We start from the raw sequence: 57,671 nt of genomic DNA, 5'->3' as shown, positions 1-57,671 counted from the left end.
AGTGTGGTGAAAAAGACTTACTCACTGCATTCGAAGCCCATCCTATGATTGGCGATGTTGACAGTTTGCGGGCTAAATATGCTGCCACTAAAGACGTCGCCAGCAACGAGCAACAAGGCGCCGCACAAGCGAGCAAAGAAACATTACAAAATTTAGCTGAAGCTAATCACCAATATTTAGCTAAACACGGTTTTATCTTTATTATTTGCGCCACAGGCCTTAGCGCCGACACTATGCTCAATGCATTAATGTTGCGGCTAAACAATAGTACTCAGCAAGAGATTGAATTGGCAGCAGCACAACAAATCAAAATCACCTTGTTAAGGCTCGAAAAGGGCATAGAAAAAGGAACACAAATAGTATGAGCATCAGTCTTTCTAGTCATGTATTAGACACTACGCTGGGAAAACCCGCAGCCAATATGAAGCTGCAGTTAACCACCCATAATGGCCAAGTAATTGAAGCACAAACAGATGACGATGGACGCTGCAATAACTGGCGCAATTTTAACTTTGTTGCGGGTCAGTATTGCTTACGTTTTTATACCAAAGAATATTTGCTTAGTTATCATAAAGAAGCATTTTATCCATTTGTAGATGTACATTTTGAGTTAGATGAAAACGGCGGCCATTACCATGTTCCCCTGTTAATTTCACCTTTCGGTTTTAGCAGTTACCGTGGCAGTTAGTGAGAAATATAGATTGAATACATCACAAGCTTATCGAGCTTCAATATTGCATTTTCCTGATAAAAGTAACTGTCCCAAACAGCAATACCACTACCTTGAAGATGGAATTTTGGTTACGCGTAACGATGAAATTGAATTCATTGGAGATTATAAAAACCATATAAATCAGTACCCTGATGCCATATTACATGATTTTTCAGGAAAGTTACTATTACCAGGCTTTATCGACAGCCATTTACATTTCCCGCAAACAGAAATGCTCGCAAGTTTTGGAGAGCAGCTACTCGATTGGCTAACCGACTATACCTTTCCAGTAGAACGCAAATTTGCCGATCCACAATATGCTAGCCATATTGCTAAAATATTTATCAGACAATTACACCGTCACGGTACCACAACTGGCATGGTTTATTCGTCGGTACACAAACAAGCTGCCAATGCGCTTTTCCAAGAAGCAGCCAGCCACGATATGTTACTGATTGCTGGCAAAGTGTGTATGGACAGACACTGCCCCGATTGGCTGCAAGACACGCCACAAAGTGCGCAGCAAGACAGTGCTGAGCTAATACAAAAATGGCACAACAATGGTCGACTGAAGTACGCGATAACGCCTCGATTTGCGCCTACTAGTAGCAATGAACAACTGCACGCTTTAGGTGACCTTGCACAACAATACCCAGACGTATTTATTCAGACTCATTTGTCTGAAAATCATAATGAAATCGCCTGGGTAAAAGAGTTATTTCCTGAGCGGAAAAACTACCTCGATGTGTATGAGCATTACGGTTTACTCAGAAAAGGCTCGGTGTTTGGGCATGGTATCCATTTAGAGCAAAGCGAATGGCAACGCCTACAAGAAACCCAAGCGAGCATTGCCTTTTGCCCCACATCAAATCTATTTTTAGGCAGCGGCCTATTTGATTTAGCTAAAGCCGAACAGCAAGATGTGCCCGTTATGTTAGCAACAGACGTGGGCGGTGGTACAAGTTTCAGTATGCTAAAAACCATGGGCGAAGCCTACAAAATTTGCCAATTGAAAGGTAATCAAATGGATCCGATGCATGGCCTGTACCTTATGACACAAGGCGCTGCAGTGGGCCTAGGATTAGAAGATTCAATTGGAAATTTAAATCCAGGTACTAGCGCAGATTTTGTAATACTCGATCCAGAATTCGATGAACTCAGTGCATTACGTTTTGAGCATCATCGTACACCACAAGATATGCTCTTTGCTCTGAGCATGCTGGCCGATGATCGCGCTATCGTCGCTACATACGTAGCCGGCAATGCAGTCTATCAGTCGGATACATTCACAACAAAAGGAGCACAGTAATGTTGCTTGATTGGCTTTCTTTATTTCTTCGCTGGTTTCATGTTATTGCGGGTGTGGCATGGATTGGCGCGTCATTCTATTTCATTTGGTTAGACAATAACCTTCGTACTCCACCGGATTGGAAAAAACAAAAAGGCATTAAAGGTGATTTATGGGCCGTTCATGGCGGTGGTTTTTACGAAGTGGCAAAGTACGAATACGGACCAGAAGTCATACCTGAGAAATTACATTGGTTCAAATGGGAAGCCTATACAACTTGGATCAGTGGCTTTTTACTACTCGGCTTAGTGTACTACCATGGCGCAGCGATTTATTTAATTGATAGCTCGGTGATGCAATTGACTCCTGGAGAAGCAATAGCGCGAGGCCTAGGGCTTATTTTTGGCGGGTTATTCATTTATGAAGCCGCGTGTCGCAGTCCTTTAGCTAGATATCCTCGGGTATTTGGTGTGATGTTTTTAATTCTGATTGCAGCAGCAAGTTATTTAGCCACCCATTGGTTCAGTGGACGTGGTGCTTTCATTCATGTCGGGGCCTTAATAGGCACTATTATGGCTGGCAATGTGTTCTTTAAAATAATGCCCGCCCAAAGGCTTATGGTCGATGCGGTAACCAATAAGACAGAGATTGATCCGAGTTGGGGATTGGGCGCCAAATTACGCTCAGTGCACAATAACTACCTCACCCTACCCTTATTATTTATCATGATCAGTAACCATTACCCTATGACCTACCAACATCAAAATGCATGGTTAGTTTTGATGGCAATTGGTGTAGTTTCAGCTTGGATACGCCATTATTTTAATTTGAAACATATCGGTATTTCTCGCCCATCAATTTTGATAACCGGTGCGATTGGTATGGTATTGATTGCTGGTTGGGTATCTTCTCCAACCACACCAGTAGCGGAAACTTCAATAACGGCAACAACCCCCGCGGTTGCGGCGCCACTTAATACTCAGCAACAGGCTGTTTTTGATGTCATGCAAGCACATTGTGCTAACTGTCACTCTGCCAAACCAACCGATGACATATTTGTAATCGCGCCCCTTGGACTAATGTTTGATACATGGCAACAAATTGAACAACGCGCTGCGGTGATCCATCGACGAGCCGTTGTCACTAAAGATATGCCAATGATGAATAAAACAAAAATGACCGAAGATGAGCGACAAATCATCGCCACTTGGTTTGAGGATTTAACCTCTAAATAATAGACGAAATACGTATTTTACTTTTGGGGATACACAATTCACCATCTATTGTCGCAATAGTTAGGTAATGTTCATTTTCAACTACAACCTCTCCAGCACAATAATTGTGCTGGTAGGTCCTTGCCTGTGCTGAAGTTACTATGTAGATTTTTCCTGCTATTTCTGCATAAGTGCCTAAACTGCCAAACGCACGCAATCTTAATAGGATTTGATCCGTTGGTTGCTGCCAATCAATGCTTTGCTGCGCCTGGGTAATGGATGCCCAATAACTGCCTTCCCCTTGTTTTTGACTATTCTGGTAAAAACCTTGTAAATCGTCTAATAAAGTCTCTAATAGCTTTGGTGTGTGTCGAAATATTTTGGCACTTAAAGTATCAAAGCATTCTTGGGGGTCAATTGATATCGCTTGCTGAATCAAGATGTCACCAGAATCAAAGTTTTGCGTGAGCTTATGTAAGGTGATCCCTGCGTGTTTTGACTGATTAAGAATGAGATGAGGTAACGGCGTCATGCCGCGCCCCTCTGGCAATAAAGTGGGATGAACGTTAATGGCGTATTTTAAATCAGATGGGATCGGGATCTTCCATGGATATTCAGCGCTAAAGAATAACTCCACACCTTGTGCTGTTAAGTCGCGCACTTGCTCTAGATTAGGTTTATCAAAGCAAAGCTTGATATGGTGTTTAGTAGCAAATGCAATGATCTTTTCTGTAAATGGTCCACTTTCACCACAATAAATGGCTGCAAATTGGTAACCTTTTCTCAAAAATACCTCAAGACAACAACTTAGCGGATCGTATCCAAAATATGCAATTTTCATATTAGCTATTCAATTCAATTTTATTTCAATAAATCCAGCACTGTTATCAATGCTATCTCAAAAATTCACACTCTGGCAAAGATCCACAGTTATTCAAGTGTTCACTTCATTGTACTCATGCACCATACAAGAAAAAACCTAAGTGCAAGAGTAGTAAACAGATTTCCAGTTAACTAAGTGATTGTCAGGTCGTCAATTAAAATTAAATTATTGATACATATGCCGATAATAATCTGTTTTAATTGTCAAAACTCATTTAGATTAGATTGATATGTTTGGTATTTTTAAGCCTGCTCCACACCTCTCATCAAAGCCCCAAGAACAAGTAGATAACGACTATAAACGCCTTCGTTGGCAGGTGTTTATTGGGATCTTTGTAGGTTATGCCGGCTACTACTTAGTACGCAAGAACTTCTCCTTGGCAATGCCATTCTTAATTGAAGAACAAGGTTTCAGCAAAGGTGAGCTAGGTATTGCTCTTTCTGCCGTTTCAATCGCTTACGGACTCAGTAAATTTATAATGGGTAGCGTATCTGATCGCAGTAATCCTCGATACTTTTTAATGTGCGGGCTATTGATCTCTTCCGGTGTAATGTTTGTGTTTGGATTTACATCTTGGGCTACCCAAAGTATCGGTGCAATATTTATATTATTGTTTCTAAATGGTTGGGCTCAAGGCATGGGATGGCCCGCTTGTGGCCGCACTATGGTGCATTGGTTTTCAGGTAATGAAAGGGGCAAAATTGTCTCGGTATGGAACATTGCCCACAATATTGGTGGTGGCCTAATTGGGCCTCTGGCTATATTAGGCATGGCTTGGTTCAACGAATGGCACAGCATTTTTTACGTACCCGCTTTCGCCGCTTCCTTAATAGCAGTTTTTATATTTTTTACGTTGCGAGACACGCCCCAGTCTTGTGGTTTACCACCAATAGAAGCGCATCGTAACGATTACCCCAAAGATTATGACAAATCACATGAGCAAGAATTTAGCGCCAAAGAAATATTTCTCACTTATGTACTAAACAACAAGCTACTTTGGTTTATTGCCGTTGCCAATGCCTTTGTGTATTTGATTCGTTATGGTGTACTAGATTGGGCTCCCACCTACCTATACGAAGTTAAAGATTTCTCATTCAATAAAAGTTCGTGGGCGTATTTTTTATACGAATGGGCTGGGATCCCTGGCACGTTATTATGCGGTTATATCAGTGATACTTGGTTTAAAGGACGTCGTGCTCCTGCCGCCATCTTGTATATGGTCTTGGTATTAGTTGCGGTATTAATCTATTGGTTTAATCCAGCAGGTAACCCTACAGTGGATATCGCGGCATTAATGGCAATTGGCTTTCTAATATACGGCCCGGTGATGTTAATTGGTTTGTTTGCCCTAGAGTTGGTGCCTAAGAAAGCCGCTGGCACCGCCGCCGGCTTAACTGGATTGTTTGGCTACCTAGGCGGCGCTGTAGTGGCTAATATTGCCCTTGGCTATACCGTAGATCATTTTGGTTGGGACGGTGGTTTTGTACTATTAGTCGGTGGTTGTATTTGTTCAATTATACTTATAGCCATGACCTTAAAGCATGAAGTTGCCCATGAAAGTAATCAAGCACCGGTTTAGGTGTTTAATTACTTTGGCGTAATAGTATTACTGTCAATAACCAGATTACGCTGTAAATAGGTGCTTAGTTTAGGGCTTAGGCTCGCTTCGTACACACCATCAAGGTGTGTAGCTAAGGCTTTTTCTAATACATACATATAGCCCTCGCGAGCAATGTCTCGTTCAGGGCTATGACCTTCAAGATTATCCACCAATAAACTGATCGGTTTCTGGGCTTGTTGCAATCGAATACTAAAATCTTTGACTCTAGCCACTGCCACTTTGGGATCGCGACCTCCTGCAATGATATACAAAGGTTGTTTAATGTTTTGCCAATGAGCATCAGGTGATTTTTGGTAAAAACGCGACATGGCATTTTTATCGTCAGGATCGAGCGATAATTGATGTATTGTATATTTCCCGACTAAATCACTATCATTCTGAGGCTGTTGACTAATAAGTTTTACCGATTGCGCGATATCAGAAGGTGGTGCGCCAGCAACGCCGACTTTAAATAGATTTGGGGTAAATGCGAGGGCAGTTAAAGTAGAAAATCCCCCAAATGAATGTCCGTACATTGCCAACAGTCTGTTATCTCCTACTCCCTTTGACAGCAAATAGTGCAAGCCATCGAGAATATCTTGTTGCACTCTACCGTTCCCAAAATCTTGTTTGGCAGAGATGACATAGTGTCGTCCCATTCCTGTGGAAGCCCGAAAATTAGGCTCAAAAACCGCATATCCTCGGTTCGCTATTAGTTGAGTAGTAGGATCGTAATTTCCAGTTACCCGAGACCAAGGCCCACCATGGGGTTTAACTACTAGAGGCACTTCGCTGATTGTTCGCCCCAAAGGTAAGGTCAAATAACCAAATTGTTGCATGCCATCACTGGTTGTGTAGTTCACAGCCACTTTTGGGGCTAAGTGCTGCAACTGAATATTGGTTTTTTGATCCTTCATCGCGGCATAAATAGGCGATAAAGGCTGACTTAGGCTGTTGTTAGAATGGTTAAATACAAATGCTCTTCGCTGTGATTTATTAGAGCCAATATCTAGCGCCAGCCACACGTTAAAATTGGTGCTAGGTTTAAATACCCAGACCGTGTGTGCCTCAGTAAAAGGACTTAACTGTTGCTGTACTTTGTGCAGCTGCTTTTCGGCAACAGAGTCTAATGCATACTGGGAAATGAACTCGTCTTGATATAAGGCTAAACGCGCCTCATCATCCTTGTCGTAATAAATCTTAGTTAAGTCAAATCGTTGCTTAGGATCTTGATGAACCAACCTAATCTTTTGAGTAACAGTATTGATGGCAAACAGCGAAGTTAAATCTTGGGTAAATCTAGCTTTAACTAGTAGTGCATTTTTTAAGGGGTCAAAGCTTTGCAGAGAACAATTGTCGTACCAATCGCAATGTTTTAGTAACTTTGAACTTTTCGATCTGAGGTCGTAAAGATCCGCACCTTTTTCACCTATTTGTTTAATAAATATAAGCTGGCCTGAGTCATCCAACAAATAATCTAACACCCGCTTTTTATCGGTATACAGTACTTCTTTGGCACCATCGACTGTGACCCGTAGAAGTTGATGTTGTTGAGTTTTTAGATTTTTTTCTGAAATGATAATCGCTCGGTTGTGACTATTATCCACTCCATAGAAATATTGATCTTTGGACTCGTCAATCTCTGTTATCAAGTGAGCAAAGGCATTAGGAGTGACGTCTATACCCGATATGCCGTTGTTGTTTTGTACAAAAACAAACGAACTGTCAGTTGACCAGAGTGCCTGCTCCATTGTCTTGGCGGATAGCAGCGATCGATGTTGTCCCTTTACAAGATCCACAACCCAAAGTTCACTATAACTGGACTTTTTTCGTATATAAGACAAAAACTGGCCATTGGGTGACAGCGTCTCATTTTTGATAGATGCTGATCGAACAAACTGACTACGCAGTATTAACGGCGCTACAGGCTGAGATTCGCTGTAATGAATCGCTTCAGTTATTGAGTCAGCAAAGCTATTAAAAGGCAAAACTACGCTCAAAGAAACAGTTAGGCATATAGCCCATGATTTACAAGGACAACGAAAAAGCATAATGAGGACTTCTTTTAAAAATATTCAGACGAATGCGAAATTCGCTACTCAGTTTTCGAGTAGCGAACTCAAAATCACTTTAGATGACGGCTAAAGACTCAGCACTTGGTGTTATTGGCTTTTTCTCAACTCGCAGAGGGTTCAGGAAAATACAAGTTAACAAACCCGGCAAACCTAAGAATAGACACAGTGAAACCCAAGTCGCTACCTGAGCTGGCGCCATTCGGTGCCTGCGGCACATTATGATGACACCGAAAAAGCTTATGAGGTGTAACACAATGGCCACAGTGATTGCCTGCTGTGGAAAATTAATCTCGCGAATCTCTGCATAGGACAACCAACCGATGTCAGGTTCTAAATAATCAAACAGTATGTTTTGCGCTCCCCAAAGTACTGGCGAAAACACAAATAAACCGTGTCGTATCCACGCAGGGTGAGAGAAAGAAGTAAATTCTCGTCCACCTACATACAAAGTTTCGCCAGACAATTTTACATAAAACATTTGGGCGCCTGGTCGGTCAAAACCAAAGTGTCTAGTACCGAAGTAGTGAAACAAATAACCGTCAGCTAATTTGTAAGCGTTAATGGCGTTCAACGTTTCATAGGAGACTGGGTGTGGTACACGGTAATCTGGCTGAATTTGTTGGTATTCATCGCGGTAACTGGATCGGTCAAATAATAAAATATGTTGATTTGTTGCCACCGCAATATAGTTATCATGTATTTTGGGGATCCCAATAAAAAACTCACCTTGCGTTAAACTAAATTTATTGCTCAAAGATTTTTCATTAAAGTTGACCTGATAAATCTTAGTGCGCGTCATAAAGTGACTCTCACCTAACAAAAACGGCACAGTCTTAAAACGGTCTTGAGCAGTCACCTTTTCTAAACTCTCTACAAATCCTTGTTGCCCCAATACACCTACTCGCTTGCCTGTGCTTTTGCTAACCCCCACTAAGACCATGTCTTTATGACTAAATTGCCACATAGAATGGGTTTTCTTATGGGTTAAGGCGTATTGGAGATCGTCAACGTAAAGTTGATTTTTTCTAGGGAAAGGCCAAAAGTCTGTACTGATATAGTCTACTTTAGCTAGTTTCGCTTGCTGGATCATGTTGTTGGCAAGTGGAGTATTCACATCCTGCAAAATATACTCTGGTAACTCAGACTCATCGTATTGCCAAATATATCGATAAGTATTGTCGACTGGATTATTATCTGGATGGGTACCCGCTATAAATTTCGGCAAATGGTAAAGACTAGTAGTAGAGATCATCAGCAATAAAAACCACAGCGCAAAACTCAATGGAATGCTCAATAAAACCAAACTAAAGGGTTGTTTTAAATAACGACTTAGGTCGGGTTGAAAGCTCTTCATATTGAGATACAACAGGCCGAAAATCAGAGATATCACAGGTAAAAACTGCATGAGAATACTAGAGGATATTGGCACATATATTATGACCAATAAAATAAGTAAGCCTACAATTGCGTAGCTCGCATTGAGCACGATTAAATTACCAATTAGAAACACCAAAATAGCGTTAAACACTAAAAATGCGACATGTAAATAATGACGAGTTTCTACCAATGTTTCGGAAAAAATATCTAACCCAAGCATCGCGATCAGCCAAGGTAAGCCGAGCGCAATAAAAAGCAATACCACTCCAGCACCACAAAGCGCAAAGTAGATTTTGGCGGGGCTAATGGGGCGATGTACCAAATATGTCCAATGATTAGTTCGCTTGTGCATTGCCATTTGTAGAACACCGAACAGTAAACTGGCTCCAAAATAGCTAAGATTCACTAAAGCAGACTGTGCAACGCTGTTTTCCAGCAACGGCTTAATTTTATTCACGAAGGCGAAGATCGCGAGTAACAATACAGCAATTGCAAACGCCCATTTTTGGTAACGAATAAATTCGCTTCTAGCTAATTCAAACATGATAAATTCCTAAATAATTGAATGTTTTTGGCCGCGTTAGGCAGGTACATTGTGATTTTTGGCTAGGAACGCATTGACCGCACTATTTAAAGTGACCCCCATTGGTTGCACATCTTTAGCACCGAGTTTATTAAGTGCTTGCCTAAATGAAGCATCGGTTTGGTCTAGGGTGACGATATGGTGTTGACCATCAATTAACTTGGCACTGAGTAAGCCGTCTACGGCATTTTTATCCAGTGGTTTACCGTCAAAATCTACCACCCAACTTCTTATTCGCTCCACAAACTCATCTGGCGCACTGTTATTCATTAAACGCCCTTTCTCCAAGATAACTAAGTTATCCGCAACTCGTTCAACCTCTTCCATTTGATGAGAGCAATAAATGATAGTCGAATCATTTTCGATTTCTGTGAACATTAAGGCTTCTAAAAATGACTGCTTGGCCACCACATCTAACCCCAATGTAGGTTCGTCTAAGATTAGGATCTCTGGACTTTGCGCCAACGCCATCGAAAGATTGAATCCAGCCCGCTCTCCACGAGATAACCCTGCTACCTTTTGTTTCGGATCAACATCAAAATAACCAATCACCCTGTCATAAATGTTTTGCTCCCAGTTTTGGTAAAAGTGTTTTTGCATCGCCACCACTTTTTCAACTGACATCCAGGTGGGTAAAGTGTGTTCTTCATTGACGTAACCCACTTTACCCCGAACTTCAGTACTCAAATTTGTACAATCTTGTCCCAATAGTACAGCTGAGCCAGAGGTGGGAGTCGCCACACCAAGTAGTAACCGAAACAGAGTCGACTTACCGGCACCGTTACTACCGACAAACGCGTGGATCCCTCCCGTTTTGATGGCTAAATCTAGCTGGTTAACCGCAGTTTTATTTCCGAAAGTCTTGGTTAACTGAAAAGTTTCAATACAATGTTTAGTCATGATTTCCCGTCTCATTTTCTTTATTTGTAGCTAACTGATTGAGTGCCACCGATACCTTTTCTATCATTTGCTCGGCACTAAAATCTAAATAGGCAACATCATTTACAAACGCCTGCACAGCATCACCTAAGCGTTTTTGTTGCTCTTCAACATTGAGCTGCTGCCGTGGTTGACTGACAAACAAACCTAGGCCTTGTCTAGCCTCAACTAAACCCTGACTAGTCAGCTCGGTATAGGCTTTAGCCACAGTGTTGGCGTTGATTGTTAATTGCATAGCCAAGCCTCTGACACTAGGTAACTTTGCCCCCACAGGTAAATTGCCGCATGCGATCTGCATACGGATGCCATCTACAATTTGCTTGAAGATGGGCCGAGTATCACCTGGAGCAATATGAATATTGACCGCTTTAACGTCTGACATAAGTGCCTTGTAGTTTGTTGATTAGTTTCACACCTCAACTGTACCATCTGTAGTAATACAGTAGATACAGCTAACTTAATGGTCAAGTAAAATTTACGTTATATTCTAGAAATAACGTAACACGTTGAAATAATTGATTAATTTCGAATAGTAAAATTACAGGTAAACACTTAACACTAAATATATTAAACATAGGAGAACGGCGCACCAATCCCATTTGAAACAAAAATACAAAAATAACCCCAAATAGAACAACTGTGTTATACTCTTTATATGGCAATTAACTTAGAGACATATAGATGCAAGATGTACAAGTAAGTCGACCTAAGGAAGAACAACAAATTGTAATGAAAGCCTATTTGAGCGCTTATAAAGTGATGGGTTTAACAGATACTCAAGGGGCAAAACTCATTGGTGTTGGCCGTTCAACGCTATTGCGAAAGTCCGGATTTGAAAAAGATTCTAAACAAAATGAATTACAAATTTTATTTATTCGATTTTATCGGTCTTTATTTGCGTTGTTTGGAGGCGATCTCACGTCAATGAAACATTGGTTCGAACATAAAAACACGCATATTCGTGGTGTGCCTAGAGAGTTATGTTTTACGGTTACAGGTCTAGTTAATATCAATGCTTACTTAGATGGCCTAAGAGGTAAAGCTTGAAAATAGGCGATATTATTGACGCTGCAGGCGGGTTAAGTGAGTATGCTAACGCAGTTTGCAGAATGGTTGAAACTCAAGAATATGCCGCCACGACTTCATTAGTAGATGATCTTGAAGAGCAGGCAATATTAGAACAAATTTTAGATGATTTTAAACCGACCTACGCTGACGATACTCAGGATCTACATTACCTCATATCCACACCCTTTCGATATCCCCCTTTAAAATATGGTTCGCGTTTTGGCGCAATTACAGAGCCTAGTTATTTTTATGCCAGCGAGTCTATTCAGACTTGTCTAGCTGAAGCAGCCTTTTATCGATATTATTTAATTGATGGCACTGAAACGCCCTTTCCTAAGGTAATTCAGTCACAGCATTCATTATTTTTCGTAAACGTATTGAGTCGCAATGCTATCGATCTGACACAAATTTCAGATGCAGACACGCAAAAACAATTAACCCATCCCCAATCTTATTCATTAACTCAACAAGTGGGACATCATGCTCGCAAAAATGGCGCCGATTTACTGCGCTACTTTTCAGCGCGAAGCCAAGAGCACGGTATTAATGTGGCCATAGATAACCATACTATTATTCAATCAAGGAAACCCGAAGACAAAGTCGAGTATATCTGCCAGCTCAATCCACAAACTGGCATATTAAGATTTTCTCAACCTAAGACGTTCCCCGTAACCTTCACTAAGGAGCAGTTTTTGGTAGAGGGTGAATTACCGACGCTCAGCTAATTTTAAACAAACGTCTTTCAAGTACAAACCCCATCAAACCAGCACTAAATAGGAAAACCCCTAATACTTGTAACCATGCGTTGACTGGACGACTGACTTCCTTCGTATTCATAAGACGATAGTGGCGATAACCGTCCTTTGAATCGACTCGAAAATAGGGTCCTTGGTGCTCAAAAAAACTCAAAACCTTTTCATTTATCCGCATAGACGTTTCTACTTGCTTTTGTCCCGCAAAACTTCGATCTTTTCTCTGCTCAAAAGTTAACAAACTTTGCCATTGTCTGAGAGCATTAACCGGCTCTCCTTCCTTGAGTACCCCATCAGATTCATATTGAAACTGAACTTCTGAGAACAACTGTTTGCTATAACCTACATAAAACAAAGTAGTGGCAAGTACAATTAAAAAGCTAGATATATATAAAAATCTACGCTGGTTATTTTGATTAAGTTTTTTCTGGTTGGACAAAAATCGTTCAACATCAGGAATTTGTTTTAAGCGCTCTAATTCAACGGCTTGCTTAATATCACTAACGAATTGCTCTAGCGTGATGCTGAAAGCTTGAAGAATTTGTTTAAAAATATCATTTGAAGGTACAGATTTATCATTTTCTAACTTAGATAAATAAGATTGTTCAATGCCAATTTTTTCTGCCAATTCAGGCTGACTAAGGTTGTGTTCTGCTCGTAATGTCTTTAATTTTTTACCCAAGGTCATAACTGACTCCTTTGTTTTAGATTCTCATCAAACACTGATGAGGTGGACATAGTCTTGGGTATTCCTATTAGACTAAAAAGATGAATATTAGTTACTATCTATGAATATTTGATTATTGGAAAAGGTCTCGACCGAAATGGCACAATTAGCGCTCACTAATTTGGTGAATGTGGCTTCAAGGGAGCCAGCAACAAATAAAAAATCCACGCCAACCAAGAAACAAAAATAATCAGCAATATCCAAGCGAGTTTTTCTTTCCCTTGAGTACGGTTTGATTTTGCGACTAAAATAATCGGGGTGATCCAAATCACAAAAACAATTAATACCAGTAACAAAGCAAACATTCTTTTCTCTCCCTAAAAACTTAGTTTTATCGCTAAATATAACGTCTATGTTCGGCCAAATAACCCAGTAACAAGAAAACCATAACCACTGCTACCCCACGGTACAAATAAGGTATCCATAGGATAAATTGCTTGACAAATGGCGTAGCAAAAATGAGTAACATGCCATAACCAAATGCACAGATAAGCACAAATACAGTGGTGCGGATAACAAAATGATAAGGACTGATCATGCGTTTGATGTGTTTATTTATCACGTCACCATAGACCACAAGAATGGTAGCCAAAATAGTTAACGCAATTTCACTGTAATAGGGATGCATCCATTGGGTCAGTTGCTTTAAAGCCGATTGTATCCAGTCCATTAGGTAGACTCACCCAGTTCAGTAAACAAGTCCAACATATCTTGTTCATTAATCACTTTCACACCCAATGCTTCTGCTTTAGCCAGTTTGGAGCCTGCTTTTTCGCCTGCCACCACACAACTGGTTTTTGCTGATACGCTACCCGCCACTTTAGCGCCCAGAGATTGCAACTTCGCCTTGGCAGAGTTTCTATCCATTTGCTCTAAGGTACCAGTCAACACGAAGGTTTGTCCGCCCAAAGGCAACGAATCAACTTCAACTTTGTGTATTTTGGGCCATGTAATGCCTGCGGCAATCAACTCATCAATGACTTGTATGTTATGCGCTTCGGCAAAAAAGTTGACCAGATGCTGCGCTACTATTGCCCCCACATCATTGACTTCTTGTAAACTTTCCAAGCTTGCTTGTTTAATCGCATCTAACTCACAGTAGTGCGCCGCAAGATTAGCCGCTGTGGCTTCACCTACTTCACGAATACCTAGGGAATATATGAACTTCGCCAGTGTGGTGTGTTTACTATTATCAAGGGATTGAATCAAATTGGCGGCGGACTTTTCACCCATACGCTCTAAATTAGCTATTTGTACTAATTCAAGTTTAAAAAAGTCTGCTGGTGTCTTAACTAATTTTTGGTCAACCAATTGTTCGATAATTTTGTCGCCTAAACCATCGATATCAAAGGCCTTTCGTGAAGCAAAGTGTTTCATTGATTCTTTGAGTTGCGCGCCACAATACAAGCCACCAGTGCATCTCGCTACCGCTTCGTCTTCAAGTTTTTCGATAGCTGAGCCACATATAGGACAGTGTTCTGGGAACTCTATCGCCCTAGCATTATCAGGGCGTTTTTCGGTTATTACCGAGACTACTTGGGGGATCACGTCCCCTGCTCGTCTAATAATTATCGTGTCACCAATTTTAAGTCCAAGGCGTTGAATTTCATCTTGATTATGCAATGTTGCATTAGATACAGTTACTCCACCTACAAATACCGGCTCTAGCCTAGCTACGGGAGTAATTGCCCCGGTTCTGCCCACTTGAAACTCTACATCCTGCACTTTAGTCATTTCTTCTTGTGCGGGGAATTTATGGGCAATCGCCCAACGAGGAGCGCGGGCCACAAAGCCAAGCTGTTGTTGCAACGCAATATTATCTGTTTTGAATACGACCCCATCAATATCGTAATTAAGGGAATCGCGAATATCGGCAATGTGCTGATAATAATCCAAACAAGCTTCGGCCCCATTAGCGACTCTTGTCTCTTTGCTTAGCGGCAAGCCCCAATCACTCAACTGCTGCAGACGCCCTGAATGCGTATCAGCCAATGGATACTGTTCATTTTCTACTAAACCCAGAGAGTAGCTAAAAAACAGTAACGGTCGTTTAGCGGTAATACGCGAGTCCAATTGCCGAAGGCTGCCAGCTGCGGCATTTCTTGGATTCGCAAAGACCTTTTTATCTTGTTCGAGTTGTGTTTGATTGAGCTTAATAAAACCATCTCGGGTCATTATCACTTCACCACGTACTTCCAAGCGTTCTGGATAGTTATTGCCTCTTAATACCAAAGGAATATTCTTAATAGTCCGCACGTTGGCGGTAATATTTTCTCCGACTCTGCCGTCGCCTCGGGTCGCACCTCGAACTAACTTGCCGTTTTCGTACAATAAACTAACCGCAAGCCCATCCAATTTAGGTTCACAGCTATAACTAATTTCATCGTTATTTTTGATCCTATCTTGCATACGTTTTTCAAAAGCCAAAAATGACTCGCGATCAAACGCATTGTCGAGCGACAACATAGGAACTTCATGTTCAACCTGTTTAAATTCTGGCAAAGGCACATCACCTACTTTTTGGCTAGGTGAATCATCTGTCAATAATTCTGGGAAATCCCGTTCAATTGCCTGTAAAGCTTGCATCTGTCGATCGTATTCAGCATCAGGTACGCTGGGGTTATCGAGTACATAATATTGGTAGTTATATTCTGAGATGGTATTTTTAATTAGAGCGAGTTGTTCAATAATGTCTTGCGAGGCTGCCATAAAAGCATTCCAATAAAAAAGAGAGTGGATCTTTGCCCTAAATTTTACGTTAGGGCAATATATTTTGAGGTCATGACGTTTCGGTTAAAAACTAGCCTTTTAATAAACGCTGACGCTCAAATTCACGAATTTTTTCAACGTATTGTTGCAAACTTTGTTTGCTTAATAAGGTGCGTTTAGCATCATAAATTTGCGCCGAAAACTCTTCTGCGATTTTGCGAGCGGCGTTATGCATCATATTAAACACTTGATGAGGATCCCCTTCAATCGGCAAAATCATAAATAGCGATATGCCCTGTGTCGTAAAATTCTCAAGATTATCAATATCAAAATTTCCGGGTTTAAACATATTCGCTAAGCTAAACAGCACCGGACCTTTTCCATTAGAATTAACATGACGATGAAAAATATCCTGATCACCAAACTTAAAACCTAATGTAAGCAACATGGGTAACAAAGCTGACCCTAAAATGGGATTATCATCTGCCGATTTCACATTAAGTACTAACACTTCTTGCGGTTGGTGTGTTTCTGCGGGTTCGGCCTTAGCTTGTACTTGCGGTTCTGGTTCTGGCGCTGGCACCGGCTCGTCATCAAAATCTATGCGCATTTGGTCTTCGGCAATCTTAGGCTCACGGCGCTTTTTAATAGTTTCAGTTCTTTTACGCTTAACTAAATTACGGGCTTGCTCTGACAAACTTAATTTTTCGGCCAATGAGGCTTCAGGTTTTTCTAAAGGTTTTTCGGGCTCTACCGCACTAAAAGAACCAGCCTTATTCGTTTGCTCAGCTGCAACATTGGTTTCGCCCATGTCACTTGAATCAGGCACGTCCTTTTTTAACAAAAAAGGTGGCGGCTCTGGAGCTTGATAACTGTCATTTGAATGCGCGCCACTATTCGTATTGCTGCTATTCGCGCCTGGATTAGAGTTGCCTGTAACCTGTTGGCTGCGTACTTTTGCCGATTCATGATGATTAGAGGATGCCCTCTCTTGCTGTGATATTGCTACCGTTTCTGCCGCCAGAGAGGTGTATTTCGCAGCATATTCAGGCTTAGGTTGAGTAACTACAGATGCATAGATCTTACTGGTTGGAGCGACAGGTTCTGGTTCGAGTTTTAATTCCGGCTCTGGCTCTGGCTCTGGCTCTGGCTCTGAATGAGTTTCGGCTTTTGTTTGGCTCTGCTGTGAAACACTAGACGCGCCTTTAGACTCAGTTGTTTCAGTGTGCTCTCTAGACACAACCCGCACGGCCCCTAATCCTAAATCATCAAACTGCCCCGCTTTGAATTCGGAGTTAGCAACGATAGGCGTTTCATCTTCTATATCAAACTTAGCATTGGAATCGTCTACCGAGTCTTGGTGCAAATCATTTGTTTCATTTGCAACATCATCAAACATGTCAGTATCCGACTGCCATCCTGAAGGCTGATATTCTTGATCATTTTTGCGTTTGTTAGCGGTTGTTTTTTGTTCGCTATTTTTCCTAGAGAGCCAAATTCCGTGTACGGCTAAACCCACTATTACCAAACTACCAATTATTAACAACGACCAACGTAAACCATCTGCTTCCATTTAACTTACTCGTACTTCATTATTATTATATTAAAAAAGGGTAATGTATTTGTGGCTACGCTTGTGCAATGGCCACAGCCTCATCAACATCAACGGCTACCATACGTGATACACCTGGTTCTGCCATAGTCACACCGGTTAAATGTGTCGCCATTTCCATGGCAATTTTGTTGTGCGTGATAAAAATAAACTGCACGGTTTTTGACATTTCAGACACTAATTTACAAAAGCGAACCACATTAGCATCATCAAGGGGTGCGTCAACTTCATCTAACAAACAAAACGGTGCTGGATTCAATCTAAAAATGGCAAACACCAATGATAAAGCGGTCAGCGCTTTTTCACCACCAGAAAGTAAATGAATCGTACTATTTTTCTTACCTGGGGGTCTCGCCATGATGGCCACACCTGTTTCGAGTAAATCATCACCAGTTAGTTCAAGGTACGCCATGCCACCGCCAAATACTTTCGGAAATAACTGTTTTAGGTCATCATTGACTTGGTCAAAAGTTTCTTTAAATCGCGAACGGGTTTCTTTATCAATTTTGCGGATTGCTTGCTCTAAGATCTCTAAGGCGGCCACCAAATCATCATTTTGATCATCAAGGTGTTGTTTACGCTCAGCTTGAATATCATACTCTTCAACCGCCGCTAAATTAACCGCGCCTAACCTAGCCACAGATGCTACGGTTTTATCCAAGTGATTTTGCCAAGTCTTTTCATTCGAGTCTTCGGGTAAACTTTCCAATACCGATTTAAGGTTTTGCTGCATTTCCTGCAATTGATCTAACACCCCATTTGCGCGTACGCGGTATCCTTCACACTCGAGTTTAATACTTTGTAGTTCGCTGAGCATGACTTGAATTTTATCTGTTACGCCTTGCTGCCCTTTTTCTGCTACAGACAGTTTTTCTTGAATATTTGCTAGCTTATCGTTCAACTCTTGTTGCTGAATATCTAAGATGGCCTTTTGTTCTAATAACTGTTGCAGAGAATCTTGCTGATCTTCCAGAGGCATAGCTAACTCAGCAAACTCGGTGTTTAAAAGCTGTAATTTTTGCTGCATATTAGTTAACAATGCGACTTCACGTTGCTGACTGTCAGTTAATCCTTGATGTTGACTTCGGACCGTTTGCAAATGCAAAGCTAATTGATGCAACTTGTTTTTAGTCGCTTCTGTTTGCGTTCTATTATCAAGTACTTTTTGTTGCTGTTGTTCGCGGTTTAACTCAAATTCACGCTGCTGCTCTTGTAAATGTTCTACTGTTTGTTCTAATTCTTCAGCTTGAAGAGACAATTCTTCAAGTTGCAATTGCTCTTGCTCTAAGGTTTGTTGCTGACGCACCAATTCTTGTGAAAGACGAGTATTGCGGCCTACATTTTGTTGCTGTTGTTGCACTAATAGCTGCGTTTGGTTTCTGGTTTGTTGCAAATTAAGTTTTAGATGCTCAAACTGTTGCTTGCCGGTTTCAGCATTACGTTTGGCAACGGCTAACTTGTGTTCTTCTTCGTTCACCGCCTCCTCTGCTTGCAACAGCTTGTTTTGTACTAAATCCAGTTCTACTTCTAACTGTTTGATCTGGTTAGCGCGCTTTAGTAACCCACTTTGCTGTTCTGCACTTCCAACCACCATCCAGCCCTGCCCTAACCAATACCCCTCTTGAGTCACAACACTTTGATGGCTCGCCAATTTAGGTAGTATTGCCAGTGCACTTTCTAGACTAACCGCACACATAATATTGGTTATCCAATTAGGAACGGCCCGATTATTGAGCTTAGTGGCGATACTATCTTCAGCAATATTACTTGAGTGATTGTCAATGTAGTCATTTTCGAATAACCAAACCGAGCCGGGCAACTCAATTAAGTCTTTCTGTTTGGTGCTCTGTGGCAGTAATTGAGCATTTTGCCAATGCTGGGTAATCGTTTCGAACGCATCTTCCCACCCCTGCTTAATTTCTAAGGTTTGCCACCAAGATTGGTGGCTCAATTCAAGATTTTCAATAAATTGTTGCGATTGGTTATCTGCTTCGTTACTTTTCTGCAAGGCATGTAACGCGGCGAGTTGAGCTTCGATGCTTTGTACATCGCCCTTCAAGGCAATTTGATCTTGTGTCAGGTGTTTTAAGCTAAGTTGCACACTTTGCTCATTACTCAAAGCGTGTTGTGACTCTTCAGCACTTTGCTGTGTTTGCTCTTCAAGTATTTGTATTTCTTGCTGGTTTGCGTCGATTTGTATGGCTAATTCATCATCCGACACTTCGTTTAGTTCGTCTTTCAGTTCACCAATACGCTGCTGAGTGCGCATTTGTATCGACATTAAAGATTGAATTTTACCATGACAACTTTGCGCTTGTTGCTTTCGTTGATTAAATTCCTGCTCTTGGTTGCGCCATTGGTTCTGCTGCTGGCTAAACTGTTCTTCCGCTTCAATTAAACTGATTTCAGCTTGCTCTAATTGCTCTTCAAGTAATAATTTTTCGGGTTCGGCTAATTCCAGTTGTTGTGTCAATTCGGTGATTTTTTCTAGGTTTTGCTGATGATGGGTTTCATTCTCAACAATCGATTGATGCAAGGCCGCTGACTCTTGCTCTATTTGTTGACGCCTTTGTTTAGTATGAATTTGATTCTGTTCAATCCGAGTAATGTCAGTGCTGACTCGAAAGACTTGCTGCTGGATATCACTCAGCTGTTGTTTACAATCTTGCTGTTGTTGCTTAAATTCTGTGATGTCTTTTTCTTCATTGCGCTGTTCGGCCACAAACGCTTCGATGGCAGCATTTTTTTTAGCAATGTCTGATTCTAAGGCGTCTATTTTTTTACTATGCTGGCGCCAACGTATCGCGGCTAATTCTGCCTTATAACGGCGCTCATTTTGTTTCAGTTCTTTGTAACGTTTAGCCGCATTAGCCTGGCGTTGTAACTTTTCTAGTTGTTGACCTAACTCACCACGAACATCCTCTAGGCGCTCAAGGTTTTCGTTTGTATGACGGATCCGGGTTTCGGTTTCTCGGCGACGTTCTTTATACTTTGAGACACCCGCAGCTTCTTCAATAAAAACCCTTAATTCCTGTGGCTTAGACTCAATTAACCTAGAAATCATCCCTTGTTCGATAATGGCATAACTGCGCGGTCCTAGGCCTGTTCCTAAGAATAAGTCAGTGACATCGCGGCGGCGGCATTTGCTGTTATTGAGTAAATAACTGGATTGCGCTTCTTTGGTGACAATACGTTTGACTGAAAGCTCGTTATAACCTGCATATTCGCCTTGAATACGACCCGATGAATTATCGAACACCAATTCGACACTACACTGAGAAACCGGTTTTCGAGCAGTTGAACCGTTAAAAATTACGTCGGTCATTGAATCGCCACGTAGGTTCTTTGCAGAACTTTCCCCTAACACCCAGCGCACAGCATCAATCACATTAGATTTGCCACAGCCGTTAGGCCCGACAACCGCAGTCATATCATCAGGAAAAGGAATAGTGGTTGGGTCAACAAATGACTTAAACCCAGCCAACTTAATTTTTTTTAGGCGCATAAAAAGATGGAGTTGTTCCGAAAATTAGTATTATTTTTATATTTCAGTGATTGAATGTACCAAAAGTCATCAAGTGTAACAATTGACGTTTTGCCCCTGTACCAGAGATACGTATAATAACCGCCACTACTTTTAGGAAAAACGCTGTTATTTGTTCTATTAGAATACACAAAGCAGCCGTCAGTACAGGTGTATTATGGAGTATTTTTTCCAAGGCTTTAGTTTAATTAAAACCAAAGGGCTGAAGCGCTTTGTGTTTTTCCCATTGGCCATTAACCTTATTTTGTTTTCCGCGGCCTTTTATTACTTATTTGGTGAAATCAGCGCCAGTATAGTGTGGTTAACCGATCTCATTCCTGATTGGGAGTGGTTAAGCTGGTTGAAAGAGGGCCTAAGCTACATCATTTGGCCCATAGCGGTTATTACCATTCTATTAATTTTTGCATTAATATTTGGAACCTTAGCAAACTGGATTGCAGCCCCTTTCAACGGACTATTAGCCGAAAAAGTGGAGCAACATCTTACAGGGCAACCAATGGACGATACTGGCTTGTTGGATGTATTTAAAGACATTCCACGTACCTTGGGCCGAGAGTTTGCCAAATTAGCTTACTACCTCCCCAGAGCGGTGGGTTTTCTATTGTTATTTTTTATCCTGCCTCTGGTTGGTCAGGTTTTGTGGTTTTTATTCACCGCTTGGATGATGGCTATTCAATACTGCGATTACCCTTGTGACAACCACAAGGTATCATTTGCTGATATGAAACGAATTTTACTCGCGAATCGTTCACAAAGCTTTAGTTTTGGGATTACGGTGAGTGTATTTTCACTTATTCCCATAGTGAATTTTTTGGTCATGCCAGTTGCGGTGTGTGGTGCCACTGCCTTGTGGGTAGATAAATTAAAAGAGCGAATTTAGCCGCGTATTAAAGTAATATCTAATAGCAATCCATATTGATAACTGCTCACTCTGTTATCAATACGGATTGCTATAATGCGACTGCTTCTGCAATCAATCACTTGTAAAACAGTAAGATTTTAACATCAAAGTGATCGATACATTATCGCCAAACAAGCAGCGGGTTAATCTTTTTCCGCTGCTTAAAATCCCTTACAATAGCCGAGTTTTTTATCCATTTTTAATCGAAGTGAGCGTTGTCTTTGACTACTAAATTGTCGCCCTTGTTGTCTCGATTGACAGATTTTTGTTGGTTGTTCTTCCCCACATTGCTTTTTTTTGGTGCCTTATATGGCGTTTATAGTTACAACACAGAATGGATCAAAGCATGGTTATTCAACCTTTGGTGGCTGAGTTATGCCTGTTTAGCCATTGCGGCTGTCATTGCCTGGCAGTTTGGACGAAGCCGTTTGGTTTATGGATGTGTATTATTATTGATGATCGCGGCTAACAAAAAGTTAGCATTCCCTCCTGAATTATTGGAAGTGAAATACTGCGGCATCTTATTAAGCTTTTTGTTTTTGATGTATAGCAAAGATAAAGGCTTTTCAGCACTCAACGTGTTTTTCAGCTTACTGATTTTCCTGACTATATTTATTTTATGTTGGCTTAGCATTCCGTTATTGCAAAATTATGCACAACCCTGGTTAACCTCTCTCGATAGTTTGCTATACCAACTCTCACCAGAGTTACGCACTTTAGTGTCTCCTTTTAATATTGCGCTACTCCTTGTTAGCTCTTTGCTTGGTTTGGTACGGCTAATAGTGAAAACCGATAACACCCATAACGCTCTGTTTTTTGGACTGATTTTCAGTGCCTTTATGCATTTTTACGGCAACTCCAATAGCACTCCTAGCAACAACACCGATTTAGGGTTGATTACTTTGGTGAGTTTAGCCGCTTTATTTGGCTATTCAGTGCTCAAAGATAGCTTCACTATGGCCTTTAAGGATGAACTAACAGGTATTCCTTCAAGACGTGCTCTAATGCAGTTTGTACAAACCTTAGGTCGTAAATATACGGTTGTGATGTCTGATATCGACCATTTTAAAAAATTCAACGACACTTATGGTCATGATGTGGGTGATGAGGTGTTAAAACTGGTGGCGAGTAAACTAAATAAAGTGTCTGGTGGCGGCAAAACATTTCGATTTGGTGGTGAAGAATTTATCATTGTTTTCCCCCGTAAAACGGCTAATGAAGTTGCGCCCTTTGTTGAAATGGTGCGCCAAACCATAGCCGACTATGATATTGCATTGAGAACCAAACCTCGACCACCCAAACCGAATAAAACCGCTCCTAAAAAACCCAACAAGGCAAAAATAGTCAAAGTTACTAGTAGTTTTGGAGTTGCACAGCGTACCAAACAGCACGCTACGTTCGCGGATATTATGAAGCAAGCAGATATTGCCTTGTACGCAGCCAAAAAAGGTGGCCGAAATTGTGTAAGGATCGCCAAGCAATGAGCATTATCGAATGAGTTTTCATCACTCTCACACCCTTTTAGTTTTAGGATACGTGTGGCCAGAGCCGAACTCATCGGCCGCTGGCAGTCATATGTTAAGTTTGCTTAGCATGTTTGTAGAACATGGTTATAAAGTGACATTTGCAAGCCCTGCGCAACAAGGTGAGCACAAGGTTGACTTAACTCAGTTAGGAATATCTGAGCAAACCGTAGCGATTAATTGCAGTAGTTTTGACAGTTTCATTAGTGAGCTTAATCCTAATGTAGTGTTATTCGACCGTTTTATGCTTGAAGAACAGTTTGGCTGGCGAGTAGCAAAACATTGCCCTGATGCAATGCGCATTTTAGATACGGAAGATTTACATTCACTGCGTCATGCAAGGCATCAGGCGCTAAAACAAAAAAGAGCCGTCACTACCCCTGACCTAAATAACGATTTGGCGAAACGCGAAATCGCAGCAATTTTTCGCTGTGATTTGAGTTTAATTATCTCTGACTTTGAATTGGCATTGCTTAAAAACCATTACTGTGTGCCTGAACATATTCTGCTGCATTGCCCTTTTATGTTAGATCTAGAAAACCTACCTAGATCACCATTCAACTACGCAGACAGACAACATTTTATCAGCATAGGTAACTTTCGACACGAACCCAATTGGGACGCTGTGTTGTTTTTAAAACAACACATTTGGCCCGTGATCCGCAAACAATTGCCCAAAGCCGAATTACATATTTACGGTGCCTACCCGCCACCTAAAGCCACCCAATTACATAACACTAAACAAGGCTTTTTAGTCAAAGGCTGGGCAGAAGATGCCAAACAGGTGATGCAACAGGCCAGAGTATGTCTAGCGCCGCTGCGTTTTGGCGCTGGTATAAAAGGCAAATTAGCCGAAGCGATGGTTTGTGGTACGCCTAATGTAACAACTAATATCGGTATTGAAGGCATGAGTATGGGCTTAGAGTGGCCCGGTCTAACAACGGATTTAACGTCTGATTTACCAAAAGACGACACGCAGCTACCCAGTGTAAAAGAGCTTGCGAATAACGCAGTAAAACTATATCAAGATGAACAACTGTGGCGACAAAAACAACAAGCGGGTTATTTGCTCATTAAAAACCACTTTGATAAAAATAGCATTCAAAAAATGTTAATGAAGCGCATACTTGATATACAACAAAACCTGCACTCACATCGTTCTAATAACTTTATAGGGCAAATGTTGCAGCATCATCTACTGAAAAGTACACAATATATGGCCCAGTGGATTGAAGCTAAAAATAGTCGCTAAATGTTAACAACCAAAGGATATATAACAACAATGAAAACCTTACTTTCTCGAACATTAACAGTTGCCATACTTAGCTGCCTTTCGCTGCTGGTTCAAGCCCATCAACTTCAGCAACCCACACCGATAGACAATGCCGTTGTTGCACCAATTTACCGCCTTTTCGACGCTATGCGAACACACGATCAACACAAAATTTTAGGCCAATTTACTGATAACGCCTTATTGCAACGTATTACTAATACCGGGGAGATTATAGATACTGATGTGAAAAAATTTGCACTCAGTATCAGTAAAAACACGGCAAAATTAGATGAGCATTTATTGGCCGTAACCATTCATCAACAAAATGAGTTGGCCAGTGTTTGGACACCCTTTGCATTTTACCTTAATGATAAATTGAGCCATTGTGGTAGTAACAGCTTTCAATTAGTACAGGTTAATAATGAATGGAAAATCCATTACTTAATTGATGTTACTTACACTGGAGATTGTCAGGCTTTTGTAGCAAAACATAACATTCAATAACCAGAACGTTATTCTGTACTTTATAAAGCTGGCACTTCTAGTTTCCAGACAGGCCAGTTTTTCACTATATGATCTGTCACCTTAGCGCCTACTAAAACAATATTCTCCACGGTTTCAGCAAAGCCACCAGCGGTTTCTCCTGGTGCGGGATCTAAGTGTTCTAGGGTGGTTTCGTTGGGGTTACCTTGGTCAAAGTTAACAGAGCCTCGCAAGCTTAAAATTCGTTGTGTGCCCACACTTCGACTGATCACTTGAGTAATTGCTGTGGCCTCCATTTCAGTGGCGACGTAATCATCTGCGCCATATAACTCAGTAATAAACTGGGCTTCTTTGGACAACCCAGGCCCATGGAAAAACGTGTCACCTGTCATATGAGTTCCCGCAAACACTTTAGGTAACCGCCTTGCCTCTTTTTGAGGGTATCGCATGCGGTAAGCTTGCGCAGCCACTGAATCTTTGAGTTTTATCTCTTTAGTCAACGCTAAGCTCCAATTAAGCAATAAAGGGTTGAGCTGATAACGGCGAATGCTTTCATAACCTTTGCGCGGCATAAACGCAGGGGTGTCTTGTTTAGATTCTTCAGGCGCCCAGCGATGCCCTAGGTCGTAATCAATTAACCAACTCCCCCAAGTCACGTCTCCAATAGTGCCTTTTGAGGGAGGTGTACCACCTACGCCGCTTAATATAAAATAACTATGGGAAAAATCGAATTTTGGATTTAATAAAATAGCCTGCATTGAGGCAGATGACGCCACCTTACCCATGCCTAATACACCGCCACAGACACCGTTTTTATTACAATAAACAGGCTTATGGGCACCTTTTACTATGATCGCTAGACTGTCTGTAAAATAACGCTGATACCAATGCTGAAACTCACCCGCCTTGTCACCTGAATTAGCACCTATTTCAAACATCGCGGCAATAAATACTTTGACCTGAATAGGCTGGGTAGTAGCTAAAGCTTGGCTAGAAAATGTACTTGAAAAAATTAATAACCCTACCAATAATTTCTTGAATATCACGCCTTTCTCCTGTTACGAAACCTTATAAAACCAAGTTAAAATTCACTATTTTAAACGATAACAAAATCTCTTACTTTGGAGTATGTAGTTGGCAATATGCCACAATTTTGTTCACCACCGCCGATAACCCATTGCCCCTTGATTCGCTAAGATGTTTACCTAAATCTAAGCTTGTTAGATACTCAGCTAAGTTAAATTCTAAAACCTGATGGGTTGTTTTACCTGACAAAGCTTCGAATATTACCGCCAGTAAACCACGAACGATTTTACTAGGAGAATCACCGTTAAGTACGAGTTTACCTTGCTCTAAACTGCACCTTAACCACACTTGACTTTCACAACCATGCACTGCGGATCTTTCAGTTTTATATTGAGGCTCTAATCTAGTTAAACTCTTTCCTGCCAACATTAATTGCCTGTAGGTTTGATCCCAACTTTTAGCGCGCTGAATAGACTCAGCAATGGGCGAAGGTCGATTAGAGTGAACATTGTAAGAAAGTGTTTGTTCAGTAAAATTGGGGGAGTTATCAGATAACAAACCTATACATTCTTTCAATGCAGTGCCAAAAACGACAATGTCGTCACTATTATTATAAGCAGCCAAAGACACTCTTACCGTGCCGTCAATGCCCAGTTCATGCATCAAAGGCATCGCACAGTGATGCCCTACTCTTACCGCTATATTACGCTTGTCTAACAACACAGCCAAATCATAGTGACTAATTCCTTCTACAGTAAAAGACTGAACACAAATGCTGTTAATCCTATCACCCCATAACTTTACTTGGGGTATATCCGTCAGCGTAGCCAACAACTCTTGATACAAGTCATGTTCAAGCGCTAACAATGTGTTTCTATGTTGTTGAATAAATTCACACGCCACACGTAAACCTAACACCCCAGCAATATTGGGTGTTCCTGCTTCAAATTTAAGTGGCGGAGGCTGGAAGGTGGTATCAGTAAAACTCACCTTTTTAATCATTTCCCCACCTAATTGATAGGCAGGCAATTGCTCAAGCAAGTGATATTTGCCGTATAAAACGCCGATCCCAGTAGGTCCAAACATCTTGTGGCCACTAAACACATAAAAATCACAATTTAACTGCTGAACATCTACGGCCAAATGACTCACCGCTTGGGTACCATCGACTAACGTTAACGCCCCAACTTGCTTCGACTTGTTGATAATGTCGGCGATCGGGTTAATATTACCCAAAGCATTAGATACGTGGCCAATCGCGACCAAAGCCGTGTTGTCGTCTATCAAATCAAGGGACGCCTGCAGTTTTAACACCCCAAAGCTATCTACTGGAAAGACTTTAAGCTGTAAATTATGTGCTTGGGCGATTTGCTGCCAAGGTACGATATTGGCGTGATGCTCTAACGCTGAAACTAAGATGCTGTCACCGGGTTTAAAGTAACTTTTGGCTAACCCAGTTGCGACTAAATTGATGCTTTCAGTTGCCCCTTTAGTCCAAACAATTTCGTTATGACTCTTGGCCCCTATAAATCGCTGTACAGTTTTACGAGACTGCTCAAACTGCTCGGTAACACTGGCCGCTAACTGGTGACTAGAGCGATGCACGTTAACTGAACGCTCTTGGTAATACTCTTTTGTGACGTCAATTACCCCTTTTAACTTTTGACTCGTCGCTGCGTTATCTAAATAAACACAATGCCCAGCGTGAGCGTTTGAAAAAAAAGGGAAATGTTGACGTAAACTTTCGGATGACTTAGTTGGCATTAAATTGACAAAACGCTTAAAAATATGCGCGTATTGTTGTCAATAGTGGTTTGATTAGCAAGGCATTTAAGCAAGTTATAATCAGGCCTTGGCTGGTTGGCAATGTAAATAGTCGCGGTTTTTCCTAACAACGGAGTCAATCCCCCTTGACTTAAAGTTGACTTGAAGTGTTAGGATTTTAATTTCAATACATAAAGTTGATAAAGAGGATTGACCAATGTGGGATGAACGCTACAAATTAGCTGGATATGCTTATGGCACCGAGCCGAATGACTTTCTTAGGGAAAATATCGCGGTTTTGCCTAAAGGAAAAATTTTATGTTTGGCAGAAGGCGAAGGTCGTAATGCTGTTTTTCTTGCTAAACACGGTTATCAGGTGACAGCAGTAGATAGCTCAATTGTTGGATTACAAAAAGCCCAAAATCTTGCCATTGAAAACGCCGTTTCAATAGAGTGTGTACACGCTGATCTTTGCGAATTCGAGTTGGGTAGTCAGCAATGGGATGGCGTTGTTTCAATATTTTGCCCTTTGTTAACTGAGCAGCGTGTTGCAGTGCATACAAAAGTTGCACAAGGTTTAAAATCAAGCGGAGTGTTTTTAACTGAGGCTTACACACCTAAGCAAGTCCAATTCGCAAGCGGCGGAGGTGACTGCACAGACACCATGCAATCTAAAACTTCACTGTTGCGGGAATTCCCTACGCTAGAATTTATGTATTTATTAGAGCTAGAGCGAGAAGTCGTTGAAGGTAGTTATCACACTGGACTGGCGTCTGTAGTTCAAGCGATTGGGCGTAAGAGGTATTAGTGGCTGTGCGTAAATCGAACCTTTAAATATTACGTAAACTTGCCTTAGCATTTTTATATGGCTGTCTGCGTAAAAAGACTGTAACACAGACCAGTGACTTTTTAGGCTGCATCAAAAATCTATCCAATAGCGTTTTAGGTTACGGCGAACTGAGGCTGAACCAAGTATTTGATACAGTCAACGTTCTCAACCATGTTCCTATTGTTGCTGATCTGAACCAAGAAACCATGGCAACTGATATCGCTCCAGTGGCTGAAATTGTTGGCAGCTTTATATATGGCGGCGCCCTAGGAGTGGGCTACGCAGTAGTAAACTTAGCTGTTGAAAATTACACCGGAAAATCCATTTACGGTAATATTTTAGATGGCTTAGCTGAAAGGTTAAACTCCACATCAATGCATACCTGTTTGTAAGACGCTCGTTTTAGACTAGCTATTATTGCCTCACGAAGCCTGATGAACACAAATATAAACGGAAAACACTCGGTTTTTACTGAATGCTAATCTCCGCCGATCTACTATTTGCTATCTACTACTTACTATTTACTATTTACTAAAAAACTCGGCAACCTTACCTTTGCCACAATTAAACGACAGCGGGTTAATCATTAAAATCCGTCATCAACAAATGATTCTGAATACTAGGGATGGCATCTTCTTTATGATGATTAACATAAAGCAAAGTAGTGCTACCCTCTCTAGCCAGTAAATCGATAAGCGCCAAGACTTTTAAGCGATTAATCTCGTCTAAGCCATTGCAAGGTTCATCCAAAATCAGAAGTGCTGGGTGTTTGACCATTGCGCGTGCTAGCAACACTATACGCTGATCGCCAAAAGACAGCTCTTGAAAAGGAGTGTTGGCGTGATCATCTAGCGACATAATAGTTAACCACTGTTGTGCCAATTCTATTTGGTTTTTAGTGGCTTGTTGATACAAACCAATGCTGTCGTAAAAGCCCGATAATACAACATGCAGTAATGAACAATTGACTCGGTAATCGAGATGAAACCCATTAGACAAATAGCCTATATATTGTTTAATTTGCCATATGCTTTCACCACTTCCTCTCTGAAACCCAAACACAAAAATATCATTCACGTAACACTGAGGATGATCGCCAGTAATCAAATTCAACAAACAAGTTTTTCCAGAGCCATTTGGCCCAGTAACTTGCCAATGCTGTTGCGCGTTAATGGTCCAGTTAAGGCCACTAAAAACAATATTTTCAGCGTACTTTACTTTCGCATTAGTCAATCTCACCAAAGGTGCGTTCGCGTCTAGTGGATGCGGAGCAAAACTGTCGCTGTCTTTAGTGGGCAGTATCAAACTTTGCTGCTGCATATGTTGTAGTTGTTTGATATGGGTTAACTGCGTAGCCAAGTCATTGTTTACAGTTGATTGCCAGTGATCCCTACCCGATTCCATTAACACTAACTGTTTGCAAAAACTTGGCACCTCGCTCAAACGATTCAGTATCAACATTAAGGTAGTATGGGTGGATATTTCTAGTAATAATTCATTAAAATCTGCGCAAGCCTGTGTGTCCAAACCATCCCAAGGTTCATCCAAAATCAACAATTGAGCTTGACTCAATAGCGACTTTGCCAAAAGTAACTTCCTGGTTTCTCCGGTGGATAAGGCACGAAATGGTCGTTGTAACAAAGCTGCTAATCCAAAAACTTGAATAACGCGAGTTTGTAACTGTGGGTCAATCTCTGTTTGTATCAATCCCTCAAACAACATCTCTTTTACTGTTGTAGGCACAGCTATAACGTCAAGAATATCAGCACAATCCTTTTGTTTTTCAGCTTCAATTAGTGCTTGTTGTTGCTCAACCGACACCCAAGCAACATCAGCTATGACTTGGCGTCGCCCATTTAGCGTCTCTCCGTTACCAGCAATGAATGCAGCAAGAGCAGACTTTCCACTGCCGTTTGCGCCTAGTACAACAGTGTGTTGTAAAGGTTTAATATTTAGAGAGTTGATATGTAAATTGTAATGTTCGTCGAACAATGCGTGACAGTGTTGTAGTGTGACTAGGGACATAAATCAAAATGCAAAAGAGTTTCGTGTATGCTACCAGAAAATTAGAGTGGTTCATCGTTTTGATAGCGCTATGTAAAAATTTTCGAAAACTAATTAATACATTTTAAAATCCAAAACTGGGTGCTTCGAGTACTTAAATTCGTTAACCTTTACTTCACTATTTGCGCTAATCTGTTAGCCCATGAGCATGAGTTGTATAATTATTTATGGATCTAATTTTTTTTGATTTAGACGGCACGCTATTAAACGACGCCTCCGAAATTTCAGCTTTTACCAAACAAACTCTGAATTTGTTAAGTAGGAAAAATATAGCCTACACCCTAGCAACGGGACGCACTATGCATTCGGCGCAGAGTGTCGTTGAGGGACATGATTTTGATTTGCCGCAAATATTCAATAATGGCGTGACGATTTGGGATCCACAAACGCAACGGCTCACTTTAGAAAATTTACTTAACCAATCAGAAATTGCGGTTATCTTTGATGTGGCGATTAAACACGAGACGACCCCTTTCGTTAACGTCATTGAAAGCAACCACCAGCATATTTTTCATGCACCTCCCCAACATGAAATAGAAAAAGAACTCATCAATACACATTTTTCTCACTCTAAAGCCAAACTTTTTGATATCGAAGCTCTGCCATCAAATGGCCAAGTCACTAATATTAGTATGATTGGTAAGGCTGAAGCGATTCATCCTATGTGGCGAGAGCTAAATTCACACCAAAGCTTAGTAGCGTATTCAGGCGTGGCGTTAGAAGGCGATGACTATTGGTGGCTAGACGTTCATCATCGTCACGCCAGTAAAGGAGCAGCCGTCACCAATTTGAAGCAACAATTAGGGGCAAGCAATGTTATTTGTTTTGGCGATGGTGACAATGATCTAAGTATGTTTGCCCTTGCTGATGAAAGTTATGCCCCTGAAAATGCCAAAGTCGCGATTAAAGAGTCTGCAACTGCAGTAATTGGACATAACCATGAAGATGGCATTGCTCGGTTTTTGAGGGAACGTTTTTCCTTGTAAACGCTGCAGTATACTAATAGGAGAACCAGTCAGGTGAGCACCCAAACCAAACAAGTAGATGTATTAATTGTTGGCGCTGGTATCTCAGGCATTGGTAGTGCGTACCACCTACAAAACCAATGCCCTAACAAGTCATACGCAATTATTGAAACTCGAAGTGACTTAGGTGGAACCTGGGATCTGTTTCGCTATCCTGGGATCCGCTCCGATTCTGACATGTTTACATTCGGCTTTAATTTTAAACCGTGGCGCTCACCCAAAGCCATCTCTCCCGGCGCAGATATCAAACATTACATTGCCGAGGCAGCAACTGAAAATGCTATTAGCCAACACATTGTTTTTCGACACAAAGTAATATCAACGAACTGGGATAGCAAACAGTCTAAGTGGCATACCAAAGTACAGAATCTGCAAACGGGAGAATATTGCCAATACATCAGTCGTTTCTTTTTTTCAGGTGCCGGTTACTACAACTACGAGCAAGGCTACACCCCCGACTTTCAAGGCACAGAGAATTTCTTAGGCAAAATTATTCATCCCCAGCATTGGCCACAGGACTTGGATTACGCAGATAAAAAAATCGTGGTAATAGGAAGTGGCGCGACGGCGATTACATTGGTTCCAGCGATAGCTAATTCGGCTAGTCATGTCACTATGTTGCAGCGCTCTCCTACCTACATAGCTTCGCTGCCTGAGCAGGATATCTTTGCCAACCTAATGCGCCGACTATTGCCCGCCAAACTGGCCTACAGTTTAAGTCGCTGGCGAAAAATATTGTTGGGAATGTTTATGTATTCCCTATCAAGAAGACGACCAGAGATAGTCAAAAAACGCATACGAAAAGCCATTATTGATGAATTGGGAGAGGATTACCCTGTCGATAAACACTTTAAGCCTCACTATCAACCTTGGGATCAACGAGCATGTTTAGTACCAGACGGGGACTTTTTTAAAGCGATTAAAAACGGTTCAGCCTCTGTAGTCACTGAGCATATAGACACTTTCACACAAACTGGAATTAAATTAAAAAACGGTAACGAAATCACCGCAGATATTATTGTAACGGCCACTGGACTTAAGTTAGACATACTCAGTTCATACCAAATAAGCATTGATCGAAACAGATTCAACATTGCCGAGAGTTTTTGTTACAAGGGTATGATGTTAAGCGGTTTGCCTAACTTTGCTTTTTCAATGGGGTATACCAATGCCTCTTGGACTCTTAAATCAGATTTGGTGAGTCAATATGTTTGTCGTTTACTGAATCATATGGACAAACATCATCATCAATATTGTGTACCAGTGTTGCCCGCTGACGGCATTAAAGAAGCGCCCATTATAGACTTTACCTCTGGGTACATCATCAGAGCATTGCATGAAATGCCTAAGCAAGGTCGTGAAAAACCATGGAGACTGAACCAAAATTATATCCTTGATCGGCTAAGTCTAAGCTACTCATCTGTAGTAGATAACAGCATGACTTTTTATTAATACATCACTTCGCAATTTCATTACCCACACTAGTGTAAGTTTCTTAATTATTAAATAACTGGAAATAAGATGGGTGTATTGATAAATACTATTGGTCAAATTTAGAGTTACGGTTATGATCCCGACTTAGTGATGATGTTTTCACAAATATATTCACTTCTTAACTCTGCTTTTTTAAACTCAGCAATCGAGGATTATGTGACTAAGTATAACGTTCTGACTAGTTATAAATTGGCCTATAATTACCCTCTGAACAATAGACTAGCCGCAAAACACTTGTTGTATTTTTTCGCATCATGAGCCATCCACAAACCAATGCCTTAGCCAAACGCACCCTTTTATTAGCAGCTGGGGCCATGGGGTTTGCACAAACCGTGTTATTTGCCATATTAGCACCGCTAGGTAGAGAGGTGGGGTTAGTAGAAGTACAAATTGGTGCGATTATCTCATCCTCGTCGTTAACCCTATTTCTTGTTAGTCCTTTGTGGGGACGTGCCAGCGACATTTGGGGAAGAAGAAAAATCCTGTTAATTGGTTTGTTTGGTTATTCCTTCGGAACTATACTCTTTGCCAGTGTATTCCAGGCAGCGCTGCTAGGGTATCTCATTCCTGTAACAGCCTTGATACTATTAATTGTGACTCGAGTCGCCAACGCTACAGTGATGGCAGCAGTTGCTCCTTCGGCCAATGCTTATATGGCTGACATCACCACTGTAAAAGATAGAATAAAAGGCATGGGTGCAATTGGCGCCGCCGGAAATATTGGCTCTATTCTCGGCCCTGCAGTAGGAGGCTTACTTGCCACTATCAGTTTACTTACACCACTGTATTTTTCGGTATTTTTAACCCTAGCGGCGGCGGTATTAACATTTTATGCGTTGCCAGAATTACCCAAACCAGAAGTCATAGAAAAACCTCAAAGACTTAAGTACACCGATCCTAGGATCTTTCCTTTGGTGATTGCTGGCGTATTTTTGTTTATGGGGTTTGCGATTGTGCAACAAACTATCGCGTTTCGGTTTCAAGATGTATTAGGACTAGATGGCACTCAAACTGCCAAAATTGTTGGGGTGAGTCTGATGTTTTCAGCAGCCTCGGCATTGTTGGTGCAATTATTGGTTATTCCTAGATTACATGTCAGGCCATTTGTATTACTTAGAATATCCATGCCCATCATGATGTTGGCATTTGCCATTATGGCCTTGAGTCAAACTGAGAGCATGTATGTTGCGTCAATGTGTATATTAGGACTAGGAATGGGACTTGCCGGCCCAGGGTTTATGGCCGGCGCCTCTGTTGCGGTATCGTCCGAAGAGCAAGGTGCTGTGGCAGGAGTCGCCGGTGCTTGTGGTCCATTGGGTTTTACGGTTGGTCCGCTGTTGGGCACCTATTTATACTCAATAGACGGAGCCCTTCCCTATTGGTTTGCTTTTGTGAGTTATTTGTTGTTGTTTTTCTTCACACTTAAATTTAGTGATAAAAAACGCTAATTCTATCAATTGAAAGCCTAATTTTAGCCACAGTTTCGGTCAGTCATTGGCTAAAAAAACTTCGTGCTTAAGTTTCGAAAATTGACTCAAATCTAAAGTCGACTTACCCAAGCCTGTTGCATTGACTAGAGATTTCACTAGGTATTTATTAAAAGGGCTATTATTGCTGTCGGCTAGAAAGTCTTGGGGTAAAATCCATTTAGCATCTGCAATTTCATGGGTATCTTGAATATCAATTTGTGTCGACAATGGAGATAATTTGCAGACTATATAGATGTTTGATTTTCCGAAGCGATAAGGATGGGTACTCGCCATACCCAATACAGAATCAAAACTCGTGGCGATCCCGGTTTCTTCTAAAACCTCTCTGTATACCGCATCCTCTATTTTTTCTCCTAGCTCTATATGGCCACCGGGTAACTTATAAGTCGACGCATCCCGTTCGCGGATCACCAATAATTCACCCAACGAATTTTGTACAAATCCTCCGGCTCCCAGTGAATGTGTGGGCACGAAAGGAACATAATCTTCCTCCAAAGATTTATACGTCAGAGTAATTTCAGTAGGTAAACAATTATGGAAGGTGAAACCCTGTTGAGTCGCGATCTTAATTAAATGCGCCAAATCAATGGGCAAAGTTAACCAAATCACCGATTTTTTTTGTAAGCTGGCGTGCTCTAATAATGCACTTAATTGTTGTAAAAACAGCTTTTCATCAGTTGGAATGGCGCTGCTATCGATAATAATACCGTTAAATTTATTGTATTCAAATGCTAACAAAATCTACCACTTATAAAGATTAATGTTTTGGGGTGACTTATTTCTTAAAGATGCAGCTTAATCGCTTGCTGATCTGTTTTCACCATATTCGCGACAACTAAATCAAAAGAATTATCTATCATCCGCTGTATTTCACCTTGCGGGATAGTTCCATCAAGTTTGATCGTATTCCAATGGACTTTGCTCATATGGTACCCTGGGATCACTGACTTAAATATGTCTCTGAGCATTAACGCTTCTTGAGGGTCGCATTTGAGGTTCATCCAGTAAATATCATGATCTTCATCATCACCTTTACCCAGTTTTCCTCTTGATAAGGTCGCGAACATTTTGTGTTTCACTTTAAACACAGCTACATCTGCGCCAAAAGGGAAAGTTTCCACCGAAAAAGGTTTATTGACTAGGTACTCTCGTGCTTGTTGTTGATTCATCCCATTTTCCTTAAGTAAAAGTCCTTGGCTAATTATAATCTTATCGATAACTTTGTTGACATTTTTTAAGGAAATATTGATGTATCACTCACTAGTGGGTTTTTTTAGTAATTTCCGTTGTAACGTTCTGCGATGCATACCCAGTTGCCTAGCAGTAACCGATATGTTGCCATCATTTGATTTTAATACTTGCTGAATATGCTCCCATTCAAGTCGAGAAGGAGACATAATAGAGGTGTCGCTTACTTCCATGTCTTTATTTTCACCGTCTAACATTGCCAACAAGGTTTTGGTATCAACGGGCTTTGATAAGTAATCGTCGGCACCTAATTTAATCGCTTCTACGGCAGTGGCAATGCTGGCATAACCCGTGAGTAAGATAATTCTCGATTTGGGTAGTAGCGCTCTGAGTTGCGGCAAAATAACTAAGCTATTTTCGCTTCCCACTTTTAAATCCAGAATCATGTGAGTGGGTTGGTTTTCTTGGGCTAGCGCTAAGCCTTGTTCATTGCTCATGCCGTGTAAACATTCGTAACCATAATGTGATAAACGTCTTAACAAAATATCCGCGAAACTTTGCTCGTCTTCAACCAATAATAAAGTCTTCAAGAGAGTTTCACCAACTTCATAATCACTTCAACGACGGCTCCTACTTCAGAGTGATTGTATAAGCGAAATTGAGCCCCTAACCTACCTAATGTCGCATGACTAAGTAAGACTCCCATACCAAAACCTTGCTCGCTTTTCACTACGGTAGAGCCCAAATCAAGCAGGGTTTGCTCTGACAATCCAATACCAAAATCTCTAATCGTGAGTGTGAGTTGCTGATTTTCTATTTGACTCGATACTTCAATCTGTTGACTGTTATTTTGTTTAGAGGCTTGAACCGCGTTTTGCACTAAATTTAACAATGCTGGAAACAAAGTGGTGTCAGAGTACACTGCGAGTTGCTCATTAGAATCCAGTTGATAACGCACCTTTACATCGGAAAAATTTAATTGGATTTCTTGTTGAATCTGGGAAAATAACTGGCCTAAGGGGATTTGACGTTTACTATTTTGTTTAAGCTCCTCAGACATTACTCGAAAATCTTGTAAACGTTTACTGCATAATCCTAACTGTTCTTTCAATTGAGTTAACAATGTACTGCTGTATTCCAATTCTAACTCTTCAGTTAATAAGTTTGCTGTCGCCAATGGTGTCGCCATTTGATGAGCAAATTGTGCTGCTGTAGTACCAAGCGCAACCAATTGTTCTTGGCGTAATTGTTCTTCTCGTAATTGACTCACTAAACGCTCTTGCTGCCGCATTGCTTGCGCTAATGATGCCACGATTAGCACAACCACCAAAGCGGACAAAACGAAAGTTAACCACATCCCGATAAAATGTTGTTGCATATCAATTACATGCATCTGATGGTGGTCGAGGGTAAACAACAAGGTCGAATAGGCGGCAAGGGCCATAAAAGTAACGAACAATAACCAAGGTTTAGGTAATGTTACTGCTGCAATTGCGACCGGTAATAACAGCAAAGACACAAACGGATTAGTAGCACCGTTAGCAAAATAAAGTAACAAAGTAAGGGTCAATATATCAAGAGAAACCTGTAGTAAAAACTCAATAGATTGTGCGTTTCTATTACCCTTGTAATAGTAAAATAGACCTAGGTTAATCACTAATTCTGCAGCAATAATTAGCTTTAGGGAGATATAGGATAGAGAATACTCAAACCAAAATTCTGCCAATAAAACAACCAATAGCTGCAACGCAATAAAACCATTGCGCAGCTTGATTAACTGCAATAATTGACGATTAGTTTGCATGTGAGAAGTTGACATACGATTGCTAGATAGTAATAACAAAGACTGCCAGCATTTATAACAGTTTATACTGCCAAACTAAACCTAAAGACCAACGACTAGAGCCTTGCTCTTGAGTATCGTCTTGATACCATTCGCTACGAAACTTAAAGTTTTGGTAAAAGTCCCACGTCCACGAAACAGCTAATTTTTGGGGCTCAAATCCCACATTATATAAACCGCTAGATTGAATAAAGAGTTGCGAGGTATTGGTAAAACGATTGTCTATCACTAACCGCTCGTATTTCACTTGTACGCTATGCTTGTCTAACGACATACCAAATTGAATCTTATAGCCATCGTGGGTAGCCAATAAGTCAGCACTTTGGGTAGTATCGACTAGTTGTGCATCAATATCGGCGCGGATCCATTCAAATTCGCTATTAAAAACGATAGGATTAAGTTGCCACTGAAAACTTGCAAATATTCCCATCGTTAATGTATCACCACTAAACTCTAAATCAGATGCACTCAGTTGTTCGTTTCCATGACTATGTCCCCCGTCATAACGTTGATCTTTTCGAGTTTCTGCATGACTGGACATTAACCAAGAGCCTAATTGAGCCTTAAAGCCTCCGTCCTGATAGGGGTAATGAATATACAATGCCGCAGCCCCCTCACCCGAAGTTGCAGGCCAATTATCGCCATTCCAGACCTCAAGACCTACATTAACACCATATAAATGACTACTGGCTCTTGCACCAATATCAACAAAATGACCACCTAAGAATATATCTGCTAACAAAGGGGATTCACTGAACGCGCCACTAGAAGCATGAAAATTTGCAGTAGGCGTGACTTGTGTGGCCATTTTTCCTGCTTCGAATATGATTGTTTGTCCCAATAATTGGGTATTCGCCCCAAACCAGAGATTTTCTAATTCGAGTTCTGCAGAGCCATCATGACTATGAGCACCTATTTTAGAATTAACAAAATAGTTATTACCGAGATTTAAATGACCCAATAATTGCACATCGTCCAAACTCGCCCCCTTTTCAACCGGCAGAGCTTCCCCCCCCATTAACAAACCTGGAATCTGCCAAACTTGATCTATAGGAAACGATTCATCGCTACGAAATGTCATAGTTGTTTTAACATCTAAGGAGTCGGGCTGGATGTTATTAGTTTGATTTTCATGGGCAATAACAGACAAAGAAAACACACTACACAAAATAGGGAAAAAATACTGTTTCATTATTATTCTTCAAAAGGGTCAGAAAATTTAGGGTTATTGATAAACTCATAATCGGTAAGGGATTCAAGAAAAGCGATGACAGCATCAATTTCTTCGTCGGTCGTTTCAAAAGGCAAGATAAGACCTGACTTTAAAGGGCTTAAATTACCATCTCCAGCGTTGGGCCCGTTTTCAATTAGACGCCCTCCTCGAGCATAGTGTTCAATGACTTCACGTAAGGTCGCAATACTGCCATCGTGCATATAAGGTGCGGTTAATTCAATATTTCGTAAACTTTGAGGACGAAACATGCCACGATCAGCCGGATCTAACGTTAGGTCGTACAACCCTTGGTCTTCTGATGGATAACTACCCTGTCCATCTACGTTATACAATCCATTATTAAAAAATGGGTATTGAATCGTATCCTCTGTCGTATTCGAGTCTCTATACGACACGGAAAAGTTATTGCCAGTATGACAATGAAAACATTCAAACTTTTCACCGTTAAACAAACTGAAACCTAATTTTTGTTGTTCGGTTAACGCCCCAGTATCACCCAACAAATACTGATCATAAGCACTGTTCGCGCTGATCATAGTGCGCAAAAAACTGGCCAAGGAAAATATAATTTTATTTATACTTGCGCCCGAATCACTATCAGGAAAAGCCTCTGCGAACATCGCCTCATAATCAGGATCGTTATCAAACCTAGCCAGTACTTCCTCTATTTTTGAATCAGTGACTCCCAATTCTATTGGGTTATCGGCTCGAATTGGCACATTCAGCTGGTCTTCTAATTCCAAAAATCCATTGTTACTCCATGTAAAAGTAGAATGGTAAACCACATTAGCCAACCCCTGACTATTTCGGGTAAGTTGGTGTCCTGTAGAACCAAAGGGAGTAGCCACAGCATCACTAAAAGCAAGCGCTTGGAGGTGACAAGACGAACAAGATTGAGTTTGATTGGCGGACAATTTTTTATCGTAAAATAAAAATCTGCCTAATGTTATTTTTTGCTCGCTTAACGGATTATACTCGGGTATTGCAGGTGTTGAGATATGTGCAGGTAACTCAAGCAAATCTCTGATGTTTTTTTGTTCTGAACTTTCTTCAACTGTAGTCGTCGAGGATTGATTACACCCCATCAATAGACCCAGACAACAACTTACCACAATAAACTTCATATCGTCTCTTTTACACTTTAGGGGTTAACTCATCGTCAGTTAACCCCACTTTGTTATTCTGCGGTGATGGTCACATTGTCGGCGGCTACTGTTGCGCCAGTCTCAGTTGATATACCAAAATTTGAAAACACTGGCCCACAATCGGCTTGCATCGCAACAGGTGCAGAATGACATCGAACCGCAGGCGCATCTGACCCTTCTGCTGTCGGCGCAAACGCTAAACCAGCTAGGATACTTTGAATATCAAGAGTCACAGTATTAATCGCAGGATCAAAGTTATCTAATTCAACTTTAGGCGTATTGATGTATTCACATTCGTCTTGCGTTTCAAGGGCTAACAAGCCATCACCAGTACAGTTCTTACTGCCGATATGTAAAAAACCATCACCGGCAATACCATTGGTATCTTCTATGGCAAAGTTCATTAAAAAATGACGGTAACCACTGGCCCATGACCAATACATTTCATTTAACGGAGAAGGAGCATCTTCGGCTGAAGTGGTATTAATTACCTCTTTCATCATAGCTTGGGGCAGTCCCACTTCAAATGTCACCTTAGCCACACCTGTATCAACATAACTACCAGAAATCACACTATTAACGCGAGATGTACCAGATAGAGAGTCCAACGCACAAGTACCAGAATCACTAGAGGTTAAGTCGATTAAAGCAACAAACCCCTGCTCATTTTGGTATTGAAATTCGTTTTCATCTAAAGTTGCTTCGATTTCCACATCATATTGATCGTAGAACTTAATATTACTGACGTAGAACCGTAAATCACTGACACCCACGCTGTAACTTTGGTCAGTACCAAAACCCGCATACATAGTATCGCAGTTCACTTCTTCAACCCCACTCATCGCTTTAAAATTAAGACTAAAAGCACTTGCGACTAGATTATTTTGGTCATCATCGCCAGTAGAATCATTACTAGAATCGCTACTTCCGCAAGCAGTTAAAAATACCGCAGCTAATAGGCTGGCTATACGAGAGGGTTTAAAATTCCTATTTAATTGCATATTCATTTCTCTTAAATTTTATTTTAATGATGGGAGTGATGAGAGTTAGCGGCATCAGAAGATGGTTTGTCTTCTACCCAAACTTCAACCGTAATCTCACCGCTGTGTTCGAAACGCATTAACAGCGGAAACTTGTCACCTTTAGCTAACGGTGTTTTTAAACCCACTAACATGATGTGAGTACCGCCTGGTGTAAATTCGATTTTTTTTGCTGCCGATATCAACAAACCATCACGCACTTCACGCATTTTTGCCATATCTTGAGAATACTGGGTATGGTGAATTTGAGCTTGCTGCGCGATAGTTGTGGGCACTTCAACCGACAACAAGCGCTCCGTTTCTTGGCTAGAATTGTTGATAACCAAATAAACAGCGGCTGTTTTTACAACCGGGGCTGTTGGCCTCGCCCATGGATGATTAACTTCAATTTTTCCGGCGTTAAAATCATGAGCATACGAGCTAAAAGAAAAAGATGAAAATAACAAAAACGCGCCAAATGGCTTCAATAGGGAATTCATAACGACTTGCAAAATAAATTAACTCATATTTTTTTGAGCCATTATAGAAACTTATTAGGGTGGGACAATGCGACATATTGTCGCACCAATGTAAATTACTTGTGACGCAAATTAACTGTAACTTAACATTGTTCTGAAACGTTAATGTCCGTTGACCGAAACTAAAAAAACGTTGCTAGGCTAAAACGACACGATTCAACACGCATAAAAAAAGACAGTTACCTGTCTTTTTTATGTAAACAATAATCGATTGACGCTATTGCCAATTAATCCTGTTTTAGCAGATGCATCACATTTTTAAGGTCTGATTTACCTTGAATGATCTCATCTGGCGTAAGCCCAGATATCTCATGGGGAAAGACCAACCACTCATCACTTTCATGTACAAAGTAGTCCGGTACAATATCGGTTTTGTTGTTTTGGGGTTTGTAGTAAGGACACGCGATACGCACATCTTTTGGCATGTTCGCACGTGATAACTTCTTAATTTGTTTCATTAATGCATCAACACTGCGACCAGAATCAAATACGTCATCGACTATCAATAAACTATCTTCAGCGTTAGCATTTTCAATAAGATAATGTAAACCATGCACTTTAATGGTTTTTGACTGTTGATCAATTCCATAATAAGAAGAGGTACGCACAGCAATATGGTCTGTTTCCACTTTTTTAAAATCAAAATATTCTTGTACTGCGATACCAATTGGAGCGCCGCCACGCCAAATGCCGATGATAAAATGCGGTCTAAAGCCACTGTCATAAACTTGGGCCGCCACTCGAAACGAATCTTCGAGTAACTGTTGTGCGGTGATAAACGTTTTTTCCATTTGATAAACCTTAAAAAATTAGAGCGCAGTTGCCCGAGTATAAAACTATTAGCCGAGCATTATATACCGAACGAGAATTTATTCATATTTTAACGCATCGGCTGGATTCACTCTTACCGCACGATACGCTGGGTAAAGGCTAGCCAAAAAACATAAAATAAGCGATGTAGCAACAAGAAATAACACTTGTTGCCATTGCAGATCCGTCGGTACACCTTGCCCTTCAGGGCTGAGAAATACAGGTAAATTTAATAGTTGAATCAAATTGTTGATTTGTGACACTAACAAAACACCCGCAAACACTCCGATAACGGTGCCTTTTATTCCATTATAGATACCATTGAATAAAAAGATCCCCATGATTTTAGCGCGAGTCATACCTTGAGTTAAGAGTATCGCAATGTCACCCTGTTTCTCAGATACCACCATCACTAACGCCGAAACTATATTAAAGGCTGCAACCGAGATGATCAGTAACAACATCAGCGACATCATGTTTTTTTCCATTTTTACGGCGTCAAATAACACGCCCTGCTGATCTCGCCAATTAGTCGAAGTGTAGCCTTGTGATTCAAGCATTTGCACCACACTTTTATATTCAAAGGCATCCGCTAAAAATAAACGAGTTTGCGCGAGTTTCGAGGTCTGACTTCGCATTAACCTCGCAGCATCATCAATATGCATAAATACCGCTTTATCATCCAACGCCGAGCCTAAATCAAATATGCCTACTACTCGAAAAATTCTTTGGCTATAAATTCGACCAAAAGGCCCAAAGTAACTATTCTCTGAGGAAATCAAACGTGCCGATTCACCAATCCGCAAACGTAATTTATTAGACAGCGCATATCCAATGACAATCCCGTATTCACCTTTTGCTAAATCAGTCAGCTGGCCAATTAACATATTCTGACCAATGATAGATGATTGCTGCATGACATCTGGTTGAATCCCCTGAAACATCACGCCAGTTAACCCTTCTGACGACTGAATAATACCTTCTGCTTCGATCTGAAGGGCACTCGCTACTACGCCCTCTAAGCCATCAAATGTGGTTGGGCTAGGGTCTACGCCCGGTTTATGTTGTACTAAAATATGCGGTGTTATTCCCAAATTTCGAAGTTTAAGTTCACCTTCAAATCCGTTCATGACTGATAACACAGTGATCAATGCCATTAACCCAAGCGCAATACCGGCAACAGAGAAAAAATTGATAAATGCAATAAAATGGCTACCTTTAGACGCTTTGGCGTAACGCAAACCAATAAAGGCCGAGACTGGGTAAAACATAAAAAGAAACTCTTATGACAACAAAACAACTAAACAATAAAGGTTTAACTGTTGGTATAGTGACGAATGATGTTGAATAATACGTGCCTGAGGTAAATCTCACAAGCAAAGCGAAAGCTGGGAGAAAAAATGCAAAACTTAACGCTTGAGCAAAAGCATCAGCAATTTGATGAATTTTTCATGATCAAGCACAATATTCCAGTCAATATGCATTTATTGGAAGCGGGTTTTCTTTTACCTGATGTTGAAGATTTACATCAACATATGCCGTACGAGTTTCAAATTGCCAGTGAATTGTCAAGTATTGACACCAAAGCGCTAAGGACACTGCGCCGCTTGGGTGAACACGCGGTTGAATTGGCGGACTTTTTAAATCATCAATCCCGAAAAATTGACTTAATGATGTCACTAATTTTGCAACAGCATACTAAGCACGAACAAAGCTCGCTATCGGTAAAATTTGGTGGCGGAGGCATTGTAGTTGATAGCGAAAATCCATTAGAAGTTGGCGCGGCAATCGAACTAAAACTATTTCTTAGAGAAGAAGCATCTGCCATTTTTTGTTTTGCTGAAGTTATCGCTTGTAAGCCTGCAGATGATAAGTACCATGTATCCTTGATTTTTACGCGTATCCGAGAAGTTGATCAGGATTTATTGGTCAAAGCAAGTTTACATTTACAAGCGGCTAACTTACGCAAACGTAAGACTCAAAAAAATTCCTAAAAAGAACCGAAACGAAAACAATTAATGACTCACAGTATTTATTCACCACCTTTACCGAACACGACTCTTAAAACTAAAAACGATATTCGCCATTGGGGCAATCTCCAAGGCAGTAGTGCGGCATTAGTTTTAGCCAATGCAGCAAAACTCGCTGAGGGTCCAATATTATTAGTGACAGCAGACACGCCCAGCGCAATCAAACTGGAAAAAGAACTTGATTATTTTTTAAAGGATCAAGCGGTTGAAGTGCAACTATTTCCTGACTGGGAAACCCTACCCTACGATAATTTTTCACCCCATCAAGATATCGTTTCGCAGCGCCTAGAGACCCTGTACCAGCTGACTCAAAATGAACGCAGAGTGTTTATTGTTCCTATGAACACCTTAATGATGCGAATGGCGCCTGTGGACTATATCGGTAAATATTTACTGATATTACGAGTTAACCAAAAATTGGATATTGATAGTTTTCGTCAAGGATTAGAGCGCGCTGGATATCTGCATGTTAATCAAGTTATGGGGCATAGCGAATTCTCTATCCGGGGCAGTATTATAGATTTGTTCCCAATGGGTAGCCAGCATCCCTATCGTATCGATTTATTTGACGACGAAGTTGATACTATTAGGCACTTCGATCCAGAAACTCAGCGCTCTGGAGACAAAGTCGATGAAATTAAATTGTTACCCGCAAGAGAATTTCCCACCGACAAACAAGCTGGTTTATTGTTTAGGCAGAGATATCTCTCCAAGTTCGACGCAAATAACAGCAAAGAGTCTATATATTACCAAGTAGGTAAAGGTTTAATGCCAGGCGGTATAGAATATTACTTACCGCTATTTTTTGATGAAACCGCCACGTTATTCGATTACCTAAACCAAGATACAACTGTGTTAATGCATGGTGATTTACAAGTCGCCCATGAAAACCACTGGAAAGACGTAAATCACAGGTATGAACAACTTCGTTATAATCTTGCACGTCCTTTGTTGCATCCCGCTGATATTTTTATGCGTTCTGAAGAGTTATTTGGTGCATTAAAAGAATGGCCAAGAGTGCAAATACAAAACCAAGCCGTGAGTGACAAATCGGGTAGTGTTAACTTCGCCACAGCACCAGTGGGCGATGTAGCCCTAAAACCTCAAAACAAAATACCATGGACTTCCTTAAAACAACTGGTTGCTGATTGGCAGACTCAAAAAGTCAAAGTATTGTTTAGTGCAGAATCTGCTGGACGTCGCGAAGGTTTGCTGGAAATACTCAGTAAAGCGGAGATAAAACCCAAAGTTTTTGAAAACTTTGATGACTTTAAGAACAGTGACACTGCCATAGGCATAACGATAGGTGCGGCCGAGTTTAGTTTTTTACTCAACGAGCCCCAAAGTAACATCGCATTTATTACCGAAACCGAATTGCTTGGACACAAAATTAGCCATAGGCGTAAACGTGATAAGCGCCAAGGCACTGATGAAAATGCCATCATTCGTAATTTAGCTGAATTACAAATCGGTCAGCCTGTAGTGCATTTTGAACATGGTGTGGGTCGCTACTTAGGGTTACAAACGTTAGATGCAGGCGGGATCACTACTGAATATTTGGCCATCGAATACGCTAAACAATCCAAGTTATACGTACCAGTTGCGTCGCTGCACTTAATTAGCAGATATAGTGGCGGTGATATAGAACACGCTCCTTTACATCATTTGGGAACCGAAACCTGGGCCAAGGCTAAAAAGAAAGCCGCTGAAAAAGTCCGCGATGTAGCTGCGCAGCTTTTAGACGTATACGCAAGACGTGCAGCTAAACCCGGATATGCCTTCAAAATAGCCTGGGATGAGTATCAAGCTTTTAGTGATAGTTTCCCCTTTGAAGAAACCTTAGATCAACAAAAAGCAATCAACGCAGTGATCCAAGATATGGGATCAGCCAATGCAATGGACAGGTTAGTTTGTGGTGATGTGGGGTTTGGTAAAACGGAAGTGGCAATGCGAGCCGCATTTATTGCCGCTAACCAAGGTAAACAAGTGGCGATCTTAGTACCCACTACGTTACTAGCAGGACAACATTTTGAGAATTTTAAGGAACGTTTCGTTAACTGCCCTTTTAGAATAGAAGTGTTATCACGTTTTGTTAGCGCCAAAGATGCCAAACAAACCATATCAGCCATTGGTGAAGGCAAAGTCGACATTGTGGTAGGAACCCACACATTATTACAAGACAGCCTCAAATTTAAAGATCTTGGTTTAGTTATCATCGATGAAGAACATCGATTTGGGGTGCGTCAAAAAGAAAAATTCAAAGCGCTTCGCTCTGATGTTGATATTTTAACCCTAACCGCTACACCTATTCCACGAACCTTAAATATGGCTTTAAGTGGTATGCGTGACTTGTCTATTATTGCCACACCACCGGCCAAACGTTTACCTATTAAGACCTTTGTAGAACAACGTAACAAAGGGCTAATACGTGAAGCCATCATGCGTGAAATCCTTCGGGGTGGTCAGGTTTATTTCTTACATAACGAAGTGGACAGTATTGAAAATACCGCAAAAGAAATTGCTGAAATAGTTCCCGAAGCTCGCATTGCCATAGGCCATGGACAAATGCCAGAACGTGAATTAGAAAAAGTCATGTCTGACTTTTATCATCAACGATTTAACGTATTGTTATGTACCACTATTATTGAAACAGGTATTGATGTCCCGTCTGCCAATACCATAGTGATGGACAGAGCAGATCATTTGGGTCTAGCACAATTACATCAATTGCGTGGTCGTGTAGGCCGATCGCACCATCAAGCTTATGCTTATTTACTGACCCCTCACCGTAGACGCTTAAGCAAAGATGCGGCTAAACGCCTCGATGCGATTTCTTCCTTAGAAGATTTAGGTGCAGGATTTGCGTTAGCGACCCATGATTTAGAAATCCGCGGCGCCGGTGAATTGCTTGGTGATGGACAATCAGGGCAAATTTCTAGTATTGGCTTTACCTTGTACATGGATATGTTAGAACAAGCTGTTGAAGCCCTTAAAGAAGGCAAAGAACCCTCGTTAGAATCCGCGCTTTCGGAGCAAACAGAGATAGATTTACGTTTACCTGCTTTGTTTCCAGACGATTATATTCCAGATGTAAATTTACGTTTGTCTCTGTATAAAAAACTGGCTGGATGCAAAGATGAAAGAGCGGTCAATGAGCTACAAATTGAATTAATTGATAGATTTGGTTTGTTACCGCAAAGTGCTAAAAATTTGTTAGATATGACCATGCTTAAACTCAAAGCCAAACAAGTGGGCATCTCAAAAATGGAAGGAACCAATAAAGGAGGTTTTGTTGAATTCTCTCAGCAAACCCAAATAGATCCCGGCTTTATTATTAAACTGATTCAGTCACAACCTAGGATCTATAAATTGGATGGACCACAAAAACTTAAATTTAACGTGCCTACTGAATCCGCCAAAGATAGACTTGAACTGTTTAACAATATGCTAACCGAGTTTAGCCAACAATTACGAGCAGCTTAATGACAGATAAACTCAGAAACCATCACGTCAATCCCATAGAAAAAAGGGCATTTTGGATAAAAACCGCACTGACTACCTTGTTAAGTGCCAGTATTTTATCGCAACCTGTGAACGCAGCTGAAACACAGTGGTGGTTTGACGTTGAAGTAATTTTATTTGAGCGTAATTTGCAAGGGGCTGATATTTCTGAAAAATTTGCACAGTCACAGCTTTTGCCACCAGACAACCAATACATTGATTTGCTTACTCCCTATTTGCAACCAGATTTGCGGTACCTGCGAGCGGGTTTAGATTACTGCAGAGCGTCGAATCAACAAGCGGTTAAATTACAATATGAGCAAGATTTTGCTTTTCCAGCCTCAACCCTTTCTGAATACGAACCTGAAAAATCACAACAAGATCCGCTAGCAGTAAGTGATATTTCATCGACAAACCAAGAGGAAGTGCTAGCAACTAATACTTCTGAAGAGAATCCTGACCAAGGTTTTCAATACCAAGTTGCCACAACAGATATTTTTTCTCAATCTGACGACCACAATACCTCAACTGAACCGTCTAAGGTCAACAGCGAAACGCGATTAAACTCAGAACTAGGTGATAATGAAAGTCTAGGGCAACCCACCACTTTTGATTCAACGGCCGAGTTAAACGTTACCAGAGCGCCGATTAACGTTGAGTTTATTGAATGGCAAATACCTAAACAACTCCCCTGTGCGTATTCTGAACAAATTGATCCGACATTTGCATCCATGTCTTACATGCAAGAAACACACGACGTGGAACAACAAACAAGTATGATCACAAAGGTTCCGGTAGTGATAGATGGAATACAATGGCCTCAAAAACGCGCGGCGAGTTTACTGCCTAAGTCCACTTTACGCATGGATGATTTATACCAAAAGATTAAGAAGCAGCGGGATATTGATCCAATCCTTCATTTAAGTTGGCGACAGCAAGTACATTTTGGCCGCGAAAATTCGCAAACAATTAGATTATTTGCTGGTCATAATTATGCTCAACACTTCGATACTCTAGGCTTTCCATTGCCTACTGCTGCAAATGATGAACTAAACAGTTCAAAACAGACAGAAGAGTTTTACATACCGCAACAAGAACTAGCGCTTTTGTCACCGCAACAACAGCAAACACTATCAGCAAATGTTGAAGCTTCACAACCCATTTTTACCCAGGATCTATTTTCTGAAATTGATAGAGCTTTGGCTGATGACTCGCCTATAGATTTCTCTGTATCTAGTGAAAAACACCCTCTGGAAAACAATAATTTAGATTCAACTTTACTTAGTGAGCTCTGGCAATTAGACGGTGGAATCACTGTTTACTTACGAAGAGTTGGGCGGGTGCCCTATTTACACATCGATAGCAATTTAAACTATCGGCAACCTGTATATGATCCTAATAAGGCGCTAAAACCTATGGAGCTAACAGCTAACGCTGCGGATATTGGATTAGTAGAAGACGGCTCATTAGATCACGCAAATTATCTGCAAAGTGTTAATTTTAATCAGCTAAGACGAGTGATCAGTAAACAAGTCCACTATTTTGATCACCCACTATTTGGCATGATTGTGCGTATAACTCGTTACCGTTGGCCAGAAATAGCCGACGAATCAGATTTACAAAACAACGAATAAAACCACTTATTCTATGCTCACTATCAACGGGGAAAAGCTAGAGATTTTTAGAGGAAGTGTGCACTAAACTGGATATTTAGCGCCCAAAATTGATGCAAAAATTATATGGTATTACCTAATTAATACGCCTTAAGACATTAGTTGTGGCAACCGAAAAATAATCATTCAAAAACAAGACTATGCTGTGACAAGAACGAATGCGTTTATTCAAATGAATAATTAAGCAACTGAATGTCCTGTTTATAATGTTTAGTCACCGCATCAATGGAGGCTTGGTTATAATATTCCCTGTAGTCTTTTTTGCGATCTTTAGCCTTACGCTTGTGGGGAATAGCGGATTCTTTTAGCCCTAGTTCTTTTTTAATCGTACTAAAGTCGTCGTGAAGAGATTCATAGCGACCGATAAAATCCACTATGATTTCGCCATTTAGATCAACTAAATGTTCACTTTGTAATTTAGTTGCGATGTCAAAATGAAAAATATAAGGCCTAGCAGGATCGAATTTATAACGAATAAACTCATTAAAATCCGCGATATTCTCTAACAACTCGGGCCTTTCACGTTGAATATGGTGATAAGACGAAACTTGTAAATCCCAAGGATTACGCACAAACGCAAACTTATACAGCTGCTTAAAAAAGTCGTTGGGTAACATTTCTTTAGCTGCGATTACACCGGCATGACGAGGAAGTTTTGAGGCTGTGGTATGGCCACACATATTACTAATTTTATGGCATGGAAACATTAAATAGTACATCGGATCTTGCCAGCGAAGTCTGTTCAACACAGCTCGGATACTAGAGCCCCCTGTTTTAGCAATATGTACATACAAAAAATTGTAACGATGATTGAGCAACATTTTTACGATCCTAAAGAAAACAAACTAACAGCAACAAAATCTAAACAACAGGATTTACCCACTAAGATCCCCCTAAAAAGCACCCAAGCCAGCATTAGGACTACAGTTTCACAATTGAGTTCCCGCAATGTGTAGAAATCAAACAATCCTAAATACCTAACATTTAGTAAAATAGAAGGTTATGTATAAGGTAACACTTGTAACACTTTGTAACAAACAGATACAAATTCATGCAGAATTGGTGCCACTAATGTTGTTGGCGACTTACGCACAAACAAGTATCAATATTTATCTACTAAGAGGAAATGTAAGAAAAATCGAGCATAAACAACAACAACCCTAACTCGGCATTGTTGCAGTTAGTTATTAGAATGAGTCAATTGATAGTAAACGGTTAGGATAAAGTGAAATAGCTCACTACTGTGATAATACATGCTATTAAGATATTCAGGATAAACCCTTCTCTGGCCATAGTTTTGATACTAAATTTATCCATGCCATACACTATCGCATTGGGTGCGGTAGCAACAGGTAACATAAAAGCACAACTAGCGCTAATAGCCGCAGGCATCATCATCAATGCAGGATCAATCCCCGCAGCCATACCCACAGCAGCCAGTATAGGCATCAGCAAGGTCGCAGTAGCGGTATTGGAAGTAATTTCAGTTAAAAAAGTTACAAACAAACAGATAGCTAATATTAGAAGTGGTACAGGTAAATCTGATAACCCTGATAATGCCTCTCCCATCAGGGCACTAAGACCGGAAGCAGAGAAGGCCTTTGCTATACAAATACCGCCAGCAAATAACAATAACATCCCCCAAGGAATAGCTACGGCTGTATCCCAATCTAATAACTTGTCTGAATGTGATTTTTCCTTAACCTCGCCAAACTCTCGGCTTTTTAGCGAAGTATCTGTTTTACCCATTTTATTGCCGCTTGGGATCAAAAACATTAACACTACGCCAGCCAGAGCAATACTGCTGTCTCCAACACTGGGCATGTTTAACCATTGGGTCCAATAAGGTCGAAACATCCATGCCAATGCCACCATTAGGAAAGTAATTAACACGCGCTTTTCAGCCGGTTGCCAAGCGCCGGATTTTAGTAAAACACACTCTTGAGTACTTTCAAGCTTGCGTGTTAACCACCACGCAATGACAGGAATGCCTACAACAACAATAGGGATGCCTGTTTTCATCCACTCTATAAAACTGATTTCTTTACCTTGTGTTTCTAGGTATACACTCATAAAAATAATATTAGGTGGTGTACCCACTGGTGTACCCACACCTCCCAAACTCGCGGCATAAGCTATCCCTAATAACATCGCTACGGTTAACTTAGGATCTTTTACACTTTGTAATACCGCCAGAGTAATGGGAAGAAGCATTAAGGTAGTAGCGGAGTTGGAGATCCACATACTTAAAATAGCGGCGGTTAACATAAATCCCAAAACCAACCTTTTTGGACTTTTTCCGCCGATAACATTCACAAGATAAAATGCTAACCGTCTATGCACCTGTGATTTTTCAAGTGCTTTTGACAGCATAAACGCCCCCATTAATAGCAATATGACGTGGCTACCCAATGCTGAAGCTGATTCTTTATGACTTAATACTCCTGCCATAGGAAATCCGAAAAACGGAATAAGAGATGTAACAGGAATAGGCAGTGCCTCGGTCACCCACAACATAGCAGTAAATAAAGTGATCGCTGCCGTTGCCGAAATTAGGTGAGGTTGCCCAGACACTAACAACCCTACATACATTGCTATGGCGCTTACAAAAGACAGTACAATCAATTTGCTATTAGATTGCATAAAATTGATCTAGTGCCTTATTTGCAATTTGGTATTCATCGGTCATTCGTAACCTCGCTAAGTCTAAAGATGAGCTTTTCCTAAGGCGCTTAATGCGCTCTACACTGTGGCTTGGTAATGCCAAATTCGAGGGTAAACCATCAATAACTTTCGCCGCGCCTGTAGGATCATTACACACTAAGACCATGTCGCAACCAGCGTCTAAGGCCAACTCTGCTCGTTCAACAATCCCTCCCATTTGCACGGCTCCTTGCATTGACAAATCATCTGAAAACACTACGCCATCAAACTCTAGATCTTGTCTCAATATTTGTTTTATCCACTTCTGAGAAAAACCTGCCGGTAAATCATCTAGTTCTGGATAGATAACATGAGCAGGCATTACCGCATCTAATAACCCTTGTTGATGAATGGCTTTAAAAATAGCCATATCAACAGCAAATATTTCTTGTAAACTTCGCGTGTCTACTGGCATGGCGATGTGAGAATCTTCCAAAACATTGCCATGTCCTGGGAAATGTTTACCCGTAGCAGACATACCCGCTCGACGCATTCCTTTGACAAATTCACTGGCCAATTGAATAATAACGTCGGGTTGTTGATGAAAACTTCTGTCACCTATTACTTCCGATATACCATGAATATCGAGTACCGGAGCAAAACTAATATCAATATCAAACGCGAGAAGTTCTGCCGCCATCAACCAACCAAATTGCTCACAAAAATAGCTAGATTGTTGGGAATTTCCATTCGTTTTTTGGCTGATACTGCCCATTGCAGGAATTTTACTAAAGCCCTCTCTAAAACGTTGAACTCTTCCTCCCTCGTGGTCTGTAGCAATAACCACATGGTTACGCGTAACACTTCTAACATGCTTAATTAGGTCATTTAGCTGTTTAGGGTCGTGGTAATTACGAGTGAATAAAATAAGCCCTCCTACTAGAGGATGATCGAGAATATCTATCTCTTCATGGGTCAGTTCATAGCCTGACAAATCTAACATCAATGGACCCATCAATTAGTGCTCTTCTTATTGGTCATTTAGAAATTTAATCAACATACTATAGGAACCATTAAATATTCCAAACGAAAAATATGACTTTCAAACTCTCCCATGGTTATACTCTGGCAAATCGTAATTTATGTTGTTTTCAATGAAGTTTAAAACCGTAGGATTAATTGGCAAACAAGCACATCAAGGTGCAAACTTAAGTCTTAAGGCGCTAATAGTCTATTTGAGGCAGCGCGGTTGTAGAGTATTAGTCGAAAGTAAAACGGCAAAAGAACTAGATTCAAATGGTTTTGAACCGGCAGATATAACTGAAATCGGTAAAGAAGCAGATCTAGCCATAGTGGTTGGTGGTGATGGCAATATGCTGGGTGCTGCTCGAATTTTAGCAGAGTTTAATGTTGCAGTGGTTGGAGTGAATCGAGGAAACTTAGGATTTCTAACCGATATAAATCCCGATGATTTTGAACCGCAACTCGATAGCATTTTTGAAGGTGACTACAAAATAGAACAACGTTTCCTACTTGAAGTCGAAGTGTATCGAAATGGTGAAATTCAAAGTAAAGATTCTGCAGTGAATGAAGTGGTCATTCACCATGGTAAAGTTGCGCACATGATGGAGTTTGAAGTCTATCTAGACGATAACTTTGTGTTTAGTCAACGCTCTGATGGTTTAATTGTAGCGACACCTACCGGTTCTACCGCATATTCTTTATCGGGTGGTGGACCCATTCTGACGCCAAATTTAGACGCGTTAACCTTAGTGCCTATGTTTCCTCATACCTTGAGTAGTCGTCCCATAGTTGTGGATGCTAATAGCACAGTAAAATTAAAGGTATCGCCTGAAAACACTGATAATTTACAAGTGAGTAGCGATAGCCACATAGTACTAACGGTATTACCTGGTGATGAAATTATAATATGTAAAAACCCCGCTAAACTTTCATTGATCCACCCTAAAAATTACAATTATTTCAATGTTTTACGCACAAAACTTGGATGGGGAAGTAAACTCTACTAGTAATTTTTCCAGTTTTTCGAAGAGATTAGTAGACAGCAGACAAAAGCATGTTTATATTTACAGCTACTGTATATTTAAACATGTTTTTGCGTGTCTTTATTGAGAATATTAAAATGCTAGTCCATCTCTCCATTCGTAATTTTGCAGTTGTTAAAACGCTAGATGTCGATTTCAGCTTAGGCATGACCGCCATTACTGGCGAAACTGGAGCGGGTAAGTCTATATCGGTAGACGCCCTAGGTTTATGTTTAGGAGAAAGGGCAGACAACGCCATGGTGCGCACGGGAGCTGAAAAAGCTGAAGTCAGTGCGGGTTTTAACGTGAAACGACTTCCAGAAGCAATGAAATGGCTTGAACAGCACGAGTTAGCAGATGACGATGAAGTGTTAATTAGGCGCGTTATTTCCGCCGAAGGTCGCTCTAAAGCCTTTATTAATGGCACACCGGTCCCCCTGCAGCAACTCAAAAGTTTGGGACAATTATTGTTGAGTATCCATGGTCAACACGCTCATCAGCAAATTTTAAAGAGTGACAATCAACGCCGCTTGCTTGATCAATACGCAGAGCACCCTGCTTTACTGTGCAAAGTTGAAGAATCTTATAAAACCCTAAAACAACAGCAACAACATTATCAACACTTATTACAGGGACAACAACAAAGGGATGATCGTAGTCAATTGCTGTCGTACCAAATTCAAGAATTAGACGAATATGCGTTGGCAGAAGGTGAATTTGTTGCATTGGAAACTGAACACAAAAAACTCAGCAACAGTCAGACCCTACTTGAACAGAGCCAAATTAGTTTCCATCAACTGTATGAGTCGGAAGAATTCAATGCCTTATCTGCGGTTCAAAGTAGCGTTGACCGTTTGTCTGAATTACAAGAGCATGATCCAAGTCTTGAGCCGATAGTAACGATGCTAACAGAGGCCAGTATTCAAATTGACGAAGCCGCTGGCGAGTTAAGAGCCTATACCGAACAACTCGAAATAGACCCCATGCGAATGCAAAACGTTGAAGCTCGTTACTCACAGGCGTTAGATTTGTCTAGAAAACACAATGTCCAACCTGAGGCATTATATGAATTTCATCAACAACTTTCTGCTGAGTTTAATGAGTTGGTTAAAGATGATTCGTTGTTAGAAGAATTAAAAGTACAGCTAAGTGAGCTTGAGCAACAATATCACCAAGCTGCAACTAAACTCAGCGCATCTAGGAAAAAGGCTGCCAAGTCTTTTGCTAAAGACGTAGAACAGCACATACACCATATGAATATGGCAGAAGCGGTATTTAAAATTGACGTTGAACAGCAAATTCAAAGTAGTCCTAACAAGCTCGGTTTGGATACTGTGCAATTTGTAGTGTCCACCAATAGAGGTCAGGCTCCAGATAACCTTGAAAAAGTGGTGTCAGGGGGTGAGTTGTCACGCATTGGGTTGGCTATTCAAGTCATCAGTTCTAGCAATAATGATATTGCCACCATGATTTTTGATGAAGTTGACAGTGGCATCAGTGGCTCAACTGCGTCTGTGGTTGGGCAGTTGCTGCGTAAATTAGGTGAAAGTACCCAAGTAATTTGTGTCACTCACCTACCCCAAGTCGCTGCCAGAGCCCATAATCAAATGTTTGTCACTAAGTTCAGTGACAAAAAAACCACTGAAACTCATATGATTTGTTTGCAAGAAAGTGAACGAATTGATGAGTTGGCACGTCTATTAGCAGGAGACACACTTACCGAGTCTGCTTTAGCTAATGCCAAAGAATTGTTACAATTCAGTAATTCGTAACAATTAGGCATTGATTGCGCTAATGTGGCTGGGTTAGGATGCTTCGCCAAATAAGTGAGAGTGACGCTCTTACTTATCCGTTTTCGCTTTTTACATGCCGAGATATTGAGTAGCAATGAAGTTTAAGAATTTACTGGTTATATTAACCGCCACCATGATGTTATCAGCTTGTGCTGATTGGATTTTCCGAATTGATATCCCACAGGGTAACTTTTTAGACGAAAAAGATGTTAAAAAACTTAGAGTCGAAATGACCAAAGAACAGGTTGTATATGTACTGGGTAAACCTGTTTTGGAAGATGCATTTGATCACGACACTTGGTATTACTTGTACCAAATGAAACGCGGCATGAAACAACGTGGAGAGAATTTCCGCAAAGAACTCACCATTAAGTTTGTTGATGATAAAATTGCCGAAGTAACGGGTGATTTTGAATTATCTGATGAATTTAATACGCCACTTGATCAGTAGCGATTTAACCTAAATTCCGCTTTCACTGCCTAAAATCTTCAGTCTCACCTAGCCAGAAGATTTTAGGTTTATTGAGCCAGTCTCAAATGCACCGTTACTTCTTCTCTATTGTGGTAAAGGTGTTTTGCTTGCAATAGATATTTTTTAACTTGCTGCCCTTGCATGACTTCTTCAATGATCCCTAAGGCACCTTGTACCGACTCGTAACGCTTTTTCATAGGTAATTTTAGATTAAACATCGCTTCCTTACAGCGGCCATCTGCCACCCAACTCGCCATAAGTTTTGCCACTCGCTGTGGTTGTTCAATCATGTCGCATACTAACCAGTATATATTGTTTTTCTTAGGCTGAAACTTAAACCCGTCTTCTGGGCAATAGGTCACCTGCCCTGTTTCCATTAATGCCTCATCCATAGCACCGTTATCCACAGCCTGCACAAACATCCCCCTTTGAACTAGTTGATATGTCCAGCCTCCAGGACAGGCACCTAGATCTACTGCATACAACCCCCCTTGTAGGCGCACATCGTGCTCTTCTTTGGGGATAAAGGTCTGAAAGGCTTCATCAAGCTTCAATGTTGACCGACTAGGAGCTTCATGAGGAAACTTGAGTCGCATAATGCCTAACGGCAATGGTGAATTATTATTTGTAAACGAAAAACCAATATAGGCTTTGTCGGTTTGAGTGAAAAACACATGTAAAACCGGTTTTTTACTATTGTCTTTGTTGGTTAATCTATTCTTTTTACGCAACGCTTGTCTTAAAGGCACGCTGATTTTTCGACACAGTTTTGATAGTTCTC

General features: G+C 40.8%; 50 protein-coding genes (2 of these 50 running past the window's edge). 22 read left to right on the top strand and 28 right to left on the bottom strand.

Annotation, left to right across the window (positions count from 1 at the left end; genetic code table 11):
- The 4 genes in view from uraD to ABJK37_RS11560 are tightly spaced (at most 13 nt apart) and all read left to right on the top strand, a layout consistent with a single transcriptional unit that may run on beyond the window.
- A protein-coding gene (gene uraD / locus ABJK37_RS11575) for a 2-oxo-4-hydroxy-4-carboxy-5-ureidoimidazoline decarboxylase (RefSeq protein ID WP_348353582.1) crosses the window boundary here: on the top strand, window positions 1-365 show its 3' portion. It extends 175 nt beyond the left edge of the window; the window shows 365 of its 540 coding nt (coding positions 176-540); its start codon lies off the left edge, out of view; it ends in the stop codon at window positions 363-365.
- Complete coding sequence (uraH, locus tag ABJK37_RS11570; protein WP_348353579.1) at window positions 362-688, top strand: hydroxyisourate hydrolase; 327 nt, start codon at window positions 362-364, stop codon at window positions 686-688. Before uraD ends, uraH begins: the two co-directional genes overlap by 4 nt.
- A 13-nt stretch (window positions 689-701) precedes the next feature.
- On the top strand, window positions 702-2,021 hold the full coding sequence (gene guaD / locus ABJK37_RS11565) for a guanine deaminase (RefSeq protein ID WP_348353576.1): 1,320 nt from the start codon (window positions 702-704) through the stop codon (window positions 2,019-2,021).
- Window positions 2,021-3,235 (top strand): urate hydroxylase PuuD, encoded by a 1,215-nt coding sequence (locus ABJK37_RS11560; protein WP_348353573.1) that lies wholly within the window; start codon window positions 2,021-2,023, stop codon window positions 3,233-3,235. The genes guaD and ABJK37_RS11560 overlap by 1 nt, the downstream gene beginning before the upstream one ends.
- On the opposite strand, the gene ABJK37_RS11555 is transcribed toward ABJK37_RS11560, so the two are convergent.
- Window positions 3,228-4,055 carry a formyltransferase family protein gene (locus tag ABJK37_RS11555; protein ID WP_348353570.1) on the bottom strand — a complete coding sequence of 276 codons (828 nt, stop codon included), beginning with the start codon at window positions 4,053-4,055 and terminating at the stop codon, window positions 3,228-3,230. The genes ABJK37_RS11560 and ABJK37_RS11555 overlap by 8 nt on opposite strands.
- Window positions 4,056-4,326: 271 nt before the next feature.
- On the opposite strand from ABJK37_RS11555, the gene glpT reads away from it, so the two are divergent.
- Window positions 4,327-5,676 (top strand): glycerol-3-phosphate transporter, encoded by a 1,350-nt coding sequence (gene glpT, locus ABJK37_RS11550; protein WP_348353567.1) that lies wholly within the window; start codon window positions 4,327-4,329, stop codon window positions 5,674-5,676.
- Window positions 5,677-5,684: 8 nt separating this feature from the next.
- On the opposite strand, the gene ABJK37_RS11545 is transcribed toward glpT, so the two are convergent.
- The 4 genes from ABJK37_RS11545 to ABJK37_RS11530 all read right to left on the bottom strand — a co-directional run bounded on the left by ABJK37_RS11545 (window position 5,685) and on the right by ABJK37_RS11530 (window position 11,053).
- Window positions 5,685-7,685 carry a prolyl oligopeptidase family serine peptidase gene (locus tag ABJK37_RS11545; protein WP_348353564.1) on the bottom strand — a complete coding sequence of 667 codons (2,001 nt, stop codon included), beginning with the start codon at window positions 7,683-7,685 and terminating at the stop codon, window positions 5,685-5,687.
- Between the two features lie 142 nt (window positions 7,686-7,827).
- Window positions 7,828-9,693 carry a hypothetical protein gene (locus ABJK37_RS11540; protein ID WP_348353562.1) on the bottom strand — a complete coding sequence of 622 codons (1,866 nt, stop codon included), beginning with the start codon at window positions 9,691-9,693 and terminating at the stop codon, window positions 7,828-7,830.
- 36 nt (window positions 9,694-9,729) lie between these two features.
- Window positions 9,730-10,632 (bottom strand): ABC transporter ATP-binding protein, encoded by a 903-nt coding sequence (locus ABJK37_RS11535; RefSeq protein WP_348353559.1) that lies wholly within the window; start codon window positions 10,630-10,632, stop codon window positions 9,730-9,732.
- Window positions 10,625-11,053 (bottom strand): GntR family transcriptional regulator, encoded by a 429-nt coding sequence (locus ABJK37_RS11530; protein WP_348353556.1) that lies wholly within the window; start codon window positions 11,051-11,053, stop codon window positions 10,625-10,627. Before ABJK37_RS11530 ends, ABJK37_RS11535 begins: the two co-directional genes overlap by 8 nt.
- 299 nt (window positions 11,054-11,352) lie before the next feature.
- On the opposite strand from ABJK37_RS11530, the gene ABJK37_RS11525 reads away from it, so the two are divergent.
- Both ABJK37_RS11525 and ABJK37_RS11520 read left to right on the top strand, forming a co-directional pair.
- Window positions 11,353-11,718, top strand: a complete 366-nt coding sequence (locus ABJK37_RS11525) for an MbcA/ParS/Xre antitoxin family protein (RefSeq protein ID WP_348353553.1) — start codon at window positions 11,353-11,355, stop codon at window positions 11,716-11,718.
- Window positions 11,715-12,464: an RES family NAD+ phosphorylase gene (locus ABJK37_RS11520; RefSeq protein ID WP_348353550.1), complete on the top strand. Its 750-nt coding sequence runs from the start codon at window positions 11,715-11,717 to the stop codon at window positions 12,462-12,464. Before ABJK37_RS11525 ends, ABJK37_RS11520 begins: the two co-directional genes overlap by 4 nt.
- Here ABJK37_RS11520 and ABJK37_RS11515 read toward each other — a convergent pair.
- The 6 genes from ABJK37_RS11515 to smc form a co-directional block, all read right to left on the bottom strand.
- Complete coding sequence (locus ABJK37_RS11515) at window positions 12,457-13,179, bottom strand: helix-turn-helix transcriptional regulator (RefSeq protein ID WP_348353547.1); 723 nt, start codon at window positions 13,177-13,179, stop codon at window positions 12,457-12,459. The two genes, ABJK37_RS11520 and ABJK37_RS11515, sit on opposite strands and share 8 nt — an antisense overlap.
- A 155-nt stretch (window positions 13,180-13,334) precedes the next feature.
- On the bottom strand, window positions 13,335-13,523 hold the full coding sequence (locus ABJK37_RS11510) for a hypothetical protein (RefSeq protein WP_348353544.1): 189 nt from the start codon (window positions 13,521-13,523) through the stop codon (window positions 13,335-13,337).
- Window positions 13,524-13,555: 32 nt separating this feature from the next.
- Entirely contained in the window at window positions 13,556-13,888 is a 333-nt protein-coding gene (locus ABJK37_RS11505) for a DUF3392 domain-containing protein (protein ID WP_348353541.1), read from the bottom strand.
- Complete coding sequence (gene ligA, locus ABJK37_RS11500) at window positions 13,888-15,927, bottom strand: NAD-dependent DNA ligase LigA (protein ID WP_348353538.1); 2,040 nt, start codon at window positions 15,925-15,927, stop codon at window positions 13,888-13,890. The genes ABJK37_RS11505 and ligA overlap by 1 nt, the downstream gene beginning before the upstream one ends.
- A gap of 91 nt (window positions 15,928-16,018) precedes the next feature.
- Window positions 16,019-17,500 carry a cell division protein ZipA gene (gene zipA, locus ABJK37_RS11495; RefSeq protein WP_348353535.1) on the bottom strand — a complete coding sequence of 494 codons (1,482 nt, stop codon included), beginning with the start codon at window positions 17,498-17,500 and terminating at the stop codon, window positions 16,019-16,021.
- 55 nt (window positions 17,501-17,555) lie between these two features.
- The gene (gene smc / locus ABJK37_RS11490; RefSeq protein ID WP_348353532.1) at window positions 17,556-21,044 is read right to left on the bottom strand and encodes a chromosome segregation protein SMC; all 3,489 of its coding nucleotides are present in this window, start codon (window positions 21,042-21,044) and stop codon (window positions 17,556-17,558) included.
- A gap of 196 nt (window positions 21,045-21,240) precedes the next feature.
- Here smc and cysZ point away from each other — a divergent pair, with 196 nt between their 5' ends.
- The 4 genes from cysZ (at window position 21,241) to ABJK37_RS11470 (ending at window position 25,284) form a co-directional block, all read left to right on the top strand.
- The gene (gene cysZ / locus ABJK37_RS11485; protein WP_348353529.1) at window positions 21,241-21,963 is read left to right on the top strand and encodes a sulfate transporter CysZ; all 723 of its coding nucleotides are present in this window, start codon (window positions 21,241-21,243) and stop codon (window positions 21,961-21,963) included.
- 242 nt (window positions 21,964-22,205) lie between these two features.
- Window positions 22,206-23,468 carry a GGDEF domain-containing protein gene (locus ABJK37_RS11480; RefSeq protein ID WP_348353526.1) on the top strand — a complete coding sequence of 421 codons (1,263 nt, stop codon included), beginning with the start codon at window positions 22,206-22,208 and terminating at the stop codon, window positions 23,466-23,468.
- Window positions 23,469-23,478: 10 nt separating this feature from the next.
- A complete protein-coding gene (locus ABJK37_RS11475) occupies window positions 23,479-24,759 on the top strand; it encodes a glycosyltransferase family 4 protein (protein ID WP_348353523.1) in 1,281 nt (426 codons plus the stop codon).
- Between the two features lie 30 nt (window positions 24,760-24,789).
- On the top strand, window positions 24,790-25,284 hold the full coding sequence (locus ABJK37_RS11470; protein ID WP_348353520.1) for a hypothetical protein: 495 nt from the start codon (window positions 24,790-24,792) through the stop codon (window positions 25,282-25,284).
- Between the two features lie 20 nt (window positions 25,285-25,304).
- Here the strand turns inward: ABJK37_RS11470 and ABJK37_RS11465 are convergent, their stop codons facing one another.
- Together ABJK37_RS11465 and ABJK37_RS11460 are read right to left on the bottom strand one after the other, a co-directional pair.
- Window positions 25,305-26,309, bottom strand: coding sequence for a purine nucleoside permease (locus ABJK37_RS11465; protein ID WP_348353517.1), 1,005 nt, complete (start codon window positions 26,307-26,309; stop codon window positions 25,305-25,307).
- Between the two features lie 70 nt (window positions 26,310-26,379).
- Window positions 26,380-28,053: a SufS family cysteine desulfurase gene (locus ABJK37_RS11460; protein ID WP_348353514.1), complete on the bottom strand. Its 1,674-nt coding sequence runs from the start codon at window positions 28,051-28,053 to the stop codon at window positions 26,380-26,382.
- A gap of 217 nt (window positions 28,054-28,270) precedes the next feature.
- Here ABJK37_RS11460 and ABJK37_RS11455 point away from each other — a divergent pair, with 217 nt between their 5' ends.
- Both ABJK37_RS11455 and ABJK37_RS11450 read left to right on the top strand, forming a co-directional pair.
- Window positions 28,271-28,861 carry a methyltransferase domain-containing protein gene (locus ABJK37_RS11455; RefSeq protein ID WP_348353511.1) on the top strand — a complete coding sequence of 197 codons (591 nt, stop codon included), beginning with the start codon at window positions 28,271-28,273 and terminating at the stop codon, window positions 28,859-28,861.
- Window positions 28,862-29,088: 227 nt separating this feature from the next.
- Window positions 29,089-29,274, top strand: coding sequence for a hypothetical protein (locus ABJK37_RS11450; RefSeq protein ID WP_348353508.1), 186 nt, complete (start codon window positions 29,089-29,091; stop codon window positions 29,272-29,274).
- 187 nt (window positions 29,275-29,461) lie between these two features.
- Here the strand turns inward: ABJK37_RS11450 and modF are convergent, their stop codons facing one another.
- Window positions 29,462-30,907: a molybdate ABC transporter ATP-binding protein ModF gene (modF, locus tag ABJK37_RS11445; RefSeq protein ID WP_348353505.1), complete on the bottom strand. Its 1,446-nt coding sequence runs from the start codon at window positions 30,905-30,907 to the stop codon at window positions 29,462-29,464.
- Window positions 30,908-31,113: 206 nt separating this feature from the next.
- On the opposite strand from modF, the gene ABJK37_RS11440 reads away from it, so the two are divergent.
- The 3 genes from ABJK37_RS11440 to ABJK37_RS11430 all read left to right on the top strand — a co-directional run bounded on the left by ABJK37_RS11440 (window position 31,114) and on the right by ABJK37_RS11430 (window position 34,913).
- A complete protein-coding gene (locus tag ABJK37_RS11440) occupies window positions 31,114-31,932 on the top strand; it encodes a Cof-type HAD-IIB family hydrolase (protein ID WP_348353502.1) in 819 nt (272 codons plus the stop codon).
- A 33-nt stretch (window positions 31,933-31,965) separates the two neighbouring features.
- Window positions 31,966-33,423, top strand: a complete 1,458-nt coding sequence (locus tag ABJK37_RS11435; protein WP_348353499.1) for an NAD(P)/FAD-dependent oxidoreductase — start codon at window positions 31,966-31,968, stop codon at window positions 33,421-33,423.
- Window positions 33,424-33,719: 296 nt separating this feature from the next.
- A complete protein-coding gene (locus tag ABJK37_RS11430) occupies window positions 33,720-34,913 on the top strand; it encodes an MFS transporter (protein WP_348353496.1) in 1,194 nt (397 codons plus the stop codon).
- A 39-nt stretch (window positions 34,914-34,952) separates the two neighbouring features.
- Here ABJK37_RS11430 and ABJK37_RS11425 read toward each other — a convergent pair whose 3' ends face one another.
- From ABJK37_RS11425 to ABJK37_RS11380, 10 genes are all read right to left on the bottom strand, one after another.
- A complete protein-coding gene (locus ABJK37_RS11425; protein ID WP_348353493.1) occupies window positions 34,953-35,693 on the bottom strand; it encodes an NUDIX domain-containing protein in 741 nt (246 codons plus the stop codon).
- A 44-nt stretch (window positions 35,694-35,737) separates the two neighbouring features.
- On the bottom strand, window positions 35,738-36,124 hold the full coding sequence (locus ABJK37_RS11420) for an MmcQ/YjbR family DNA-binding protein (RefSeq protein ID WP_348353490.1): 387 nt from the start codon (window positions 36,122-36,124) through the stop codon (window positions 35,738-35,740).
- Between the two features lie 84 nt (window positions 36,125-36,208).
- On the bottom strand, window positions 36,209-36,733 hold the full coding sequence (locus tag ABJK37_RS11415; RefSeq protein WP_348353488.1) for a response regulator: 525 nt from the start codon (window positions 36,731-36,733) through the stop codon (window positions 36,209-36,211).
- The gene (locus ABJK37_RS11410; RefSeq protein ID WP_348353485.1) at window positions 36,730-37,962 is read right to left on the bottom strand and encodes a HAMP domain-containing sensor histidine kinase; all 1,233 of its coding nucleotides are present in this window, start codon (window positions 37,960-37,962) and stop codon (window positions 36,730-36,732) included. Before ABJK37_RS11410 ends, ABJK37_RS11415 begins: the two co-directional genes overlap by 4 nt.
- 37 nt (window positions 37,963-37,999) lie before the next feature.
- The gene (locus tag ABJK37_RS11405) at window positions 38,000-39,178 is read right to left on the bottom strand and encodes a hypothetical protein (protein WP_348353482.1); all 1,179 of its coding nucleotides are present in this window, start codon (window positions 39,176-39,178) and stop codon (window positions 38,000-38,002) included.
- A gap of 2 nt (window positions 39,179-39,180) precedes the next feature.
- On the bottom strand, window positions 39,181-40,344 hold the full coding sequence (locus ABJK37_RS11400; RefSeq protein WP_348353479.1) for an MbnH family di-heme enzyme: 1,164 nt from the start codon (window positions 40,342-40,344) through the stop codon (window positions 39,181-39,183).
- A gap of 53 nt (window positions 40,345-40,397) precedes the next feature.
- Entirely contained in the window at window positions 40,398-41,366 is a 969-nt protein-coding gene (locus ABJK37_RS11395; RefSeq protein WP_348353476.1) for an MbnP family copper-binding protein, read from the bottom strand.
- A 23-nt stretch (window positions 41,367-41,389) separates the two neighbouring features.
- Window positions 41,390-41,884, bottom strand: coding sequence for a copper chaperone PCu(A)C (locus tag ABJK37_RS11390; RefSeq protein WP_348353474.1), 495 nt, complete (start codon window positions 41,882-41,884; stop codon window positions 41,390-41,392).
- Window positions 41,885-42,150: 266 nt separating this feature from the next.
- A complete protein-coding gene (locus ABJK37_RS11385) occupies window positions 42,151-42,714 on the bottom strand; it encodes a phosphoribosyltransferase family protein (protein ID WP_215926027.1) in 564 nt (187 codons plus the stop codon).
- A 78-nt stretch (window positions 42,715-42,792) separates the two neighbouring features.
- A complete protein-coding gene (locus tag ABJK37_RS11380) occupies window positions 42,793-44,004 on the bottom strand; it encodes a lipoprotein-releasing ABC transporter permease subunit (RefSeq protein ID WP_348353470.1) in 1,212 nt (403 codons plus the stop codon).
- 129 nt (window positions 44,005-44,133) lie between these two features.
- Here ABJK37_RS11380 and ABJK37_RS11375 point away from each other — a divergent pair, with 129 nt between their 5' ends.
- Genes ABJK37_RS11375 through ABJK37_RS11365 form a run of 3 tightly spaced genes read left to right on the top strand, consistent with a single transcriptional unit; the run spans window position 44,134 to window position 49,898 of the window.
- Window positions 44,134-44,727 (top strand): PilZ domain-containing protein, encoded by a 594-nt coding sequence (locus tag ABJK37_RS11375; protein ID WP_348353467.1) that lies wholly within the window; start codon window positions 44,134-44,136, stop codon window positions 44,725-44,727.
- Between the two features lie 24 nt (window positions 44,728-44,751).
- On the top strand, window positions 44,752-48,246 hold the full coding sequence (mfd, locus tag ABJK37_RS11370) for a transcription-repair coupling factor (RefSeq protein ID WP_348353464.1): 3,495 nt from the start codon (window positions 44,752-44,754) through the stop codon (window positions 48,244-48,246).
- Window positions 48,246-49,898 (top strand): CsiV family protein, encoded by a 1,653-nt coding sequence (locus ABJK37_RS11365; protein ID WP_348353461.1) that lies wholly within the window; start codon window positions 48,246-48,248, stop codon window positions 49,896-49,898. The genes mfd and ABJK37_RS11365 overlap by 1 nt, the downstream gene beginning before the upstream one ends.
- 203 nt (window positions 49,899-50,101) lie before the next feature.
- Here ABJK37_RS11365 and ABJK37_RS11360 read toward each other — a convergent pair whose 3' ends face one another.
- From ABJK37_RS11360 to nagZ, 3 genes are all read right to left on the bottom strand, one after another.
- On the bottom strand, window positions 50,102-50,758 hold the full coding sequence (locus ABJK37_RS11360) for a sulfotransferase family 2 domain-containing protein (RefSeq protein ID WP_348353458.1): 657 nt from the start codon (window positions 50,756-50,758) through the stop codon (window positions 50,102-50,104).
- A 394-nt stretch (window positions 50,759-51,152) separates the two neighbouring features.
- Complete coding sequence (locus ABJK37_RS11355; protein WP_348353455.1) at window positions 51,153-52,580, bottom strand: SLC13 family permease; 1,428 nt, start codon at window positions 52,578-52,580, stop codon at window positions 51,153-51,155.
- The gene (gene nagZ / locus ABJK37_RS11350; RefSeq protein WP_348353452.1) at window positions 52,570-53,583 is read right to left on the bottom strand and encodes a beta-N-acetylhexosaminidase; all 1,014 of its coding nucleotides are present in this window, start codon (window positions 53,581-53,583) and stop codon (window positions 52,570-52,572) included. Before nagZ ends, ABJK37_RS11355 begins: the two co-directional genes overlap by 11 nt.
- Window positions 53,584-53,734: 151 nt before the next feature.
- Between nagZ and nadK the strand changes: the two genes are divergently transcribed.
- The 3 genes from nadK to bamE all read left to right on the top strand — a co-directional run bounded on the left by nadK (window position 53,735) and on the right by bamE (window position 56,869).
- Entirely contained in the window at window positions 53,735-54,610 is an 876-nt protein-coding gene (gene nadK / locus ABJK37_RS11345; protein WP_348353449.1) for an NAD(+) kinase, read from the top strand.
- Between the two features lie 113 nt (window positions 54,611-54,723).
- A complete protein-coding gene (gene recN, locus ABJK37_RS11340) occupies window positions 54,724-56,397 on the top strand; it encodes a DNA repair protein RecN (RefSeq protein ID WP_348353447.1) in 1,674 nt (557 codons plus the stop codon).
- 115 nt (window positions 56,398-56,512) lie between these two features.
- A complete protein-coding gene (bamE, locus tag ABJK37_RS11335; RefSeq protein WP_348353444.1) occupies window positions 56,513-56,869 on the top strand; it encodes an outer membrane protein assembly factor BamE in 357 nt (118 codons plus the stop codon).
- A gap of 68 nt (window positions 56,870-56,937) precedes the next feature.
- Here bamE and rlmM read toward each other — a convergent pair whose 3' ends face one another.
- Window positions 56,938-57,671 carry the 3' portion of a 23S rRNA (cytidine(2498)-2'-O)-methyltransferase RlmM gene (gene rlmM, locus ABJK37_RS11330; RefSeq protein WP_348353441.1) on the bottom strand. It continues 337 nt past the right edge of the window, so the window shows 734 of its 1,071 coding nt (coding positions 338-1,071); the start codon falls outside the window, past its right edge; the stop codon is at window positions 56,938-56,940.

The organism is Paraglaciecola sp. (assembly GCF_039964565.1).
Lineage (GTDB): Bacteria > Pseudomonadota > Gammaproteobacteria > Enterobacterales > Alteromonadaceae > Paraglaciecola.
This window is presented reverse-complemented; position numbering and strand designations above follow the sequence as displayed.

What these genes read in the sequence shown, in the direction of transcription:
- ABJK37_RS11395 (WP_348353476.1), bottom strand. Translation starts at nt 41,366, where the DNA reads ATGCAATTAAATAGGAATTTTAAACCCTCTCGTATAGCCAGCCTATTA.
- ABJK37_RS11385 (WP_215926027.1), bottom strand. Translation starts at nt 42,714, where the DNA reads ATGGAAAAAACGTTTATCACCGCACAACAGTTACTCGAAGATTCGTTT.
- ABJK37_RS11355 (WP_348353455.1), bottom strand. Translation starts at nt 52,580, where the DNA reads ATGCAATCTAATAGCAAATTGATTGTACTGTCTTTTGTAAGCGCCATA.
- recN (WP_348353447.1), top strand. Translation starts at nt 54,724, where the DNA reads ATGCTAGTCCATCTCTCCATTCGTAATTTTGCAGTTGTTAAAACGCTA.
- ABJK37_RS11560 (WP_348353573.1), top strand. Translation starts at nt 2,021, where the DNA reads ATGTTGCTTGATTGGCTTTCTTTATTTCTTCGCTGGTTTCATGTTATT.
- ABJK37_RS11525 (WP_348353553.1), top strand. Translation starts at nt 11,353, where the DNA reads ATGCAAGATGTACAAGTAAGTCGACCTAAGGAAGAACAACAAATTGTA.
- uraH (WP_348353579.1), top strand. Translation starts at nt 362, where the DNA reads ATGAGCATCAGTCTTTCTAGTCATGTATTAGACACTACGCTGGGAAAA.
- glpT (WP_348353567.1), top strand. Translation starts at nt 4,327, where the DNA reads ATGTTTGGTATTTTTAAGCCTGCTCCACACCTCTCATCAAAGCCCCAA.
- ABJK37_RS11420 (WP_348353490.1), bottom strand. Translation starts at nt 36,124, where the DNA reads ATGAATCAACAACAAGCACGAGAGTACCTAGTCAATAAACCTTTTTCG.
- smc (WP_348353532.1), bottom strand. Translation starts at nt 21,044, where the DNA reads ATGCGCCTAAAAAAAATTAAGTTGGCTGGGTTTAAGTCATTTGTTGAC.
- ABJK37_RS11540 (WP_348353562.1), bottom strand. Translation starts at nt 9,693, where the DNA reads ATGTTTGAATTAGCTAGAAGCGAATTTATTCGTTACCAAAAATGGGCG.
- modF (WP_348353505.1), bottom strand. Translation starts at nt 30,907, where the DNA reads ATGTCCCTAGTCACACTACAACACTGTCACGCATTGTTCGACGAACAT.
- nadK (WP_348353449.1), top strand. Translation starts at nt 53,735, where the DNA reads ATGAAGTTTAAAACCGTAGGATTAATTGGCAAACAAGCACATCAAGGT.
- ABJK37_RS11450 (WP_348353508.1), top strand. Translation starts at nt 29,089, where the DNA reads ATGGCAACTGATATCGCTCCAGTGGCTGAAATTGTTGGCAGCTTTATA.
- ABJK37_RS11380 (WP_348353470.1), bottom strand. Translation starts at nt 44,004, where the DNA reads ATGTTTTACCCAGTCTCGGCCTTTATTGGTTTGCGTTACGCCAAAGCG.
- ABJK37_RS11470 (WP_348353520.1), top strand. Translation starts at nt 24,790, where the DNA reads ATGAAAACCTTACTTTCTCGAACATTAACAGTTGCCATACTTAGCTGC.
- ABJK37_RS11400 (WP_348353479.1), bottom strand. Translation starts at nt 40,344, where the DNA reads ATGAAGTTTATTGTGGTAAGTTGTTGTCTGGGTCTATTGATGGGGTGT.
- ABJK37_RS11440 (WP_348353502.1), top strand. Translation starts at nt 31,114, where the DNA reads ATGGATCTAATTTTTTTTGATTTAGACGGCACGCTATTAAACGACGCC.
- mfd (WP_348353464.1), top strand. Translation starts at nt 44,752, where the DNA reads ATGACTCACAGTATTTATTCACCACCTTTACCGAACACGACTCTTAAA.
- ligA (WP_348353538.1), bottom strand. Translation starts at nt 15,927, where the DNA reads ATGGCAGCCTCGCAAGACATTATTGAACAACTCGCTCTAATTAAAAAT.
- nagZ (WP_348353452.1), bottom strand. Translation starts at nt 53,583, where the DNA reads ATGTTAGATTTGTCAGGCTATGAACTGACCCATGAAGAGATAGATATT.
- bamE (WP_348353444.1), top strand. Translation starts at nt 56,513, where the DNA reads ATGAAGTTTAAGAATTTACTGGTTATATTAACCGCCACCATGATGTTA.
- ABJK37_RS11460 (WP_348353514.1), bottom strand. Translation starts at nt 28,053, where the DNA reads ATGCCAACTAAGTCATCCGAAAGTTTACGTCAACATTTCCCTTTTTTT.
- ABJK37_RS11535 (WP_348353559.1), bottom strand. Translation starts at nt 10,632, where the DNA reads ATGACTAAACATTGTATTGAAACTTTTCAGTTAACCAAGACTTTCGGA.
- ABJK37_RS11430 (WP_348353496.1), top strand. Translation starts at nt 33,720, where the DNA reads ATGAGCCATCCACAAACCAATGCCTTAGCCAAACGCACCCTTTTATTA.
- ABJK37_RS11505 (WP_348353541.1), bottom strand. Translation starts at nt 13,888, where the DNA reads ATGGACTGGATACAATCGGCTTTAAAGCAACTGACCCAATGGATGCAT.
- ABJK37_RS11410 (WP_348353485.1), bottom strand. Translation starts at nt 37,962, where the DNA reads ATGTCAACTTCTCACATGCAAACTAATCGTCAATTATTGCAGTTAATC.
- cysZ (WP_348353529.1), top strand. Translation starts at nt 21,241, where the DNA reads ATGGAGTATTTTTTCCAAGGCTTTAGTTTAATTAAAACCAAAGGGCTG.
- ABJK37_RS11530 (WP_348353556.1), bottom strand. Translation starts at nt 11,053, where the DNA reads ATGTCAGACGTTAAAGCGGTCAATATTCATATTGCTCCAGGTGATACT.
- ABJK37_RS11475 (WP_348353523.1), top strand. Translation starts at nt 23,479, where the DNA reads ATGAGTTTTCATCACTCTCACACCCTTTTAGTTTTAGGATACGTGTGG.
- ABJK37_RS11515 (WP_348353547.1), bottom strand. Translation starts at nt 13,179, where the DNA reads ATGACCTTGGGTAAAAAATTAAAGACATTACGAGCAGAACACAACCTT.
- ABJK37_RS11405 (WP_348353482.1), bottom strand. Translation starts at nt 39,178, where the DNA reads ATGAAACAGTATTTTTTCCCTATTTTGTGTAGTGTGTTTTCTTTGTCT.
- ABJK37_RS11455 (WP_348353511.1), top strand. Translation starts at nt 28,271, where the DNA reads ATGTGGGATGAACGCTACAAATTAGCTGGATATGCTTATGGCACCGAG.
- ABJK37_RS11390 (WP_348353474.1), bottom strand. Translation starts at nt 41,884, where the DNA reads ATGAATTCCCTATTGAAGCCATTTGGCGCGTTTTTGTTATTTTCATCT.
- ABJK37_RS11375 (WP_348353467.1), top strand. Translation starts at nt 44,134, where the DNA reads ATGCAAAACTTAACGCTTGAGCAAAAGCATCAGCAATTTGATGAATTT.
- zipA (WP_348353535.1), bottom strand. Translation starts at nt 17,500, where the DNA reads ATGGAAGCAGATGGTTTACGTTGGTCGTTGTTAATAATTGGTAGTTTG.
- ABJK37_RS11555 (WP_348353570.1), bottom strand. Translation starts at nt 4,055, where the DNA reads ATGAAAATTGCATATTTTGGATACGATCCGCTAAGTTGTTGTCTTGAG.
- ABJK37_RS11360 (WP_348353458.1), bottom strand. Translation starts at nt 50,758, where the DNA reads ATGTTGCTCAATCATCGTTACAATTTTTTGTATGTACATATTGCTAAA.
- ABJK37_RS11365 (WP_348353461.1), top strand. Translation starts at nt 48,246, where the DNA reads ATGACAGATAAACTCAGAAACCATCACGTCAATCCCATAGAAAAAAGG.
- ABJK37_RS11510 (WP_348353544.1), bottom strand. Translation starts at nt 13,523, where the DNA reads ATGTTTGCTTTGTTACTGGTATTAATTGTTTTTGTGATTTGGATCACC.